Origin of the sequence: Nonomuraea sp. KM90 (assembly GCF_052246675.1) — a bacterium.
Classification (GTDB): Bacteria; Actinomycetota; Actinomycetes; order Streptosporangiales; family Streptosporangiaceae; genus Nonomuraea.
Window position 1 is genome coordinate 112,859 of the sequence record NZ_JBQQCB010000017.1, and the last position, 42,432, is coordinate 155,290.

38 protein-coding genes (1 of these 38 running past the window's edge) are annotated in these 42,432 nt (G+C 72.5%); 23 read left to right on the top strand and 15 right to left on the bottom strand.

Annotated elements, in window-relative coordinates; translation table 11 throughout:
* Both ACTWPW_RS20530 and ACTWPW_RS20535 read right to left on the bottom strand, forming a co-directional pair.
* A protein-coding gene (locus tag ACTWPW_RS20530; protein ID WP_443169616.1) for a fibronectin type III domain-containing protein crosses the window boundary here: on the bottom strand, positions 1 to 897 show its beginning. It extends 1,272 nt beyond the left edge of the window; the window shows 897 of its 2,169 coding nt (coding positions 1–897); the start codon lies at positions 895 to 897; its stop codon lies beyond the left edge, outside the window.
* A 257-nt stretch (positions 898 to 1,154) separates the two neighbouring features.
* Complete coding sequence (locus ACTWPW_RS20535; protein ID WP_375114371.1) at positions 1,155 to 1,535, bottom strand: hypothetical protein; 381 nt, start codon at positions 1,533 to 1,535, stop codon at positions 1,155 to 1,157.
* Between the two features lie 329 nt (positions 1,536 to 1,864).
* On the opposite strand from ACTWPW_RS20535, the gene fdhA reads away from it, so the two are divergent.
* Entirely contained in the window at positions 1,865 to 3,088 is a 1,224-nt protein-coding gene (gene fdhA / locus ACTWPW_RS20540; protein ID WP_375114370.1) for a formaldehyde dehydrogenase, glutathione-independent, read from the top strand.
* 148 nt (positions 3,089 to 3,236) lie between these two features.
* Here the strand turns inward: fdhA and ACTWPW_RS20545 are convergent, their stop codons facing one another.
* The gene (locus tag ACTWPW_RS20545) at positions 3,237 to 4,115 is read right to left on the bottom strand and encodes a type 1 glutamine amidotransferase (RefSeq protein ID WP_375114369.1); all 879 of its coding nucleotides are present in this window, start codon (positions 4,113 to 4,115) and stop codon (positions 3,237 to 3,239) included.
* A gap of 372 nt (positions 4,116 to 4,487) precedes the next feature.
* Between ACTWPW_RS20545 and ACTWPW_RS20550 the strand changes: the two genes are divergently transcribed.
* Positions 4,488 to 5,687, top strand: a complete 1,200-nt coding sequence (locus tag ACTWPW_RS20550; protein WP_443169617.1) for an amidohydrolase — start codon at positions 4,488 to 4,490, stop codon at positions 5,685 to 5,687.
* A gap of 219 nt (positions 5,688 to 5,906) precedes the next feature.
* Here ACTWPW_RS20550 and ACTWPW_RS20555 read toward each other — a convergent pair whose 3' ends face one another.
* Positions 5,907 to 7,115, bottom strand: coding sequence for a cytochrome P450 (locus tag ACTWPW_RS20555; RefSeq protein WP_375114367.1), 1,209 nt, complete (start codon positions 7,113 to 7,115; stop codon positions 5,907 to 5,909).
* Between the two features lie 83 nt (positions 7,116 to 7,198).
* Here ACTWPW_RS20555 and ACTWPW_RS20560 point away from each other — a divergent pair, with 83 nt between their 5' ends.
* The 3 genes from ACTWPW_RS20560 to ACTWPW_RS20570 are packed head-to-tail and all read left to right on the top strand — an operon-like array spanning position 7,199 to position 9,191.
* On the top strand, positions 7,199 to 7,792 hold the full coding sequence (locus ACTWPW_RS20560) for a TetR/AcrR family transcriptional regulator (protein ID WP_443169618.1): 594 nt from the start codon (positions 7,199 to 7,201) through the stop codon (positions 7,790 to 7,792).
* Positions 7,793 to 7,824: 32 nt separating this feature from the next.
* Positions 7,825 to 8,616 carry an SDR family NAD(P)-dependent oxidoreductase gene (locus tag ACTWPW_RS20565; RefSeq protein ID WP_443169619.1) on the top strand — a complete coding sequence of 264 codons (792 nt, stop codon included), beginning with the start codon at positions 7,825 to 7,827 and terminating at the stop codon, positions 8,614 to 8,616.
* Entirely contained in the window at positions 8,613 to 9,191 is a 579-nt protein-coding gene (locus tag ACTWPW_RS20570) for a TetR/AcrR family transcriptional regulator (RefSeq protein ID WP_443169620.1), read from the top strand. Before ACTWPW_RS20565 ends, ACTWPW_RS20570 begins: the two co-directional genes overlap by 4 nt.
* Before the next feature lie 57 nt (positions 9,192 to 9,248).
* Here ACTWPW_RS20570 and ACTWPW_RS20575 read toward each other — a convergent pair whose 3' ends face one another.
* A complete protein-coding gene (locus ACTWPW_RS20575; protein WP_375114363.1) occupies positions 9,249 to 9,404 on the bottom strand; it encodes a hypothetical protein in 156 nt (51 codons plus the stop codon).
* Positions 9,405 to 9,427: 23 nt separating this feature from the next.
* Here ACTWPW_RS20575 and ACTWPW_RS20580 point away from each other — a divergent pair, with 23 nt between their 5' ends.
* Positions 9,428 to 10,498: an MFS transporter gene (locus tag ACTWPW_RS20580; protein WP_443169621.1), complete on the top strand. Its 1,071-nt coding sequence runs from the start codon at positions 9,428 to 9,430 to the stop codon at positions 10,496 to 10,498.
* On the opposite strand, the gene ACTWPW_RS20585 is transcribed toward ACTWPW_RS20580, so the two are convergent.
* Entirely contained in the window at positions 10,428 to 11,858 is a 1,431-nt protein-coding gene (locus tag ACTWPW_RS20585; protein WP_443169622.1) for a bifunctional transcriptional activator/DNA repair enzyme AdaA, read from the bottom strand. The two genes, ACTWPW_RS20580 and ACTWPW_RS20585, sit on opposite strands and share 71 nt — an antisense overlap.
* A 111-nt stretch (positions 11,859 to 11,969) precedes the next feature.
* Between ACTWPW_RS20585 and ACTWPW_RS20590 the strand changes: the two genes are divergently transcribed.
* The gene (locus ACTWPW_RS20590; RefSeq protein WP_443169623.1) at positions 11,970 to 13,172 is read left to right on the top strand and encodes an MFS transporter; all 1,203 of its coding nucleotides are present in this window, start codon (positions 11,970 to 11,972) and stop codon (positions 13,170 to 13,172) included.
* A gap of 311 nt (positions 13,173 to 13,483) precedes the next feature.
* On the opposite strand, the gene ACTWPW_RS20595 is transcribed toward ACTWPW_RS20590, so the two are convergent.
* The 5 genes from ACTWPW_RS20595 to ACTWPW_RS20615 all read right to left on the bottom strand — a co-directional run bounded on the left by ACTWPW_RS20595 (position 13,484) and on the right by ACTWPW_RS20615 (position 17,716).
* Positions 13,484 to 14,488: a polysaccharide deacetylase family protein gene (locus tag ACTWPW_RS20595; RefSeq protein WP_375114358.1), complete on the bottom strand. Its 1,005-nt coding sequence runs from the start codon at positions 14,486 to 14,488 to the stop codon at positions 13,484 to 13,486.
* A gap of 159 nt (positions 14,489 to 14,647) precedes the next feature.
* Positions 14,648 to 15,910, bottom strand: coding sequence for an RNA polymerase sigma factor (locus ACTWPW_RS20600; protein WP_443169624.1), 1,263 nt, complete (start codon positions 15,908 to 15,910; stop codon positions 14,648 to 14,650).
* Positions 15,911 to 15,973: 63 nt separating this feature from the next.
* A complete protein-coding gene (locus tag ACTWPW_RS20605) occupies positions 15,974 to 16,348 on the bottom strand; it encodes a YciI family protein (protein WP_375114356.1) in 375 nt (124 codons plus the stop codon).
* Between the two features lie 36 nt (positions 16,349 to 16,384).
* Entirely contained in the window at positions 16,385 to 17,050 is a 666-nt protein-coding gene (locus tag ACTWPW_RS20610; protein WP_443169625.1) for a DUF998 domain-containing protein, read from the bottom strand.
* Between the two features lie 126 nt (positions 17,051 to 17,176).
* A complete protein-coding gene (locus tag ACTWPW_RS20615; RefSeq protein ID WP_443169626.1) occupies positions 17,177 to 17,716 on the bottom strand; it encodes a TIGR03086 family metal-binding protein in 540 nt (179 codons plus the stop codon).
* Between ACTWPW_RS20615 and ACTWPW_RS20620 the strand changes: the two genes are divergently transcribed.
* From ACTWPW_RS20620 to ACTWPW_RS20635, 4 genes are read left to right on the top strand one after another with little or no spacing between them, the layout of a single operon-like run.
* Entirely contained in the window at positions 17,715 to 18,539 is an 825-nt protein-coding gene (locus tag ACTWPW_RS20620) for an AraC family transcriptional regulator (RefSeq protein WP_443169627.1), read from the top strand. The two genes, ACTWPW_RS20615 and ACTWPW_RS20620, sit on opposite strands and share 2 nt — an antisense overlap.
* A gap of 9 nt (positions 18,540 to 18,548) precedes the next feature.
* Entirely contained in the window at positions 18,549 to 18,971 is a 423-nt protein-coding gene (locus ACTWPW_RS20625; protein WP_375114352.1) for a hypothetical protein, read from the top strand.
* Positions 18,972 to 19,014: 43 nt separating this feature from the next.
* Positions 19,015 to 19,863, top strand: coding sequence for an arsenate reductase/protein-tyrosine-phosphatase family protein (locus ACTWPW_RS20630; RefSeq protein WP_443169628.1), 849 nt, complete (start codon positions 19,015 to 19,017; stop codon positions 19,861 to 19,863).
* Positions 19,860 to 20,267 (top strand): VOC family protein, encoded by a 408-nt coding sequence (locus ACTWPW_RS20635; RefSeq protein WP_375114350.1) that lies wholly within the window; start codon positions 19,860 to 19,862, stop codon positions 20,265 to 20,267. Before ACTWPW_RS20630 ends, ACTWPW_RS20635 begins: the two co-directional genes overlap by 4 nt.
* Positions 20,268 to 20,508: 241 nt before the next feature.
* On the opposite strand, the gene ACTWPW_RS20640 is transcribed toward ACTWPW_RS20635, so the two are convergent.
* Complete coding sequence (locus ACTWPW_RS20640; protein WP_443169629.1) at positions 20,509 to 21,345, bottom strand: aldo/keto reductase; 837 nt, start codon at positions 21,343 to 21,345, stop codon at positions 20,509 to 20,511.
* 80 nt (positions 21,346 to 21,425) lie between these two features.
* On the opposite strand from ACTWPW_RS20640, the gene ACTWPW_RS20645 reads away from it, so the two are divergent.
* Positions 21,426 to 21,935 (top strand): MarR family winged helix-turn-helix transcriptional regulator, encoded by a 510-nt coding sequence (locus ACTWPW_RS20645; protein WP_443169630.1) that lies wholly within the window; start codon positions 21,426 to 21,428, stop codon positions 21,933 to 21,935.
* 25 nt (positions 21,936 to 21,960) lie between these two features.
* Here ACTWPW_RS20645 and ACTWPW_RS20650 read toward each other — a convergent pair whose 3' ends face one another.
* Positions 21,961 to 23,472, bottom strand: a complete 1,512-nt coding sequence (locus ACTWPW_RS20650) for an FAD-binding oxidoreductase (RefSeq protein WP_443169631.1) — start codon at positions 23,470 to 23,472, stop codon at positions 21,961 to 21,963.
* Positions 23,473 to 23,576: 104 nt separating this feature from the next.
* Between ACTWPW_RS20650 and ACTWPW_RS20655 the strand changes: the two genes are divergently transcribed.
* Positions 23,577 to 24,074: a MarR family winged helix-turn-helix transcriptional regulator gene (locus ACTWPW_RS20655; RefSeq protein ID WP_375114347.1), complete on the top strand. Its 498-nt coding sequence runs from the start codon at positions 23,577 to 23,579 to the stop codon at positions 24,072 to 24,074.
* A 248-nt stretch (positions 24,075 to 24,322) separates the two neighbouring features.
* On the opposite strand, the gene ACTWPW_RS20660 is transcribed toward ACTWPW_RS20655, so the two are convergent.
* Positions 24,323 to 25,996, bottom strand: a complete 1,674-nt coding sequence (locus ACTWPW_RS20660) for an FAD-binding dehydrogenase (RefSeq protein ID WP_375114346.1) — start codon at positions 25,994 to 25,996, stop codon at positions 24,323 to 24,325.
* 145 nt (positions 25,997 to 26,141) lie between these two features.
* On the opposite strand from ACTWPW_RS20660, the gene ACTWPW_RS20665 reads away from it, so the two are divergent.
* Positions 26,142 to 26,804: a TetR/AcrR family transcriptional regulator gene (locus tag ACTWPW_RS20665; RefSeq protein ID WP_443169632.1), complete on the top strand. Its 663-nt coding sequence runs from the start codon at positions 26,142 to 26,144 to the stop codon at positions 26,802 to 26,804.
* A gap of 94 nt (positions 26,805 to 26,898) precedes the next feature.
* Complete coding sequence (locus ACTWPW_RS20670) at positions 26,899 to 27,759, top strand: siderophore-interacting protein (protein WP_443169633.1); 861 nt, start codon at positions 26,899 to 26,901, stop codon at positions 27,757 to 27,759.
* Positions 27,760 to 27,816: 57 nt separating this feature from the next.
* Here ACTWPW_RS20670 and ACTWPW_RS20675 read toward each other — a convergent pair whose 3' ends face one another.
* Positions 27,817 to 29,112: an MFS transporter gene (locus tag ACTWPW_RS20675; protein WP_443169634.1), complete on the bottom strand. Its 1,296-nt coding sequence runs from the start codon at positions 29,110 to 29,112 to the stop codon at positions 27,817 to 27,819.
* A 159-nt stretch (positions 29,113 to 29,271) separates the two neighbouring features.
* Between ACTWPW_RS20675 and ACTWPW_RS20680 the strand changes: the two genes are divergently transcribed.
* The 8 genes from ACTWPW_RS20680 to ACTWPW_RS20715 all read left to right on the top strand — a co-directional run.
* Positions 29,272 to 29,733, top strand: coding sequence for a cobalamin B12-binding domain-containing protein (locus ACTWPW_RS20680; protein ID WP_375114342.1), 462 nt, complete (start codon positions 29,272 to 29,274; stop codon positions 29,731 to 29,733).
* A gap of 25 nt (positions 29,734 to 29,758) precedes the next feature.
* On the top strand, positions 29,759 to 31,033 hold the full coding sequence (locus ACTWPW_RS20685; protein WP_443169639.1) for a methylaspartate mutase: 1,275 nt from the start codon (positions 29,759 to 29,761) through the stop codon (positions 31,031 to 31,033).
* The gene (locus tag ACTWPW_RS20690) at positions 31,030 to 32,022 is read left to right on the top strand and encodes an asparagine synthetase A (protein ID WP_375114340.1); all 993 of its coding nucleotides are present in this window, start codon (positions 31,030 to 31,032) and stop codon (positions 32,020 to 32,022) included. Before ACTWPW_RS20685 ends, ACTWPW_RS20690 begins: the two co-directional genes overlap by 4 nt.
* Complete coding sequence (locus ACTWPW_RS20695; RefSeq protein ID WP_443169635.1) at positions 32,019 to 33,332, top strand: glutamate synthase-related protein; 1,314 nt, start codon at positions 32,019 to 32,021, stop codon at positions 33,330 to 33,332. The genes ACTWPW_RS20690 and ACTWPW_RS20695 overlap by 4 nt, the downstream gene beginning before the upstream one ends.
* Positions 33,329 to 34,636, top strand: coding sequence for a cation:proton antiporter (locus tag ACTWPW_RS20700; protein WP_443169636.1), 1,308 nt, complete (start codon positions 33,329 to 33,331; stop codon positions 34,634 to 34,636). Before ACTWPW_RS20695 ends, ACTWPW_RS20700 begins: the two co-directional genes overlap by 4 nt.
* Positions 34,633 to 35,172: a flavin reductase family protein gene (locus tag ACTWPW_RS20705; RefSeq protein ID WP_375114337.1), complete on the top strand. Its 540-nt coding sequence runs from the start codon at positions 34,633 to 34,635 to the stop codon at positions 35,170 to 35,172. The genes ACTWPW_RS20700 and ACTWPW_RS20705 overlap by 4 nt, the downstream gene beginning before the upstream one ends.
* Complete coding sequence (locus ACTWPW_RS20710; protein ID WP_443169637.1) at positions 35,169 to 36,680, top strand: tryptophan halogenase family protein; 1,512 nt, start codon at positions 35,169 to 35,171, stop codon at positions 36,678 to 36,680. The genes ACTWPW_RS20705 and ACTWPW_RS20710 overlap by 4 nt, the downstream gene beginning before the upstream one ends.
* Positions 36,681 to 36,701: 21 nt before the next feature.
* The coding region (locus tag ACTWPW_RS20715) for an amino acid adenylation domain-containing protein (protein ID WP_443169638.1) at positions 36,702 to 42,432 on the top strand (5,731 nt) is incomplete at its 3' end.

The following is a 42,432-nucleotide window of genomic DNA, read 5'->3' on the forward strand; positions in this document are numbered from 1 at the left end:
ACTGCCGGTGAAGGAGCCGAACGCGTCGCCCAGCCACGGCTGCTCCCCGTACGCGCTGCTCAGGCTCTGGGCGCCTTCCCCGGGGATCCCGCGGAAGATGGGCACGCCGGCGCTGCCCGACTCGATCGGCATGGTCAGGGCGATGCGCTGATCGAACGCACCCGTCACGAAGGCGCCCTTCCCGAACCGGGAGCAGCCCGTGACGCCGGTCGCGTCGGCCTTGAGGATGCTGCCGCCCGACTGCTCGAGAACGTCGATGATCCGGCTCACCCCCCAGGCCCAGGCCAGCAGGAGCCCGGTGCCGCTGGAGGAGCCGTAGATGCTGTAGAAGGCGCCTTGCTTGTTGTTGCGCGGGGTGCCCTCCCGCCCGACCGCGTAGGGGTCGTAGCTGATGACGGCGGCGCCGGCCGCTCTGATGGCGGCCGTGTCCGCGCCGAAGCCGCCCAGGACGACGACGGCCGGGAAGGGCCCGGTGCCGCTCGGCAGCTCCACGCTCGCCGAGAAGCTGGAGCTCCTGCCGTTGTGGCTCACGTTCACGGTGATGCCGGTTCGCGAGACCGTACCCGTGACGCTGGACGGCTTCACGGGTTTCTCGCCGTAGACGAACTTCTCGGCCAGCCTCTTGATCTCTTCCCGTCGGCACCGCCAGTCGGCCTTGGCGGCGATACGCGTACCGTCCAGCTTCCTGAAGGGGTCGGGGAGCCTGGAGTCGGTGGGCAGGGATCCCGCGTCGGGCAGGCCGGCCACCGCGCAGTCGGCACCCTCGTTCTCGACTCCGGCGGCCGCGGCGGCCTCGGTGGCGGTCACCGTCACCGTGCCGGCCACCGAGAGCGCCGCCGCCACCGCCAGCGCGACGACCCTCGAACGGGTCTTGGAGCGGGCCAAGCTGATGATCACCAGGGCTCTCCCTTCCGGGTGGGGTGTTGGCGATCAGTGTGAGAATCGATCCGAAACATGTCAACGTATAAGTCGAAATATTTCGGACGCCAGCCTGGCTATGGGTAATTGACGTGCTAAGGCGCTAATGCACGAGTCCGATAGTTTCGGAAATTAGCTGAAATGAGAGGCAGGGTGGCCACGGATGACCTGCCTCTCCGAAAGTTTCGGTGGCGCACGGCCATGGCCGCGCGCCACCTCACCTCAGCTCAGACCCGTCACGGGTTGCCGGACCGGCAGGTCGCCAGGGTACGGAACTCGACGGACGCCCCGGTGGCGTCGGAGATCACCGATCGGATGTCGTACCGGAAGGGGGGCTGGCAGCCGATCCCCACGAAGGTCCGGTCGTCGAACGACGGCACGCGGTTGCCGTCGAGGAACCAGCGGATCGAGACCGGCGCGACCGCGCCGCTGAAGGCCACCTGGCAGAGGAACCGCCGCGCGAGCGCCTCGCAGCCGCCGCCGGTCAGGGTCAGCGCCATCATGCTCGCCGAGCCGGCCGACGCGGTCGTCTCGGCCGACGCCGGCGAGGTGAGCGCGGCCGGGAACATCAGCATCCCGGCAGCGGCGAGCGAAGCGATCTTGTACGACTTGCGCATTCCTGTCTCCTTTTGGAGTGATGACGGAATCGGATGTCGCGTTCGACGGGGTGAGCCGTCTCAGCATCTGCTTCGCCGCCGCGAGGCCCCTGGATGACGAGCGGACCGGGCGCCTGACCAGCAGCTGGGAGACCCTGGGATATATTCGAATATTGGGGGAGCGAACCATCGTCATCGGGGGTTGCGATGGTGGGAGACCTGCCGCTCCGGCGCCGGCCGGGCGTCGTCCGCCCGTGGTCGCCGTCGCCGCCGATGCGGCGCGAGGAGGTGATCCATGAGGCCGTGAACGACCGTATGCCCGTCACTGCCGAGCGAGGGAGACGAACGCCATGCCTGGTAACAGAGGAGTCATGTACGAAGGCCCAGGCAAGGTCGAAGTAAACGAGATCGACTACCCCGGATTCGAGCTCAAGGACGGCCCCGGGGTCAATCCGGCGAATGTCGGCCGCAGGTTGCCGCACGCCGCGATCATCAAGACGGTCGCCACCAACATCTGCGGCAGCGACCAGCACATGGTCCGCGGCCGCACCACGGCGCCACAGGGGCTCGTCCTCGGTCATGAGATCACCGGCGAGGTCGTCGAGACCGGTTCTGACGTGGAGTTCATCAAGACCGGCGATCTCGTGTCCGTGCCGTTCAACATCGCCTGCGGCCGCTGCCGCAACTGCAAGGAGGGCAAGACCGGAATCTGCGAGAACGTCAACCCGGACCGGCCCGGTTCGGCGTACGGCTACGTCGACATGGGCGGCTGGGTCGGCGGCCAGGCAGACTACGCCCTCGTTCCCTACGCCGACTGGAACCTGCTGAAGTTCCCCGACAAGGAACAGGCGATGGAGAAAATCCTCGACCTGGCCATGCTCGCGGACATCTTCCCGACGGGGTTCCACGGCTGTGTGACCGCGGGGGTGAAGCCGGGGTCCACCGTCTACGTCGCCGGCGCCGGCCCGGTCGGGCTGGCCGCGGCCGCCTCGGCGCACCTGCTGGGGGCCGCCGTGGTGATCGTCGCCGACCTGAACAAGGAGCGGCTGGACCAGGCGCACAGCTTCGGCTGCGAGACCATCAACGTCGCCATGGGCGAGCCGAAGGACCAGATCCTGCAGATCCTCGGTGAGCCGGAGGTCGACTGCGGCGTTGACGCGGTCGGTTTCGAGGCCCGCGGACACGGCCACGAGTCGGGGGTGGAGCATCCCGCCACGGTGCTCAACACGCTGATGGACGTCACCAGGGCCGGCGGCGCGCTCGGCATTCCCGGCCTGTACGTGACTGGGGACCCGGGCGCGGCGGACGAGGCCGCCCAGCACGGCGCGCTGTCCATCCGGATCGGCCTCGGCTGGGCGAAGTCGCACAGCTTCGCCACCGGCCAGTGCCCGGTCATGCGCTACAACCGGCAGCTCATGCAGGCGATCCTGCACGACCGGGTGCAGATCGCGAAGGCGGTCAACGCCACGCCGATCCCGCTCGACCAGGCGCCGCGGGGCTACCACGAGTTCGACGAGGGGGCCGCCCGCAAGTACGTGCTCGACCCGCACGGCATGCTCGGCACAGCGGCCTGACCCACGTCGCCGGAGGCCGCGCCGTCATCGGCGGCCTCCGGCGCAGGTCCGGCTCATCGGGAGCGGCCCGTGGTGTTGTAGTCCACCACGCCGCGGGACCCCGCCCGCAGTGCCGGCCGCGCGGCAGGCGTCGTAAGCCCCCGCGGGGTCAGCCCCCGGTGAGGGACGGCAGCGGGTTCATCCGGAAGAACGGCGCGGCGAAACGCGTCAGCCAATTCTCGAAGATCCGCATGTTGTTCTTCCGGATGCGCTGGTCCGCCTCGCGAAGCTCGGTCAGGAAGTCCTCGAAGTCGGCCTCGCCGGGCCCGATGATCCCTTCGCTCGCAAGGGTGTCACGTCGCATTCTGGCCAAGGGGATGAGATGGTCGGCGGCCACCTCGGGGTGCGGCTGGAAGGTCCGCACCTGCGAGCCGAACGCCAGCGCCTCGTGCCGATAGCTGCTGCTGAACGCGAGCTCGGTGGCCTGCCCGTGTTGCCCTTGCGGAAGCCGGGTCGCCACGTCGACATGAGAGGTGAACAACTCGAACGTGTCGGGCAGGCCGGCGAAGAGCGGGTCCTGCCGGCCGGCCGCGGTCAGCCGCAACTCCTCGATGCCGACCCTGCGGCCGTTCGAGCCCGGCCCGACGTCGCCGCCGAGCGCCATGACCTGCGCCTGGTGGGACCAGCAGATGTGCAACTGCGGAATGCCCTGCCGGAGCGCGGACCGGTAGAACTCCTTGGTCCGGTAGATCCAGCGCAGATCCTCGTAGGCGGCGTGCACCGACCCGCCGCCGATGATCCCGTGCGCCTCGATCGTGCCGGGCAGGTCCGCGCCGTCCGCCACGTCGACGACGTCTATCTGCGACCCGGCGAGCCGGGCCACGGAGGCGATCCACTCACCGTAGGGGCGCAGGCCGAGCTCGGTCAGGAGCTTTCCCTCCTGCGGATTGACGACCAGGATCCGCATCCGCTCCCTGACGCGGAGCATGGACCGGGGATTCGCTTGCCGGGCAGTGTCGAACCCGGCCTCCGCGGCTATTAATCCCATGCCATCGACTCCATCCGTGAGAAATCTTGAGATAGTTCACGCCGACCGGGTCCGGCCCTGATCACCGGCCGACCGCAGACGAATGATTCGCGAAATACAAGGCCATGCCCCCGCTGCCTTTCGCGGCTCTCGTGGCGCTCAAAGCAAATATGAGCTTTATTACGCTCCCGGGAGCCCCGCAGCATTTCGCGTCACAAACGATGCCACATCCCAAGATCCTCTGGGGAGGATGGTGGAGATCTCAGGGCGTCCGCCAGATACTCTGGCTATGCTACATGCTCGACTCCCCGCCTGACCCTCTCCAGTGCACGGTCGTGTCGTCAGCTGATCTCCCGAAAAAGGGATCTCTGCCGTATCGTCGGAGGTACTGACATGGGAAGAACGCAGGGCCCGGATTGGCTGGAACGTCTGGACGGGTTCCTGGTGCGGCGTCAACCGGGTCTGGTGGCCTTTCGCCGTGATCTTCACATGCACCCTGAGGCGAGCTTTCAGGAGTTTCGTACGACGGAACGAATCCTGCACCAGCTCGAGACGGTGGGCTTGACGGCCGTCCGCCTTCCCAAAGGCACCGGTGCGATATGCGATATCGGCTCGGGAAAAGGACCGATCGTCGCGTTGCGGGCGGATATCGATGCGCTGCGGTTGACGGATGAAAAGTCCGTTCCCTATCGATCGACGAACCTGGGCGTTTGTCATGCCTGCGGCCATGACGTCCACACGACGGCGGTGCTCGGCGCGGGCCTGTTCCTGAGCGGCCTGGCTGATGAGGGACTCCTGCCGGGCACCGTGCGCCTGGTGTTCCAGCCGGCGGAGGAAACGCTCGGCGGAGCGCTGGACGTCGTGGCCTCCGGCGGCCTCGCGGGTGTGCAGCGGATCTTCGGGCTGCATTGCGAGCCGAAATACGAGGTCGGCCAGGTCGGGCTGCGCGATGGCGCGATAACCGGCGCGTACGACAGAGTGCGCGTCCATATCGGGGGGATGTCCGCTTCGGGGCGGCATCCGGATCTCATCTTCGCCCTTGCGAAGATCATTACCGAGTTACCGGCGGCCCTGTCGCGGCGTATTGACCCGCGCTCCAGCCTGAGCCTCGTATGGGGCACCCTGAAAGCGCTTCCCACGGATGGCCTGCTGCCCGACAGCGGCATTGCCGAAGGGACCGTGCGGTGTTTCGACGAGGCGGCGCGGCGCCGGGCGCCCGGGATAATCGAGGAGCTGGTGCGCTCGGTCGCGTCCGCCTATGACATCGAGGCATCACTGAAATACATTCACGGCATTCCTCCCACCGTCAACGAGAGCAACAGCGTCGGCAATTTCCGGGACGCGGCGCAGCTCGTCCTCGGCGAGAACAAGATATTCACCGCGCCGCAGAGCCTGGGCGGCGACGATTTCGGGGTTTACCTGCAGGAAGTGCCCGGCGCATATGCCCGCCTGGGCGTCCGCGCGCCGGGGCAGAGCGATTACGACCTCCACCAAGGCATTTTCGACGTGGACGAAAGAAGTATCTCCGTGGGAGTGCGGCTGCTCGCCGTCGCCGCTCTCATGGCGCTCAGCCAGCTGTCCCTTACCGGCTGAACGAAGGAGAGCCGGCCCATGCCTGCCGATCCACCTACCCGCAGCGGGACCCTCGGCTTCGCCGCCGACCAGGTGCCGATGGTCGGCGGGCGAGGTCTGGTTCGGGCGCGAGCACGCACACGGTGCCGCCGGGCCGGAGCGGGTCGAGTCCGGCCTGCGCGCCGGCCTGTCCCGCGGGGCCGAGCGCCTACGTCTCGGCCCGCTCCCCGAGCTTCAGGGTCACCAGGTGACGGGCAGCTCGTGCATGCCGTACACCGTCGACTCCTCCTTGAACGAGAGCTGGTCGGCGGGGACGGCCAGCCGGAGATCGGGGATACGCCGGAAGAGGGTCTCGAAGACGACCTCCAGCTCCACCCGGGCCAGGCTCTGGCCCAGGCACTGGTGGGCGCCGTAGCCGAAGGCCAGGTGGTTGCGGGCGCCGCGGTCGATGTCGAACCGCTGGGGGTCCTCGAACACCTCCGGGTCGCGGTTGCCGGCGTTGGCCAGCATGAGCACGCCGGACCCGGCGGGGATCACCGTCCCGCCGAGCTCCACGTCCTCCAGGGTCACCCGTGCCATGGCGAACTCGGCGATGGTGAAGTAGCGCAGCAGCTCCTCCACCGCGCCGGCCGTCCGGTCCGGGTCCTCGCGCAGCGCTGCCAGCGCCTCGGGGTGCTCCAGCAGCGTGTACGTGCCGAGCGAGATCATGTTCGCGGTGGTCTCGTGCCCGGCGATCAGCAGCAGGAAGGCCAGGGAGAGCAGCGCGGGGTGGTCCACGCCGCCGTTGTCGCGCTGCTTGGCGATCTGGCGGCCGAGCAGGTCGTCGGGCGCCTCCTGCTCCTTGGTCCTGATCAGCTTGTCGAGGTAGATGGCCAGCTCCAGGACGGCGTGCTGGCGCTCCTGCTCGGTGGCGCGGCGGTTGAGGAGCTGGGCCGAGTGCGTCTGGAAGAAGTCGTGGTCGGCGTACGGCACGCCGAGCAGCTCGCAGATCACCAGGGAGGGCACCGGCAGGGCCAGCGCGGTCACCAGGTCGGCCGGGCGGGGGCCGTCGAGCATGGCGTCGATGTGCTCGTCCACGATCTGCTGGATGCGCGGCCGCAGCGCCGCCATGCGCCGGACGGTGAACTCGCCGACCACCGCGCGGCGGGCCGGGCCGTGCTCGGGCGGGTCCATCTCCAGCAGCATCTTGGGCAGCGGTGAACCGGCCATCCCCTGCCCGCCCTGCTCGCTCAGCCGGGGAATGCCGGGGTGGCGGCGGTCGGCGCTGAAGCGCGGGTCGCTGAGGATCGTCCGGATGTCCTCGTAGCGGGCCGCGACCCAGGCGTCGCTCCCGGTCGGCAGCGTGACCTTGGCGACCGGCTGCTCGCGCAGGAGCCGCAGGTGCTGCTCGGGCGGGGCGAACGGGCAGCCGCGGGTGGTCTGGAGCGTCGCAGCGGGGTCAGTGGTCAAAGCTCTCCCCATTCGGTGTGGACCGCATAGATAAGCTACATATGTACGTTAACAGACTGGTGTCCGAGGATGGGTGCGTGGCCATGAGAGAACGCGGAGCCGAGGGTGACCGCCGGACACGACGCACCCAGGCCGCCCTGCGGCGCGCGCTGATCGAGCTCGTCCAGGAGCGGAGCCTGTCGAAGGTCAGCGTGGCCGACGTCGCCGAGCGGGCCGGCGTGGGCCGCTCCACCTTCTACGACCACTACCGCGACGTGCACGAGCTGGCCGAGGCCGCCTGCACGGAGATGATCGACGAGCTCATCGACGCCATACCGGGCCACGTCCTCGCGTCGCCCGGCCCGTCGCAGGCCAAGTCCGACACCCTGTTGATCTTCTTCGCCCACCTCGCCGAGCACGCCGGCCTCTACCGCAGCGTGCTGGGGCCGCAGGGCAGCGCCCGCCTCATCGACCACGTACGCCGCCGCGCCACGGTGGCCACGTACGCCAGCTCCCGCCCCGCCGACGGCTGGCCCGGCCGCGCCGCGGACACCCCGCACGACGTGCCGGCCGCCTTCATCGCGGGCGCGCTCCTCGGCGTGGCCGTCGACTGGCTCCAGCGCGACTGCCCGCGCACCCCGGACGAGATGGCCGCCCTGACCCGCCCTCTGCTCACGCTCCTCTACCAGGGCCATTGAATTCAGAGCAATTCTCTAGAAAAATGCTCTACATGGCGTCCATCATGGTGGTGACCGGCGGGAACCGCGGCATCGGGCACGCGGTGTGCGCGCGGCTGGCCGGCGACGGGCACAAGGTGCTGCTGATCGCGCGGGATTCGGAGCAGGGGGAGCGGGCCGCGGCGGGGATCCGGGGGGACGTCGAGCCCATGGCCGGCGATCTCACCACGGTCGCGTCCGTCAGGCGGCTGGCCGACGCGCTCCGGGCCCGGTGCCCGCGCATCGACGTGCTCGTCCACAACGCCGGGGTGTGGCCCAGCCGGCGCGTCCTGACCGAGGACGGGCTGGAGCAGTCCTTCGCGGTCAACCATCTGGCGCCGTTCCTGCTCAACCACCTGCTGGAGGACCGGCTCGGGCGGGTGGTGCAGGTCAGCGCGGGGCTCTACGTCAGGGGCCGGGCGGAGGCGGGGCGGACGGCCGTGGGCGCGGACTTCTCGCCGATGCGTACGTACGCCGACACGAAGCTGTGCAACCTGCTGGCCGTGCCGCTGTTCGCCGAGCGCTGGCGGGAGGCCGGGATCACGATCGACGCCGTGCACCCCGGCGTGGTCCGCACCGGGCTGGGCGACCGGCGCGGGCCCCTCGGATGGCTGCTCAAGGCCGTCAAACGCAAGTGGGCCACGCCCGAGGAGGGCGCCGGGCCGGTCGTGGCCCTGGTGGGCGCCACGGGCACCGGCCGCTACTTCGACCTGGCCGAGGAGGTGCCCTTGCAGGGGCCGGCGCTGGACGGCGACCTGGCCAGGCGCATCTGGGACGAGGCCGCGGAGCTGACGGCGGCGCGGTGACCCGGCACAAGCGCAGCGAGGAGACGATCCGCAAGCTCCTCGACACGGCCCTGGAGGTCTACCCCGGCGACTTCACCCTCAGGGCCATGACCACGCGCAGCGGCGTGAGCATGGGCAGCCTGTACCACCACTTCGGCAGCCTCGAAGGGCTGGCCGCCGCGCTGTACGGCCGCTGCATGGACGAACTCCTCGACCGGATGGCCGCCGCCGTGGAGGAGGCCGCGGACGCCCGTGACGGCGTGCGGCGGGCGGTCGTGGCCTACCTCGGCTTCACCACCGACCACCCGGACAAGGCCCGCTTCATCCACGCGGCGCCGTACGCGCTGGACCTCGGGCCGTACGCGGAACGCATCGCGGCGGCCAAGGCGCCCCGGCTGGCGCGGCTGAACGGCTGGATCCGCGGCCACATGGACGCCGGCACGGTCGCGCGGCTGCCGGTGGCGCAGGTGGAGATGCTCCTGATCGGCCCGGTCGCCGAGGTGACCAGGCGGTGGCTGGCCGGGGTGCCGGGGATCGACCTGGAGGAGGCGGCGCGGATCCTGCCCGACCGCATCTGGCGATCCCTGGGCGAATGAGCCCGGGCCCCGTCGCTCTCCTGGCCCGCACCGCTCCCCGCTGAGCGTCGCGCCTGCTCAGCGGGCCAGCAGGTCGGACTCCTCGACGGCGCTCCGGTGGGTGGCGACGAGGAAGCCGTGGATGATCTGCAGCCGGTCGATCATCTGCGTGATGGCACCCGCCGTACGGCCGAGCCGGGCGCTCAGCGTGAGGGTGTGCAGGCACTGAGGCAATCATCCCATCTGGAGAGCCCTCGGTGTCCACTGAGACAGCCAACCCGACCACCACCCCGGCCGGCGGCCGCACGCGTACGATCGCCCTGGCCGTGATCCTTCTGGCCGGCTTCATGGACCTGCTCGACGTCACCATCGTGAACATCGCCGTTCCCTCCATCCGCGCCGAGCTCGGCGCGTCGCCCGCGCACCTGCAGTGGATGCTCGCGGGCTACACGCTCGCCTTCGCGCTCGGCATCGTCACCGGCGCCCGGCTCGGCGACCTGTACGGCTACCGCCGCGTCTTCCTGATCGGCATCGCCGGGTTCATCGCCGCCTCGGCCCTGTGCGGCGCCGCCCCGACGGCAGACCTGCTCGTGGCCGCCCGCGTCGTTCAGGGCGTCTTCGCCGCGGCGATGGTCCCCCAGGTGCTCTCGCCGATCCAGCTCATGTACGCGCCGCACGAGCGCGGCGGCGCGATGGCCGCGTTCTCGTCGTTGTCCGGCCTGGCCGCGGCCGTCGGGCCGATCCTCGGGGCGGTGCCGGCCGGATTCCACCGCCACCAGCGCCGGCTGGCCGGCCGCGGCGGCTCCTCGCTGGTGGAGGTTTCCCTCTTCCGGGTGCGCTCGGTCGGCGGCGGGCTGCTGGTGCAGTTCCTGTTCTTCGTACCGGTGGTGGGCTTCTTCTTCACGTTCATGCAGCTCCTGCAGTCCGGCCTGGGGGATGGCGCCGCTGGAGGCGGGGGTGACGATCCTGCCCTGGCCGATCGCCACCACCGTCGCCGCCGGCCTGGGCGTGGTGGGTGCTGCTGCCCAGGCTGGGCCGGCATGGGGCTGACCGTCGCCCCGCCGGCCCAGCTGACCCTGGAGGACGTTCCCGCCGGGCAGGCGGGCTCGGGCTCCGGCCTGTTCAACACGGTCGCCCAGCTCGCGGCCTCCGCCGGCGTCGCCGTCATCGGCGTGATCTTCTTCCCCTTGCTGGAGCCGCGGGGCTACGGGGCGGCCTTCGGCGTCACGATCCGGGTCAGCCTCGCCCTCCTGGCGCTCACCGTCGCGGCCAGCTTCCTGCTGCCCCGCCGGCCATCGGGGGCGGGTGCCGCGGTGCCCGGGGCATGAGCTCCAGGTGCCGCGTGGCGTAGGAGCGCCAGGGCCGCCAGCGGTCGGGCAGGGCGCCCAGGCGCCGCACGGCCCGGCGTACGGCGCGGTCCGGCAGGAGGACGTCGGGGTCGCCGAGGGCTCTCATGCGGATGTACGCCAGAGCCCACCGGCTCATGCCCGGCAGGGTGCCCAGCCGGTCGCGCACCCGGTGCGGGTCGTCGTCCAGCCTGATGGTTCCGTCGGCGAGCGCCCGGGCCAGTGCGAGGAGGGTGCGCCCGGCCGGATCGGCTTCGGCCAGTGTGCTCACGTCGGGGAACAGGTGCGTGATCTCGCCGAAGGGCCTGGCCAGCGGCTTGCCGTACGTGCTGACCAGGGCGGCGAGCCGGGCGCGCGTCTCCGCGGCGCGCGGCCGGCGGCCGAGCACGGCCCGGATCGCCAGCTCGGCCGGGTCGGCGCAGCCGGGCACCCGCAGGCCCGGGCGGCGCGCGACCAGCGGACCGAGCCGGGGATCCGCCTCCAGGAAGGCGTCGATGGCCTGCTGGTCGGCGTCCAGGTCGAGCAGCCGGCGGCAGCGCTGCACGGCCGCGGCCAGGTCTCTGAGGTCCTCCAGCCGCAGCTCGCAGGCCACGTGGCCGGTCCCGGGCCGCAACGTGACGACGCCCGCGCCGTGGGGCAACGCCAGCGACCTGCGGTAGGCGCCCGCACCGTGGGCCTCGATGCCGGGGACCGCCCGCGCGCCGAGGTGGTTCAGCGCGGCGGCGACGTCCATGGGCGGCCGGTAGGCGAGCCGCAGCGCGAGGGCTCCCGGCACGCGGGCGCCGCTCGTGGCTCCGCGCAGGCGGCTCGGCGTGGTCGCGTACACCTGCCTGATGGTGTCGTTGAACTGCCTGATGCTGGCGAACCCGGCCGCGAACGCCACGTCGCTGACCGGCAGCGCACCGGCCTCCAGCAGCATCCGGGCGGTCTGCGCCCGCTGTGTCCTGGCCAGGGCCTGCGGCCCGGCGCCGACCTCGGCGACGAGCTGGCGGTGCACCTGGCGCGGGCTGTACCCGAGGCGCGCGGCCAGCCCGGCCACGCCTTCGCGGTCGACGACGCCGTCGGCGATCAAGCGCATCGCCCGGCTCACCAGGTCCGTGCGCGTGTTCCACTCCGGCGAGCCCGGAGCGGTGTCGGGACGGCATCGCTTGCACGCGCGGAACCCGTTGACCTGCGCCGCCGCCGCCGTCGGGAACAGCCGGACGTTGCCCGGCTTCGGCATGACGGCCGGGCAGCTCGGCCGGCAGTAGATGCCGGTCGTGGTGACGGCGACGTAGAACCACCCGTCGAAGCGCGGGTCGCGGCTCTCCATGGCCGCGAACGCGACCTCCTCGTCAATCACCCTTCTCAGGGTGCCCTACCTGGGCGAACGGGACCAGCGGGCATCGGACGCCGACGTTCCGCGACCGATGCCCGCCAGCACCGGAGGCCGGGCCGCGGCCAGGCTGGCCGCGTGAACCATCTCCTTGGCCGGTCGGCCACCTACCGCCGGGTGTGGTCCCGGCGTGACTTCCGCCTGCTGTGGCTGGGCTCGTCCGTGTCGCTGGTGGGGGACGGGATGACGTTCGTCGCCCTGACGTGGCTGGTGCTGGCCCAGCCGGGCGGCGTCGAGCGGCTCGGGCTGCTGACCGTCTGCTACACGCTGCCGGTGTTCGCGGGTGGCCTGCTGAGCGGGCCGATCCTGGACCGGTTCGACAAGCGGTACGTGCTGGCGGCCGACAGCGTGGTGCGTGGGGTGGCGATGGCGGCGATCCCCGTCGTGTCCTTGGCGGGGGAGGTGCCCGCGGCGCTGCCGTTCGTCGTGGCGGCGGTGTACGGGCTGTTCAAGATGGTGCCGCTCGCCGGGTTCCCGGCGGCGATCTCCGACCTCCTTCCCGAGGAGGAGCGAGACGCGGGCAACGCGCTGGAGAGCCTGAGCTTCGGCGTCGCCGGCATCGTCGGGCCAGGGCTAGGCGGGGTGTTGATCGCGGGACTGGGCGGCGAGGCCGTGCTGGCCTTCGACGCGGTCTCGTACGCCCTGTTCGCCGCGGCGGCGCTCGCCGTCCGCCGGCCCCTCCGGCCGCAGGCGAGGGCGGCCGTCGTCCCGTCGGGTGACGGCGTTCTGACGTTGTTCCGCGACCGGGTGCTGGTGGCGACCACGCTCGCGTTCATGGCCTTCAACATCGCCCTGGGCATGCTGATCGTCACCGGCCCCTGGCTGGCCAAGACCCGGCTCGACGGCGGGCCGGAGACCCTCGGCCTGCTGCTGGCCGCCCTGTCCGCGGGCGAGCTGGCCGGTGCGGCGATCGCCGGTGCCCGGGCTCCCCGCGCCCGGCCGATCAGGGCCGTGGCCGTAGTCCAGCTCGTCGCCGCCGCCGGTTTCCTGGCGCTGCCGGCCGCGCCCCACACGATGACGGTGGCCGCGGGCTACCTCGTCATCGGCCTGTTCAGCGCGCCGATGACCGTGTGGGCGCAGTCGTTGCGCATGGCGCGCATCCCGGCGCGGCTGCGCGGCCGGGGCTTCGCCGTACTCAGGACGCTCATGCAGGCGACGCCCCCGATCGGCGCCGCCGTCGTCACGCCGCTGCTGGCCGCCGGGCTGCTCGCCCAGGCCGCGCTCGTGATGGCCGCCATCGCGGCGGCACCCGCACTGGCCCTGCTCAGGCTGCGGCATTGATCGCGGCTGCCGTCCCCTGCCCGGCCACCGAAGTCCTCCGCCCCGCTCCAACCCGCCGCCCGCGTCGGGTGCCAGCCAAATCGCCTGGCCAGGGTGTCCAACAGGGGTGCGGACGGACCCGACGAACTCGCCGGCGATCGGCCCGCTCAACGGCCGCGCCCGGACACCGGGCTCATGGGGTGTTGAGGGCGGCGAGCATCGCGGCGTGGTCGCGGGGGTGATTCGCCCCGATCGTGGGGCGCGGCGGTGCCAGGCGGGGCGAGCGTGCCGGGTGTGGCGGGACGCGCGGATCCCGCCACACCCGCCCGGCGTCAGCCCGTCCGGCAGGAGACCGACGGCCAGGTCCAGGTGCCGCCGTGCTGGATGGTGAGACCGAAGGTGTTGCCGCTGCCGTTCGGCCTCATGGTCATCACGTTGCCGCCGGAGCCCCACGACGGCGTGCCGTTCCAGGTGGCGATGATCTTCTGTGGCGGTGTCACGGTGACCGTGACGATCCACGCGTTCGTCCCGGAGACCGTCACCGACAGGTTGAAGCGGTCGCTCCACTGCTGGCCCTGCGCGATCGTGGCCGTGCAGGTGCCGCCGCCGGGCGGCGGGGACGTCGGGCCGCCACCGCCGTCGGGGGCGACGGCCCTGCCGGTGGTGGGGGAGATCATCCCGGCGCACAGGTTGCGGCTGCGCAGGTTCGCGGCGATCTGCGGGACGGCGGCCAGCGTCGTGGCGTACTGGTCGTGCATGAGGATGACCTGGCCGTTCTGCAGGCGGCCGGCTGCCTGGACGATCTGGGCGGTGCCGGCGCCGTTCCAGTCCTGCGAGTCGACGTCCCAGAGCACCTCCGTGAGTCCGAGCTGCTGCTCGACGGACCGCAAGGTGGCGTTGGTCTCCCCGTACGGCGGCCGGAACAGCCGGGGCGCGGTGCCCGTGGCCTGCTGGATGACCTGCTGGGTGCGCTGCAGCTCCGATGTCATCTGCGCGCTGCCGAGCTGGGTCAGGTGCGGGTGGGACCAGCTGTGGTTGCCGATCCACATGCCCGCGTCGCGCTGGGCCCTGACCAGAGCCTGGTTGTTCTGGGCGTTCTGGCCGGTGTTGAACATCGTGGCCCGCAGGCCGTTCGAGGTCAGCGCGTTGAGCAGGTTGGCGGTGTTGCCGGCGTTGGGTCCGTCGTCGTACGTCAGCCCGACATATCCGGCGCTGCAGTCGGCGGCGGCGGTGGCGCGGCTGCCGGCGACCACCGCTGAGGTGACGGTGAGGCAGAGGGCGAGGATCGCGCCCAGGAGCGCGGCGGCGAGGGGTGAACGGCGTTTCCGGTCGACCATGCTGATCCCTTGATCGTTTGGGGGGCTTCACCTGCGGTCATTGTGGAGAAGCTCCCGAAACGTGTCAACGATGGTCAGAAATGTTTCGGCGACATGCGGGCCAATGTGTCTGATGGAACGCGCTGACCTCGGGTTGTCGCCTCTGAAACATTTCGGGTATCAGGAATCTTTCAGAGCGGTGGCGCGGGCGCGGAACAGGTCGCGCTCGCGTTCGTTGCGGGTCAGCTCCGCGGCGCGGCCGAACTCCGCCGCCGCCTCCTCGGCCCGCCCCAGCCTGGCCAGCAGCTCGCCGCGGACGGCGGGGAGCTGGGCGTAACCGCGCAGCGCGCGCTCGTCCCGGAGGGCGTCGGCGATCTCCAGGCCGCGGGCGGGGCCGTGGGCCATGCCGACGGCGACCGCGCGGTTCAGCTCCACGATCGGCGAGGGGGTGACGTGGGCGAGCACGCGGTAGAGCGCGGCCATCCGCTCCCAGTCGGTCGCCTCGGGGGTCAGGGCGCGGGCGTGGCAGGCGGCGATGGCGGCCTGCAGGCTGTACGGGCCCAGCTTCCCCAGCGCCTCGGCACGGCCCAGCGCGGCCAGCCCGCGGCGGACGAGCAGCCGGTCCCAGCGGCTGCGATCCTGGTCGAGGAGCAGGACGGGGGAGCCGTCGGGCGCGGTCCTGGCCGGGATGCGCGACGCCTGGATCTCCATGAGCGCCAGCAGGCCGTGCACCTCGGGCTCGTCCGGCATGAGCCCGGCCAGGACGCGGCCCAGCCGCATGGCCTCCTGGCACAGCGACGGCCGGATCCAGTCGTCGCCCGCGGTGGCCGCGTAACCCTCGTTGAAGATCAGGTAGACGATCTCCAGCACCGACGCCAGCCGGTCGGGCAGCTCGCCGGGCGGCGGCAGCTCGACCCGGACCTTCTTGTCGGCGAGCGTACGCTTGGCGCGGAAGATCCGCTGTCCCACGGTCGGCTCGGGCACGAGGAACGCCCGCGCGATCTCCTCGGTCGTGAGGCCGCCCAGGAGACGGAGGGCGAGGGCGAGCCGGCCCTCGGCCGGCAGCACCGGATGGCAGAGGGTGAAGATCAGCCGCAGCAGGTCGTCACCGATGTGGTCGTCGAGGGCGTCGTCGAGCTCGGCTTCGGCCGAGTCCTGGCGGAGCTCCATGTCCCGTCCCACTTCCTGCAGCTTGCGCTCGTAGGTGTCGCGGCGGCGGAACTGGTCGATGGCCTGGTGCTTGGCGGTCAGCATGAGCCAGGCACCCGGATTTTCCGGTATGCCGTTGCGCGGCCACTCTTCGAGGGCGGCCACGAGCGCGTCCTGCGCGAGTTCCTCCGCCAGCCCGATGTCGTGGACCATGCGGGCCAGGCCGGCGATGACCCTGGCGGACTCGATCCGCCACACCGCCTCCACCGCCCGGTGGGAATCGGCAACCGTCATGCGTCCTGGATACAGCATCCGGTCGCGGGACGCGTGCCGCGTCCCGCGACCGGAGGTGGCGCATCAGGCGGGAGGGGCGAAGTCCTCGGGCCCGAACAGCCGCAGCACGTCCGCCTCGCCCTGCCAGCCGGGCCAGAGGTCAAGGTGCAGCCTGATGAAGCGGGAGGTCCATTCCACGGCCTCCTCCTTGGTCCTGACCTCGTAGAGTGCGTAGCTGATCAGCTCCTTGGCCTCGGCGAACGGCCCGTCGGAGACGGTCAGCCGCCCGCCGGACACCTCGACCCTGGCCCCTTCGGAGCTGGGCGCCAGGCCGCTGTTGTCGAGCAGCGCCCCGGCCTCGGTGGCCTGCTGGCCGAGCTTGAAGATGGCCTCCATGAGGTCCGCCGGCGGCGGTCCTTCGGGCTGGGCGGAGACTTTCAGGGTGACCAGGTAGCGCATGATGTCCTCCTTGGATGAGTGGTGGAAAGGTCGAGGTCAGGCGGCGGTCCGGGACAGGCTCAGCGACAGTAGCGACAGCCAGCACCAGACCGCCACGATCCCGGCGATGAACGCGATGTTGGACCAGACGACGCCGCCCCCGCTGGCGATACCCATGAAGGCGCCGAGGAACAGCGTGCCGGTGACGCGGGAGTAGACGGCCCAGCCCGTGCGGCCCTCGCGGGCGAACCGGGAGGCGATGACGTAGCAGGCCGCGACCATGCACAGGAACCCGACGCCGCCGACGGCCATGTGCCCGACACCGGACATGGTGATCACGCCGGGCCCTTCCGGCGTACCGGCCGGGAAGCCCATCGCCGGGTCGGCCGGGAAGATGGCGGCGCCGATCATGCTGACGCCGAACGCGCCGATCAGCCGGGGCGCCCACCGCGCCCCCCGGCCCGGCGACAGCGCGCGGCGCAGCCCGGCGGCGCAGGCGATGGTCGCCAGGGCGGTGACCACGAAGTTGGCGGTCTGGATCCAGCCCAGGTCGCCGTTGGCCAGGAAGCTCCAAGGGTGGCGGGTCAGGTCGAAGCCCTCCCGGGTGAGCGCCTGTGCCAGGGCGACCGTGACGTACAGCGGGCCGGCGACGACGCCGAGGCCCAGCAGCGGGCGCACGGGGGAGATCGGGCCGGTGGCGGTGTGGGTGAGCTGCTGGGTCATGGTCCTCGTCCTCGCGTCCGCGGGGCCGGCTCTTTCCGGCCCTCTGCGTACGCTGCGAACGGGAAGACCCCGATTCGACACCCGCCACGAAATCTCTTCAAGATTTTTTGGGAGGGCGCCGTCGGCTCACCGACCCGGGGCCCACTCCGGGTCGCGGCCGGTCAGGGCGAGCAGGCGGTCGAGGTCCGTCGCGTCCCGGCCGACGGTCACCTGGTCGGCGAAGATGCCCTGCTGCCGGCCCATCGGCGCCATGTGCTCGGCGAAGCCCAGCAGCGCCTTGACCGTCTCCGGCTCGGCGTCGAAGGGGGCGCCGGTGGCCCTGGCCAGGTCCCAGCCGTGGACGACCAGGTCGAACAGCGCCATCGTGGCCACCGTACGCATCGGCAGCCCCATGGCCGGGCTCTCGCCCTCCCACGCCTCCGGCGGCTCCCACGCGGCCAGCATCCGCCGCGCCCGCTCGGGAAAGTCGCCCGCGTATTCGCGCTGCTGCACCATCGGGCCCTTGCCCGCCAGCGACGCGAACAGGTCCGCCACCCACTCCAGGTGGTTGATCAGCGCCCTGACGTCGAACTCCGAGCACGGCGTGGGCAGGCCCAGCTGGTCGTCGCGCATTCCGGCCGCCAGCGCGCCCGTGCGCCCGGCCGCCTGCGTCATCATGTCATGCATGGGTGAGGAGCCTGCCGGGGGCGCCGCGCGGCGTCTTGTAGAAACGCGACAGCGCGGCTGGATCGACCCCGCACGCGCGGGTTTCGGGCACAGCCGGCACTCGTGTGCGGAAGGGCTGTCGCCGTACGCCGAGCACTTCTGGATCAGCACGTGGGACCTGGCGGAGCCGTACACCCAGCGGTTGATCTCCCACCCCACGGTGAACCTGACCGTCACCGAGGGGTACGCCAGGGTCGCGGGCGTGATCCGCGGCGAGTTCTCCTGCACGCTGGAGGGGCGCGGCCGGGTGGTGGGGCTGCGGTTCAGGCCCGGCGGCTTCCGCCCGTTCGCGGGTGGCCCGGTCTCTAAGCTGACCGGCCGCTTCGTCTCGCTGCCCGACATGTACGGCACGGCGGGCGCCACGCTGTGGCGGGAGGTCCTCGCGTCGCCCGACGAGGAGGCCATGCGCCTGATCGAGCGCTTCCTCCTCGACCTGCGCCCCGCGACCGACCCGCCGATCGACCCGCTCATCGAACGGGCCGCCGCGCTGGTCGCCGCGGCCGAGACCGACCAGACCATCACCAGGGTCGACCAGCTCGCCGCCCTGGCCGGCACGTCGGTACGTTCCCTCCAGCGCCTGTTCCAGGAGTACGTCGGGATCGGCCCGAAATGGGTCATCCGCCGCTTCCGCCTGCACGAGGCGGCGGAACGCGTGCGCGACGGCCTCGCCCCGGCCGACCTGGCCGCGGAGCTCGGCTACACCGACCAGGCCCACCTCACCCGCGACTTCGCCGCCGCGGTCGGCCTCCCGCCCGCCGCCTACCAGCGCCTGGCCTCGGCCTGAGGAGCAGACGTGAGCCGCGACGTCTCGATCGACCTGGAGTTCCGGCACGGCGTCCACTTCGAGGACATCCTCGACCGGCTCGCCCGGGCGGGCTGGGAGTTCCTGCGCGAGGAGGACGCCGTCTGGTACTCGACCGATTTCGACTGGAAGATCGTGCCGCCGGCCGCCCTGGCCGAGGCCAGGCGCGACATGCGCGCCTGCTACGAGGCCGGGCAGTCGGTGGGCCTGACCGCCCGGCTGCCCGACGGGGAGACCTTCGCCAACGTGCTGTTCCACGAGGAGCGGACGGTGGTCTCGCTGCTCCCCCTGCTGGACTACCGCACCATCGCGCACCTGCCGGAGTTCGTCGATCTGGGGTGGTACCTGGAGAGGTTCCTGGAGCCGTGCCGCGACCTGCCGATCGTCGGGACGCGGGCCGCCGACGAGCGCTGACCGTGCCATGTACATCAAATGGATTTGATGTATTGTCGAGCACGTGGTGCCCTCGCCTCAGGCCGCCCCGGCCTTCGTCCGGCTGGCCGCCCACCCGCTGCGGTGGCGGCTGCTGACCGAGCTGGCCGGGAGCGACTACCGGGTCCGCGAGCTGGTGAGCCTGGTGGGCGAGCCGCAGAACCTGGTCTCCTACCATCTGCGGCTGCTGCGTGACGGCGGGCTGGTCACCGCGCAGCGGAGCAGCTTCGACGCCCGCGACAGCTACTACCACCTGGACCTGGAGCGCTGTGCCCACGCGCTGGCCGCCACGGGTGCCGCTCTGCACCCCGCGCTCCGCCTCGGCCCAGGCCCGGCCTCCCCGTCCGGCCCCGCCCCGGTCCACCCGGCCTCCCCGTCCGGGCCCGGCCCGGCGTCCCTGTTCGCGTCCGGCCCGGCGTCCCCGTCCGGGTCCGGTTCGGCGCGGCGGACCGCCGTGCTGTTCGCCTGCACCGGCAACAGCGCCCGGTCGCCGATCGCCGAGGCCCTGCTGCGCCACCGCGCCGGCGGCCGTGTCGAGGTGACCAGCGCGGGCAGCGACCCCCGGCAGCGGCTGCACCCCGACGCCGTACGAGTCCTGCGCGAGCGCTACGGCATCGACCTGGCGGGTCAGCGCCCACGGCACCTGGACACCATGGCCGGCCGCCGGTTCGACTACGTGATCAGCCTCTGCGACAGGGTCCGCGAGGTCTGCCCCGACTTCGGCGACCACTCCCGGCGGGTCCACTGGAGCATCCCCGACCCGGCCGCGCCGGGCGGCGCCGGGCCCCCCGCCTTCGCCCGTACGGCGGCGGAGATCGACACCCGCATCCACTACCTCCTCCCTCAACTCACACCACAGGAGGACCAGCCATGACCACCCCCGACCAGTTCGCGAGCGTCCGCTACCTCGTCGACGACGTGGGCGCCGCCGTCGCGTTCTACACCACCCACCTCGGCTTCACCCTGCGCCTCGACGCCGCCCCCGCCTTCGCCGACGTGGTACGCGGGCCGCTGCGGCTCCTGCTGTCCGGCCCGGCCAGCTCCGGCGCCCGGGCCACCCCCGAGGGCACCGCCGCCGGCCGCAACCGCATCCACCTCGTCGTCGACGACCTCGACGCCGAGATCGACCGGCTCCGCGAGGCCGGGCTGTCCTTCCTCGGTGACGCGGTCTCCGGCCCCGGCGGCCGCCAGATCCTGCTCACCGACCCGGCCGGCAACCTCGTCGAGCTCTTCCAGCCCGCCCACGCCCGCGCCACCCCCGCACCGGCCCGGGCCTGACCGGGTCACCGCAGCACCGGTGCGGGCCTGACCGGCCAGCGCCGCACCGGCCCCGGCCTGACCGGGCCACCACCACACCGGCGCGGGCCTGACCGAGCCAGCGCCGCACCGGCGCGGGCCTGATCGGCGACCGGGTCCCGTCCCGCGCGAGGGCGGTAGTGACGTCTCCTGCGGCCCTGCTCGCGGGACCACGACCGCCTTTCCTCGGTCGTCACGCCGAGCTCGCCCCGAAGCATGCAGGTCAGGCGAGCTGGTCGATCGGGCGGCCGAGGCGGTCCAGGCGGGCGAACTGCTCGTCGGTCAGCCGGAGATCCCGCGCCGCGACGTTCTCCTCCAGATGCCGCACAGAGGTCGTCCCCGGGATGGGGATGATGTTCGGTGAGCGGCGCAGCAGCCAGGCCAGCGCGATCTGGGCCGGCGTCGCCCCGATCTCGGCCGCCAGGCCCGCCACGGCGCCGAGGTCGCCCACGGCGATCGGGAAGAACGGGACGAACGCGATCTCGTGCTTGCCGGTGTGCTCCACCACCTCCTCATGGGTGCGGTCGGTGAGGTTGTAGAGGTTCTGCACGGCGGCGACGGGGGCGATCTCGCGGGCCTGCTCGAGCTGGTCGACCGTCACCTCGGACAGGCCGATGTGGCGGATCTTGCCTTCCTGCCGCAACCCCTCCAGGGCGCCGATCTGGTCGGCGAGCGGGACCTGGGGGTCGACGCGGTGCAGGTAGTACAGGTCGATCACGTCGCGGCGGAGCCGGCGCAGGCTCAGCTCGGCCTGCTGGCGCAGGTATTCGGGGCGGCCCAGGGGGACCCACTCCTCGGCGCTCGGCCGGGCCACGCCGCCCTTGGTCGCGATCACCACGTCGTCCGCGTACGGACGCAGGGCCTCGGCGACGAGCTCCTCGCCCGCGCCCAGGGCGTACGCGTCGGAGGTGTCGATGAGCCGCACCCCGAGCTCCACCGCCCGCCGCAGGACGGCCGTGGCGGCCCCGCGATCGGCCGGCGGCTCCCAGATCGTGCCGTCGGACGCCAGCCGCATCGTGCCGAAACCGAGGTCGCCCACCTCGATGTCGTCAATCCTCATGATGTCTCCCTAACAGTTGAGCTCTCAAGTGAGCGTTCGACCGGGACGCTACACGGCCACAGTTGAGAGTTCAAGTTAGGATGCCGGGTGTGAAGACACGGTGGCTCAATGACGACGAACAGCGGACGTGGCGGGCGTACCTGTGGACGACCCGGCTGCTCGGCGACGCGCTCGACCGGCAGCTCCAGCGCGACGCGGGCATGCCGTACACGTACTACATGATCTTGGCGACGCTCTCGGACGTCCCCGAGCGGCGCATGACGATGACCGACCTGGCCACGCTGGTCTACTCCTCGCTCAGCCGCCTGTCGCACGCGGTGGCCCGGCTGGAGGAGCGCGGCTGGGTGCGCCGCTCGCCGCATCCGGACAACCGGCGGATCACCCTGGCCGAGCTGACCGACGCCGGCGCCGCCGTCCTGGCGGAAGCCGCGCCCGCGCATGTCGAGGAGGTGCGCGAGCTCCTGTTCGACCCGCTCACCGACGAGCAGGTGGGCCAGCTGCGGGAGATCCTGCGGGCGCTGTGGGCCCGGCTGGACCCCGCGCCGGGCAAGCCCGGGCCGTACCCCGAGATCTTCGGACCGGAGGCGTAGACCGCCGGGTGGCCGGGCATCGCCGTCACCGGCCACCGCCCGCCGGCACGGCGGCCTCTTCCGCCCCCGCGGCGGTCTCCTCCGCACCCGCGGGGGTCTCCTCCGCACCCGCGGGGGTGATGTTGAAGTTGCGGTTGAAGACGTCGTCCGGGTCCCATTCGGCCTTGAGCGCGCGCAGGCGGGTCAGCACGGGCTCAGGGAAGGCGTCGAGCAGGCGGTCGGGGTGGGTGTCGGTCTCGAAGCTCAGGTACATGCCGTTCAGATGCGGGTAGAGCCGCGCCCAGCTCGCGTTCAGGGCGGGCACGCGGCTCGGCGTCGCCGCGGCGAGCACGGAGAACTGCTGCGTGCGGTGCGGCCAGGCCATGACGTCGGCCGGCACGTCGTGCACCGCGCCGCCCATGGAGCGGAACTGCACGATCGGGATGTCGCCCGACCGCATCATCTCCTCGATGACGCCGGCGGCCTCCGGGGTGAGGTGTTCGAGCAGGCCGCTGCGCGTGTTCTCCAGCCCGTGGCCCTGGTGGCGGTTCTCCGGCGGGGTGACGATCAGGTGGTAGGGCACGAGCTGCGCCTGCTGGTGCAGGACCGGGCCGGCGCCGAGGAACGGGCTGAGGGCGCTCTGCGCCGCTTCGACGTCGTCGCCCGCGTACACGAGGGTGATCCGGGCGGTCACCGGCGCTCCCCGGCGGGCGGGGAACAGCGACAGGAAGCTGGTGATCTCGCGCGGGGCCCGCTCGACCAGCCGGGCCCATTCCACGAGGAAGCCCGCGGTGCCGGTGGCGTCCACGGTGATCGTCGCGTAGGCGACGTCCCCGAGCTCGTACGCGTCCAGCTCGAACGCCGTCACGACGCCGAAGTTGCCGCCCGCCCCGCGGATCGCCCAGAACAGGTCAGCATGGTGCTCGGCGTCCACGCGCAGCCTGCGCCCGTCCGCGACCACGATCTCGGCCGCGGTGACGTGGTCGATCGTGAGCCCGTGCCTGCGGGCCAGGTAGCCGAGCCCGCCGGCGGTGGCCAGGCCGCCGACGCCGACGTCTCCGTAGTCGCCGGAGCTCATCGCCAGCCCGTACGGCGCCAGCGCCCGCGCGACGTGTCCCCAGCGGGCGCCCGGCTCGACGCGGATCCGCCCGGCCGCCCGGTCGAGCACCTGGACGGCGTTCATCCTCGACAGGTCGATGACCACGCCGCCGTTGTTCGTGGAGCGGCCGCTGATGCCGTGCCCGCCGCTGCGTACCGCGATCTCGGCGTGCTGGCCCCGCGCGTAGGCGAGGGCCGCCGCGACGTCGTCGGCGTTCTCCGCCTGGATGACCAGGGCCGGCGAGCCGGTGCGGGTGTAGGTGTGGCGCACGTCGTCGTAGGCGCGGTCGCCCGGCTCGATCGCCTTCCGCGCGAGCGACGGCGGCAGCGCGTCGTAGTCGAGGGTGTCGTGCCGCCTGGCGAGCGCGACGGCCGAGCGCGTGAGCGCGGTGCCGGCGCCGGACCGGGCGCGCTCGCGCGTGAAGGTGCCGAGCAGGGGCTCGTGACCGTGGTCAGACATGCGGTGTCCTCACAAGTTAGGTTGCCTAGCAACTCATCAGGATGACAACTTATATGCACCGCAACATATCTTCGGGACAACTTGTTCCTCGGTATGCTGGACACGTGGCATCGACTGAGAGGCTCTCCACCGGCAACCTGGGCTGGTCGCTCGGCATGGTGCTGCGCGCCTGGCAGGAGGAGGTCGACGAGGTGCTGCGCGGCATGCCGGGAAGCAGCAGGGGCTATCACGTGCTGGCGGCCGTCGCGCACGGCGAGCCGCAGCGGCAGCGGGCCCTGGCGGACCGGCTCGTGATCGACCGCACCGTGCTCGTCTACCTGCTCGACGACCTCGCCGAGGTCGGCCTCATCGAGCGGCGGCCCGACCCGCAGGACCGGCGGGCCAGGCTGATCGTCGCCACCGATCACGGCCGGCAGGTGCTGGCCGAGGCGGAGAGCCGGGTCGCGGCGGCGGAGGAGCGCATCCTCGGCGGCCTCACGCCGGACGAGCGGGCCGCCCTGCGCGAGATCACGATGCGGGCGGCCGCGACGATCCACGAGGCGCGTCCCCGTACCGATCCGTGCGCCGCCGTGGAGTCGGTGCTCGACGTGTCGCCGTCCTGAGGCCCCTCCTCAGCGACGGACCTGGGGCGTCCGGTGGTGCTCCTCGAACACCGCGATCGGCACGTCCCCCTCCGCGTGCCGCCCCCGTCGGGCGGTCATCGCAGGCAGCCCTCGATGGGGGCGAGGCGGCTCCTGCCGCTGGGCGCGGGTGGTGCTCCTCGCCGGTGAGGGCGTGGATGCGCCGGAGGATCCGCCGGTCGTCCATGGTGGGTCCGTCGCGACGGACGGCGCCGCGCCGAACGGGGGTGTCAGGCCGTCCGGTCGGCGGCCGCGCGGCCGGCGGTGCGGCCGGACAGCAGGCAGCCGCCCAGGAACGATCCCTCCAGGGCGTTGTAGCCGTGCACGCCCCCGCCGCCGAACCCGGCGACCTCGCCGGCCGCGTAGAGACCGTCGATCGGCTGCCCGTCCAGGCCGAGGGCGCGGGAGTCGAGGTCGGTCTGGATCCCGCCGAGCGTCTTCCGGGTGAGGATGTGGAGTTTCACCCCGATCAGCGGCCCCGCCGCCGGGTTGAGGATCCGGTGCGGGGCGGCGGCCCGGCCGAGGCGGTCGCCGAGGTAGCGGCGGGCGTTGTGGATGCCCTGCACCTGGACGTCCTTGCTGTAGGGGTTGGTGATCTGCAGGTCGCGGGCCTCGATCTGGGCGCGGATGACCGCGGCGTCGAGCAGGGGCTTGTCGGTGAGCCCGTTCATCGCGGCCACCAGCTCCTCCAGTGTGTCGGCCACGACGAAGTCGGCGCCGTGCCGCTTGAACGCCTCGACCGGGGCGGGCGCGCCCTTGCCGAGGAGGCGGGCGCGCAGGAACGCCTTGCGGTCCTTGCTCGTGATGTCGGGGTTCTGCTCCGAGCCCGACAGCGCGAACTCCTTCTTGATGATCTGCTGGCTGAGGATGAACCAGGAATGGTCGTGTTCGGCGATGTCGGGGGTGGTGCGCAGGTGCCGCAACGTGCCGAGGGTGTCGTAGCCGGGCAGGCAGGGCTCGGGCAGCCGCCGGCCCAGGGCGTCGAACCACAACGACGACGGGCCCGGCAGGATGCGGATGCCGTGCCCCGGCCAGACGGGGTCCCAGTTGTGCAGGCCCTCGGTGTAGTGCCACATCCGGTCGCGGTTGACCAGCCTGACCCCGGCGCCGGCGGCGATGTCGAGCATCCGGCCGTCGACGTACGCCGGGACGCCGGTGACCATGTGCGCGGGCGGCCGGCCGAGCCGCTCGGGCCAGTACCGGCGGACCAGGTCGTGGTCGGCGCCGATGCCGCCGGTCGTGACGATCACCGCCTGGGCGCTCAGCTCGAACTCGCCCACCTGCTCGCGCGTGGAGGCGACCCCGCGAGGGGAGTCGTCGTCGGCCAGCACCGTGCCGCGCACCCCGCTGACCGTGCCGCCGGTCGTGACCAGCTCGTCCACCTGGTGCCGGTGGTAGAAGCGCACCAGCCCGGCGGCGGCGGCCCGGTGCGCGGAGCGGACGAACGGCTCCACCACGCCCGTCCCGGTGCCCCAGGCGATGTGGAAGCGGGGCACGGAGTTGCCGTGCCCGTCGGCGCGCAGGCTGCCGCGCTCGGCCCACCCGACGGTCGGCAGGAACGTGAGGCCGTGCCCGGCCAGCCACGAGCGCTTCTCCCCGGCGGCGAACTCCACGTAGGCGCGCGCCCACCTGACCGCCCAGGAGTCCTCGTCGTCCAGGCGGTCGAACTGGGCGCTGCCCAGCCAGTCGCTCCACGCCAGCTCGAAGGAGTCCTTGACCCGCAGGCGGCGCTGCTCTGGCGTGTCGACCAGGAACAGGCCGCCGAAGGACCAGAACGCCTGCCCGCCGAGGTTGGCGGCGTTCTCCTGGTCGACGAGGGCGACCTTCCGGCCCGCGGCGGTCAGTTCATGGGTGGCGACCAGGCCGGCCAGGCCGGCGCCGACGACGATGACGTCCGCGTCCATGGCGGGGGTGCTCCTCACTGCCGGAGGCCGCCGGACGGCCCGGGGGACATACAGGTGCCGGTGGCCGCCCGGGTGGCGCCCACCGTATCGGATACATCTGTGTATCGGATACGTGCGTGTATGTAAATGGGGCTAGCGTGTGTCCGTGAGCTCTCCCACCCCGGCCCGGCAGCGGCGCCGGCCGGACGGCGCCGCGCCCCGCGTCACCAAGCGGCGCGGCCGCACCCGGGCCCGGCTGCTCGCGGCGGCGTTCGAGGTGTTCGCGGCCAAGGGGTTCGGACGGGTGCGCATCGAGGACGTGTGCGAGGCCGCCGGCTACACCCGGGGCGCGTTCTACTCCAACTTCGACAGCCTCGACGAGCTGTTCTTCGCCCTCTACGACGAGCGCGCCGACCTCATCGCCGACCAGGTCACCGCCGCCCTGTCCGTCGAGGGGGCGGTGGAGGAGGCCGCCGGACCGCCGATCCAGGCGGTCATCGAGCGCGTCGCCGCGACGCTGCTGCTGGACCGCGACTGGCTGCTGGTCAAGACCGACTTCCTGCTGTACGCCGCCCGCGACCCGGCCGTCGCCGACCGGCTCGCCGCCCACCGCGACCGCCTGCGCACGGCCGTCGAACAGCGGCTGCACGCCGCCCGCGCCTGGCTCGCCCTGCCCCCGGCCATCGGCGACGTGCCCGGAGCGGCCCGTGCCGTGGTCGCCGCGTACGACGGCGTCACCGTCCAGCTCCTGCTCGACGGGGACCTGCCCGCCGCCCGCGCCTGGCTGACCCGCCTCCTCACCGCCCTGCTGACCCGCCCGCGTGAATAGCCTCGCCGTCCAGCGTCGGACGCGACGACGCGACGACGGGGCGCCTCTCTGGTTAAGTTAGCCTTGCCTAATTAACGCAAGGGAGGGAGCCCCCATGGCGACCGAAACGGCACGGCGTGCGCCCAAGTGCACCACCGGCGTGGTGCTGCGCACCGAGCAGCTGACGCCGCACATGATCCGGGTGGTGCTCGGCGGTGAGGGGCTGGCCGGGTTCAGCGCGGGCGAGTTCACCGACCACTACGTGAAGCTGCTGTTCCCGGTGCCCGGGGTGACCTATCCGGAGCCGTTCGACATGGGCGTGATCCGGGCCGAGCTGCCCCGCGAGCAGTGGCCGGTGATGCGGACCTACACCGTCCGCTCCTGGGACCCGCAGACCGGGGAGCTGGCCATCGACTTCGTCCACCACGGCGATCAGGGCCTCGCGGGACCCTGGGCGACGCAGGCCAAACCGGGCGACGTGCTGCGCTTCCTGGGCCCGGGCGGGGCGTACGCGCCCAGCGCCGAGGCGGACTGGCACCTGCTCGCCGGTGACGAGAGCGCGCTGCCGGCCATCGGCGCGGCGCTGGAGCGGGTCCCGGCCGGGGCGCACGCCAAGGTCTTCGTCGAGGTGGCGGACGCCGCGGAGGAGCAGGGGCTGCCGACGGCCTGCGACGCCGAGATCGTGTGGCTGCACCGCGACGGCGGGCAGGTGGGCGAGGCGCTGGTGCGGGCGGTGCGGGAGGCGAAGTTCCTCGACGGTACGGTGCACGCCTTCGTCCACGGCGAGGCCACGTTCGTCAAGGAGCTGCGGCGCCATCTGCGGGTGGAGCGGGGCGTGCCGCTGGAGCAGCTGTCGATCTCCGGCTACTGGCGGCTCGGCCGTGACGAGGACGGCTGGCAGTCCTCGAAGCCGGAGTGGAACCAGCAGATCGAGGAGGAAGAGGCGAAGGTCCTGGGCGACCGGGCCACGCGCTGAGCCGGTGCCCGCCCGGCCGCTCTCCTCCGGCGGCGGGCGGGCACGCCGCGCCTGTCGTCACGGCGTCTCGGCCGGCGGCTCGATCGGCGGCTCGATCGGCGGCTCGGTCGGGAGGAACCTGTTCTTGCGCAAGGGGCCGGCGAGCAGGATGAAGCTGCTCAGCACCGCCATCGACGTGACGATCCACATGGTGGCGCGCAGGCCGGCGAACTCGGCGACGGCGCCGCCCATCACCGCGCCGATCGGCAGGGTGCTGAAGTTGACGAAGTGCTGGCTGGCCCCGACCCTGCCCATGAGGTGCCCGGGTGTGTACGACTGCGTGAAGGTCCCGATGAGCACGTTGCTGGCCACGATGGCGACGCTCACGGTGAGACCGCCGACCAGGAGGAAGACCAGCCCCCACCCGTCGGTGGTCAGCGGGATGAGCAGGGCCAGCGGCGTGACGCCCAGCTCGGCGATCAGAATGGTCCTGGCGGTGCCGATGCGCTGGGCCAGGGCGGTCACGATGAGCGCGCCGATGACGCCGCCCACGCTCACCGCGCCGACGACCACGCCCACCAGCCCCTGAGACAACCCCACCTCGCGGATCATGAACACGATCAGGGTCGCCTGGAGTGCCGCGGCGGCCAGGTTGCCGGTGCCCGCGTGGATCGTGAAGACGCGCAGGTACGGGTCGCGCCAGAGGAACCGCAGGCCGGCGGCGATGTCCTGGCGCAGGGTGGTCGTGCGCTCCGCGCGCTGCTCCAGGTGGGTCTCCGGCACCCGGATCGAGCGCAGGCACAGCGCGGAGACGACGAAGCTGAACGCGTCGATGAGCAGGCCGCTCACCGCCCCTGCGAGCTGGGCGACGGCACCGCCGACGGCCGGGCCCAGGATGAGCGCGCCGGCGTCGGTCCCCTGCAGCTTGGCGTTCGCGCCGGGCAGCCGGTCCTTGGGCAGCAGGGCGGGCAGGAACGCCTGGGCGGCCGTGGAGAAGAAGACCGCCGTGGTGCCGATGACCAGGGCGACGCCGACCATATGAGCCATCGTGAGCACGCCCGCCCAGGCGGCGAGCGGCACGCTGGCCAGCGCGAGCGCCGAGACGAGATCGCAGATGATCATGGTCCCGCGCCGGCGCATGCGGTCGACCCACGCTCCGGCGGGCAGCCCGATGATCAGCCAGGGCAGCCAGACGGACGCCTCCAGCACGGTGATCATGAAGGTGCTGGACCCCAGCACGCTGATCGCGATCAGGGGCATCACGATGGTGGTCACGGCGCTGCCCAGCTTGCTGGTGGCCTGCCCGAACCACAGGAGCGCGAAGTACCTGCCGTAGTCGGGGGAGATGGCGGTCTTTACGCGGTCGGTTTCCATGAACCTCGTCCCATGGGTTGCCCGGACTTGGTGATCTGACGCCTCATTCTGGCGTGAGGTATGCGGACCGATCCCGCCTCGACCGGCAACTGCCTGCATTCTGCCTCAGGCAACTGCCTATTTCGCCTGACGGTCACAAGTAGCCTTTCGCATTACTTCATGGAATTACTGGTGGAGGCTCCCATCAACGGATTCAGGCTTAATGTTCTGCTGACGGGGACGTCGTCGGATTCGCATGTCTGGAATTTGGTCTACATGCACCTGCTCCTCCAGGAGCTGGGTCACGACGTCCTCAATCTCGGCTGCTGCACACCGGACGACCTCCTGTTGCGCGAGGCCGTACGCATCGCCCCCGATCTCGTCGTGGTGAGCACCGTCAACGGACACGGCGTGAACGACGGGGCGCGGGCGGTCCGGCTGCTCCGCGCCGAGGAGTCTCTGCGGGGCATTCCCATGGTCATCGGGGGCAAGCTCGGCGTCGCGGGCTCGTGGCGTTCGGAAGGCGTCCAGACGTTGCTCGATGCCGGTTTCACCGCCGTATTCGGTGATGACGAGCTCGATCTGGTGCTGTTCGGCTCGTTCGTTGATTCCGTTCTGAAAACCAGGTCTCGACAAAGGTGAGGAATTGACTGCGTTCGGGCAATTTGTGGCGGACATTCGCGCGTCGGGCCGTCTTGTGGTGCAGCCGAGAATGGGGTTCGGCCGGGCCGCGCGCATGCGGCGCGGGCTGGCCGCGACGAAGGCGGCCGCGCCGGCCACGGCCGGCACCATCACGCTGGACAGCTACACCAGGCTGGGCGACCACGACGGCGCACGGCGCGCCCTGGCGGCCGGTACGGAGCTCAACGGCTATCCCATCGTGGCCCACGGCGCCGCCACGACGCTGGCCCTGCTCGACGGGATCCGCGACGAGAGCTTCCCCGTGCAGGTGCGGCACGGCTCACCCACGCCGGACCGGCTCTTCCATCGGCTGTGCGAGCTCGGGCTGACCGCGACGGAGGGCGGGCCGGTGTCGTACTGCCTGCCCTACAGCCGTACGCCGCTGCGCCAGAGCCGGCAGAGCTGGGAGCGCTGCTGCTGGATGCTCGCCGAGACGCGCGGGACCGGGGTGGAGCCGCACCTGGAGACCTTCGGGGGGTGCATGCTCGGGCAGCTCTGCCCGCCGGGGCTGCTCGTCGCGATCAGCCTGCTGGAGGCGCTGTTCTTCCGGCGGCACGGCCTGCGCAGCATCTCCCTGAGCTACGCCCAGCAGGCCAGCCAGGACCAGGACGAGGAGGCTCTGGGCGCCCTGCGTCACCTCGCCGCCCGCTTCCTTCCCGATGTGGAGTGGCACATCGTGCTGTACGCGTACATGGGGCTCTATCCCCGGACCCGCGGTGGTGCCGAGGCGTTGCTCGGCGATGCCGCCCGGCTCGCCGTACGCGGTGGGGCCGCTCGGCTGATCGTGAAGACGGTGGCCGAGTCGGCGCGCATCCCGACCATCGCGGAGAACGTCGCCGCGCTCCGGCACGCCGCCGCCACCGCCGCCACCGCGACCGCGACCGAGGAGCGGTCCGGTCGCGCCGCCGAGCGGGCGGCCGGGGGCGAGGTGCTGGCGGAGGCGCGGGCCATCGTCGAGGCGGTCCTCGATCTGGACGATGACGTCGGCAGGGCCATGGAGGACGCCTTCGGCCGCGGCTACCTCGACATCCCCTACTGCCCGCATCCGGACAACGCCGGGCGGGCCACCAGCTACCTCGACCGCGACGGCCGGCTGCGCTGGCGGGACACCGGCCGGTTGCCGGTCGCCGAGCCCCGCCGCGCCGCGGGACGGCCCTTCGCAGCCGCGGACCTGCTCGAGTGCCTGAGCCGGGTGCGCAGGAAATACGACGGCGAGCCGGTGGAAGCGCACGGCTCCAGCCCGATGGAGGTGAGCACATGATCGGTGACGAGCACCGGCCACCCGGGCCGCTGCGCGACCACCTGATGGCCCCGACCACCCGCACCGCCCTGCTCGTGCAGCAGGAGATCCTCCGCGCCGTGCGCGGCCACCTCGCCCGCCGCGGATTCGTCGAGGTGCGGGCGCCCGTCATCGGCCCGGTGACCGATCCGGGCGTGCGCGGCGCCAAGCAGGTGGACATCGACTACTACGGCACCCGCTTCAAGCTGATGTCCAGCGCGATCCTGTACAAGCAGGCCGCGTTGCTGACGTTCGACCGGATCTTCTGCGTCGCGCCCAACATCCGGCTCGAACCGCCGGAGACCGCCTCGACCGGGCGGCATCTGGTCGAGTTCCACCAGATCGACGTCGAGATGGCCGACGCGTCGCGCGAGGAGGCGATGGCCCTCCTACAGGGGCTGGTCGTACGCGCCGTGGCGGCGGTGGTCGGCAACCTGGCCGAGGAACTGGAGGCGCTCGGCCGCGACATCGGCGCCTTCGCCGAGCTGCTCGACCAGCCCTTCGGCCGGAAGACGCACGCCGAGGCGGTGGCCGAGATCCGGCGCGCGGGACACCCGCAGGACGACGGGGCCGAGATCGCCTGGTCGGGAGAGCGGGTGCTGTCGGGCAAGGCCACCTGCCCGTTCTTCGTCACCGACTATCCCAAGGGCTCGCGGGGGTTCTACGACCGTGAGAGCCGTACGTCTGACGGCGTGCTGCGCAACTTCGACCTGATCGCCCCCGAGGGGTACGGCGAGCTGTCCAGCGGCAGCGAGCGCGAGTCCGAGTACGCCCGGCTGGTCACCCGCATGCGCGAGACCGGGGAGAACCCGGCCAAGTACGCCTGGTACCTGGAGCTGGCCAGGCAGGGCCTCCGGCCGAGCGCCGGATTCGGCCTCGGGCTGGAGCGGCTCACCAGGTACGTCGCCGGGCTGGACGAGATCTGGCAGGTCACCCCGTTCCCGAAGCTGGCCGGGGTGGTGTCCCCGTGACCAGGCTGACCGCCCCGGGCTTCCCCGCCGGGCCGATCAGGGCCCGGGCCAGGACCGGTCCGGCCGGCGCGTTCCCGGCCCTGGCGGAGTACGGGAGCGCCGTCTTCGGCGCGCTTCCCCCCGACGGTGACGACGTCCTGGACCGGGCCCGCCTGGCACCGCCGATCTTCACGCCGCAGCGCCTGGACAAGCTCATCGAGCTCGGCCGCGAGCCGACCTACGCCGACGTGGACCTGACGACGGTGATCGGTGGCATTCCGGCGCGGTCGCCGGTGTACGTCTCCGCGCTGGGATCGACCGAGGTGGCCGGCACCGGTCCCGGCCTGTCGGTGATCAGGCAGGCCGCGCGGCTCGGCGTGCCGCTGGTCATCGGGGAGAACGTGGCCTCGACGAGCGGGTATCGCGACACGGGCGGCGCCGCCGGGCTGCTGCTGCGGATCAAGACCTACCTGGCGGAGCTGAACGGCGAGCACGGCGGGATCGTCGTCCAGCAGAGCACCGAGGACGCCGACTCCGAGGTGTGGAACCTCGTCTACAGCGACCCCGTCGTGGGGGAGCTGCTCGCCTCCGGGCGGCTGGCGTTCGAGCTGAAGGCCGGGCAGGGGGCCAAGCCGGGCCTCGGCGGCATGACCGTGCTGGACGCCGCGGAGGCCGCCCGGCTGGCCGGCCGCTATCTGCTTGATGCCGTCGCGGGCGCGGAGAGCGCGGACGCCGTGGATGCCGTGGACGCCGTGGATGCCGGGGGCGGCGGGGGCGGCGGGGGCGGTGCGGTGGGCCGGGATGTGGCGTCGCTCAGGAGCGGTAGCCCCGGCACGTTCACCGAGGAGATCCTGCGCCGCCAGGTGCACCTCATGCGCAACAACTACCCGCGCGCCCGGGTGTGGGTGAAGCTCCCGCCGGTCCGTGACGTACGGGCGGCCGCGTTCACCGCCTGGTCGGCGGGCGCGGACTCGGTCACGGTGGACGGCGGCGAGGGCGGCACCGGCTGGGCGCCGCTCTCCTTCCTCCAGCACGTCGGCCTGCCGCTCGCCGAGTGCCTGCGGCGGATCGGCCCCCCGCCCGCCTGCCTGCTGGTGTCCGGCCGGATCTGGGAGGGCGCCAGGGCGGTGAAGTGCCTCGCGCTGGGCGCGACCGCGGTCGGGCTCGGCCGCGCGGCGCTGCTGGCCGCCGACGAGGAGCCGGAGCACGGCCTGGTCAACCTGGTCGAATGTCTGGCCCTGGAGCTGCGGATGCTGGTCAGCGCGCTCGGCAAGTACGCGCCGGGCCGCCTTGGCGCGGAGGACGTCTGGTTCCCGGAGGGAGAGTCGTGATCACCGTACTGGTGCAGCTCGCCGTGATCCTCGGGGCCGTGTACGCCGGGCGGGCCGCCGCGCGGCTGCTGCGGCAGCCGGAGGTGATCGGCGAGATCTGCGCGGGCCTGCTGCTCGGGTACGTCGTCATGCGGATCGCCGGGACCGGGTTCTTCTCCGACGGGCTGATCGAGGTGGTGCGTGCCGTCGGCAAGGCCGGGCTGGCGCTCTTCCTCGTCGGCATGGCCGTCGAGCTGCGTCGCGGCCTGGCCGGGATCAGGCTCGGAGAGCTCGGCAAGGTGGCGGCGGGCTCCCTGGCCCTGCCGCTCGCGGGCGGGGTGGCGCTGGCCCTCTGGCTGATCGGCACCGGACGGCCGGAGCTGGCCGGCACAGGAGGGCCGGTGCTGGTCGGCACCGGAGGGTCGGAGCCCGCGCTCGTGGCGATGATCGCGATCTCGCTCGCGGTGACGGCCGTTCCCGTGCTGGCCCGGATCATGGCGGCGCGCGGGCTGGCCGGCGACACCGCCGGCACGCTCGCGCTCGGGTCGGCGGTGCTGATCGACGCGGTCGCGTGGCTGCTGCTGTCGGTGGTGATCGGGTTGTCGGCCGCGGGGCTCGGCGGCGTGCTGCTCTCCGTCACGGTGTCCTGCGGCGGCCTGGCGGTGGCGCTGGGGGTCAGGCGGCTGCTGGAGCGGGGGCGGGCCGGCGCGCTGTGGGCCGAGCGTCCCCGGGCCGCCGCCGTGCTGACCGGCCTGATCGCGGTGGGCGCCATGGAGGCGGCCGGGCGGTGGGGGCTGACCGAGTTCCTCGGCCCGCTCCTCGTCGGTCTGGCCGTCCCGTCCGACCACGCCACCCGCCCCCACGCGGGTGACCGGCCGGCCGCCGCGGACGGTGCTCCGGTGCGGGGGCGGCCGGCCGACCGGATCGGGGCCCTCGGGCTGCGGCTGGTGCCCGCGTTCTTCGTGGTCACCGGGGTCGGGCTGTTCGCCGGGCCGGACGCGGCGAACGTCGGCTGGGACGTGATCGTGGTGACCACCGTGGTCGCGATGATCGGCAAGATCGGCGGCGGCTACCTCGGCGCGGTCGGCGCCGGCCACTCCCGGCGTACGGGCCTGCGGGTCGGTGTCCTGATGAACGCCCGCGGCCTCACCGAGATCGTCTTCCTGCAGGCCGGGTACGCCGCCGGGCTGCTGCCCCCCGCTCTCTACCTGGCATTCCTCGTGATGGCGGTGGTGACGACGGCGGCGACCGGCCCGCTGCTGTCCCTCGTCGAACGGATCCCCGCCGCTCACCCCATGACTTCGAAAGGCGCGGGACGCCCGTGAAGCACACACCCGGCAACGGCACGGACGTCGTCGACATGCGGCCGTTCATGACCGAGTTCCCGACCGGCGTGGCCGTCGTCACCACCCTGGAGCCGCAGGGCCGGCCGTGGGGCATGACCTGCACCTCCCTGTGCAGCGTCACGCTGGTGCCGCCGACCCTCCTCGTGTGCCTGCGCGACGGCAGCCCGACGCTGGCCGCGCTGCTGAGCGCGCGTACGTTCGCCGTCAACCTGCTGCACCGCGACGCCCGCGCGACGGCCGAGCTGTTCGCGTCCGGCGCCCCCGACCGGTTCGGCCGGGTGGGCTGGAGCCTCCCGGCCGGCTGCGGCGGGCCCCATCTGCGCCCGTCCGCACACATGATCGCCGACTGCGAGCTCGCCCGCAGCATGTCGATCGGCGACCACATCGTGGTCGCCGGCCAGGTCCAGCACGTCACCCGCACGTCGGAGACGGCACCCCTGCTCTACGGGAGGCGCCGGTACGCGTCGTGGCCCGACCAGCCCCCAGCCCCCTCAGGTTCCGGAGGACCGCAATGATCCGCAACGTCGTCATCGTCGGCGGTGGCACGGCCGGCTGGATGACCGCCACCTACCTCAACAAGGCGTTCGGCGACTCGGTGTCGGTGACGGTCGTCGAGTCCGCCCGCGTGCCCACCATAGGCGTGGGAGAGGCGACCTTCAGCACCATCCGCCACTTCTTCGCCCACATCGGGGTCGAGGAACACGAGTGGATGCCCGGCTGCTCGGCCAGCTACAAGCTGGCCATCAAGTTCGAGAACTGGCGCGAGCCCGGCACCCACTTCTACCACCCCTTCGAACGGCTGCCCTCCTTCGGCGGCTTCGACCTGGCCGACTGGTGGCTCCACCTGGACGGCAAGGTGGCCGAGTTCGACCGGCGCTGCCTGGTCATCCCGGCGGTCTGCGAGGCGCAGCGCTCGCCGCGCCGCCTCGACGGCTCGCTGCTCACCGGCACCCTCGAACACGGCACGCAGTTCCCGTACGCCTACCACTTCGACGCCGCGCTGCTGGCGAAATACCTGACCCGGCTCGGCACCGCCCGCGGCGTCCGGCACGTGCTGGACGACGTGACGGAGGTCAGGCAGGACGAGCGCGGCTGGATCAGCCACCTGGTCACCGCCGGGCACGGCGAGATCCACGGCGACCTGTTCGTCGACTGCACCGGCTTCCGCGGGCTGCTGATCAACCAGGTGCTCGGCGAGGAGTTCCAGTCCTTCGAGGACGTCCTGCCGAACAACCGCGCGGTCGCGCTTCGCGTCCCGCGTGACATGGCCGCGCACGGGATCGACCCGTACACCACGGCCACGGCCATGGACGCGGGCTGGATCTGGACGATCCCGCTGTACGGCCGGGTCGGCACCGGCTACGTCTACTCCGACCGGTTCTGCTCGCCAGAGGAGGCCGAGGCGACCCTGCGCGCGTTCGCCGCGCCCGGGATGCCGGAGCTGGAGGCCAACCACATCAGGATGCGGATCGGCCGCAACCGCCGGTCCTGGGTGCGCAACTGCGTGGCCATCGGCCTGTCGAGCGGGTTCGTCGAGCCGCTGGAGTCCACCGGGATCTTCTTCATCCAGCACGGCGTGGAACAGCTCGTCGCCTGCTTCCCCGGCGAGACGTGGGACCCGGCGCTCGCCGACGCCTACAACGCCCGGGTGGCCGGCGTCATGGACGGCGTGCGGGAGTTCCTCGTGCTGCACTACCGGGCCGCCGCCCGCGACGACACGCCGTACTGGAAGGCGGCCAAGACCCGCGCCCTGCCACCCGGCCTCGAACGGCGGCTGGAGAGCTGGCGGTCGATGCTGCCGGACGCCGCGAGCATCCACCCGCACTTCCACGGCTTCGAGCCGTACTCGTGGCGGGTCATGCTGATCGGCCTGGGCGCCCAGCCGGTCGCGGCCCTGCCCGCCCTGGCGCACGCGGACCCGGGACCGGCCCTGGCCGCCCTGGACGGCATCCCCCGCAAGATCGAGCAGCTCATCGAGGAACTACCGAGCTGTTACGCCTACCTCAGCCGGCTGAACCACTGATCAGAGCAGATGGAGTACGAGATGTCGCGACTGCCGTTGTCGACCGCGCAATGGGGAATCTGGTTCGCCGGTCAGCTGGGCTCCCCGAACGAGCTCATGAACTGGGGCGAATACCTCGAGATTCGCGGAAGTATCGAGGTGCCGCTGTTCGAGGCGGCGTTGCGCCGCGCGGTGCGCGAGACCGACACCCTGAACATGCGCTTCGCCGTGGACGCCGACGGCGAGCCGTACCAGGTGGTCGAGCCCGACCGCGGGCTGCCCTTCTCGTACGTCGACCTCACCGACCGGCCCGACCCGGCCGCCGCGGCGGTGGCGTGGATGCGGGCCGACGTCGCCAGGCCCGTCGACATCGGCCGCGACGTGCTCTTCGGCGAGGCGCTGTGCAAGATCGACGAGGACCGGTACTTCTGGTACTGGCGGATGCACCACCTGATCATGGACGGCTTCGGGCACGCCATGTTCGTGCGGCGGGTGGCAGAGGTGTACACGGCCCTCGAACGCGGCCAGGCGGTGCCCGAGGCGACCTTCGGCCGGCTGGCCGAGCTGCTGGAGGAGGAGCAGGACTATCTGGCCTCGCCCGAGATCGACCGCGACCGCGACTTCTGGCGCGAGCGGCTGTCGGGAAGCCCGGCGCCGGTCGCCCTCGGCCGCCCGTCGGCCGAGGGCACGACCAAGGTCCTGCGCGGCACCCACCACCTGACCCAGGAGGAGATCGACCGGGTGCGCGGGCTGGCCGCCGAGCTGGGCGTCAAGTGGACGCGGCTGTTCGTCGGGATCATGGCGGCCTTCCTGCACCGCGTCACGGGCACCGAGGACGTGGTGATGAGCCTCCCCCTGACCGGGCGCGCCACCGCCAGGGCGCTGAACGTGCCGTCCATGATGTCCAAGGTCGTGCCGTTCCGGGTGGCCGTGCACTCCGACCTGACGGTACGGGAGCTCGTCACGCGCGTGGCCGCGGAGGTCGACGGCGTGCTGGCGCACCAGCGCTACCGCGTGGAGGAGATGCGCAGGGACCTGTCGCTGCCCGGCGGGCAGACGATGTTCTTCGGCGCGCTGATGAACATCATGCGGTTCGAGCAGGTGGTGCGGTTCGGCGACCGGGAGACCGAGCTGCGCCACTTCATGAGCGGGCGGGTCGAGGACGTCCAGGTCGTGGTGGACAGCCGGGGCACCGGCGACGGGCTGCGCGTCTACGTGGACGCCAACCCGGTCGCCTGGGACGCCGGGGACTTCGCAGCGGGGGAGCGTACCTTCCTGACGTTCCTGCGATCGCTGCTGGCCTCGCCGGTCGATCGGCCGGTCGGCGACGTCGAGCTGCTGGGCTCGGCCGAGCGCGGGCGCATGCGTGCGCTCGGCGCGGGCGCCGGCGGGCCTTCCGAGGTCGAGGAGGGCGTGCACACGCTGTTCGAGCGGCAGGCCCGGGCCACTCCCGGCGCCGTCGCGCTGATCTGCGGCGATCGGCGCGTCAGTTACGCCGAGCTGGACGGCCGGGCGGGCCGGGTGGCGCGCGAGCTGGTGGCGGCCGGGGTCCGCCGGGGGGCCGTGGTGGGCGTGCACCTGGAGCGGGGCGCCGGTCTGGTCGCGGCGCTGCTCGGCGTGCTGAAGGCCGGGGCCGGTTACACCCTGCTCGACCCCGCCTTCCCCGCCGAGCGGCACACGCTGGTGCTCGGGGAGGTGGGCGCGGCAGCCGTGGTGACGACGGAGGCGCTCGCCGAGGGGCTGACCGGGGCGCACCCCCACATCGTGATCACGGACGACCCCGCCCACGGGGACGGCCCCCGCGAGCCGGGGGTCCCCGTACGGGCCGACGACGTCGCGTGCGTCATGTTCACGTCGGGCTCGACCGGCCGGCCCAAGGGCGTCGTCGCGCCGCACCGGGCGCTGACCTCGACCTTCCTCGGCCAGGATTACCTGGACTTCGGTCCCGGGCACGTGTGGCTGCAGTCCTCGCCGGTGTCGTGGGACGCGTTCGCGCTGGAGGTCTTCGGCGCCCTGCTGCACGGCGGGACGTGCGTGCTGCCGAGCGGGCGGCGGGCCGACCCGGCCGAGATCGCCGAGCTGACCGCCCGGCACGGCGTGACCGTGCTGCAACTGTCGGCGGGCCTGTTCAACGCGCTGCTCGACGAGCGGCCGGAGGTCTTCGCCGGGCTGCGGGTGGCGATGACCGCGGGTGACGTCGCCTCCGTCTCCCACGTGCGCCGCGCCCTGCGGCGCTTCCCGGGCCTGGTCGTGCTCAACGGCTACGGGCCGGTGGAGAGCATGGGGTTCACCACCTGCCACCGGATCGCCGAGGCCGACTGCGACCGGCCCTCGATCCCGGTCGGCGTGCCGCTGGCCGGCAAGGGCGTCCGGGTGCTCGACCGCGGGCTGCGGGTGGTCCCGGTCGGCGTGGTGGGCGAGCTGTACGTGTCGGGCGGCGGCCTGGCCCGCGGCTACGCGGGCCGTCCCGGTCTGAGCGCGGACCGGTTCGTGGCCGACCCGCACGGCCCGGCGGGGTCGCGCATGTACCGGACGGGAGACCTCGTACGCTGGCGCCCCGACGGGACGCTGGAGTTCCTCGGCCGGGCCGACGAACAGGTGAAGGTGCGCGGCTTCCGCGTCGAGCCCGGCGAGGTGGAGTCGGCGCTGCGCGAGGTGCCCGGCGTGACCGACGCCGCCGTCCAGGCCGTCGCGGACGCCACCGGAGGCCGGCGGCTGGTCGCCTACCTGGTGGGCGACGCCGGGCCGGGCACCGTACGGGCCGCCCTGGCGGGTGCTCTTCCCGACTACATGGTGCCGGCGGCGTTCGTGCCGATGGCCGCGCTGCCGTTGACGCCCAACGGCAAGCTCGACCGCCGGGCGCTGCCCGCGCCGTCCTTCGGGGGCACCACGGGCGGGCGCGGCCCGCGCGATCCCCGTGAGGAGATCCTCTGCGGGCTGTTCGCCGAGGTGCTCGGCGTCGGCCGGGTGAGCATCGACGACAGCTTCTTCGACCTGGGCGGGCACTCCCTGCTGGCCATCCGGCTGATCTCGCGGATCCGCTCCACGCTGAGCACCGAGCTGACCGTGCCCGAGCTGTTCGCGTCGCCGACCGTGGCGGGCCTCGCCGCGCTGGCCGGCGGTGACCGCGGCGCCAACCTGCGCCTGCTGGCCAGGGACCGGCCCGACCGGGTGCCGCTGTCCTTCGCGCAGCGCAGGTTGTGGTTCCTGGGCGAGTGGGAGGGGCAGAGCGCCACCTACAACGTGCCGATGTCCCTCCGGCTGCGGGGGGCGCTGGACGCGCAGGTGCTGATCGGCGCGATCGGCGACGTGGTGGAGCGGCACGAGAGCCTGCGCACGATCTTCCCCGAGGCCGGGGGCGTGCCCTACCAGCGGGTGGTCGCGGCCGGGCCGGTCGTCGAGCTGGTCGAGTGCGGCCCGGGGGAGCTGGCCGGGCGGATCGAGGAGGCCGTGGGCCGGACCTTCGACCTGGCCGCCGACCTGCCCGTCCGCGGCTGGATCTTCAGGGTGGCGCCGGAGGAGCACGTGCTGCTGCTCGTCGTGCACCACATCGCCGCCGACGGCTGGTCCACGGGGGTGCTCTGCCGTGACCTGTCGGTGGCGTACGCGGCACGCGCCCAGGGGCTCGCCCCGGCCTGGTCGTCCCTGCCGGTCCAGTACGCCGACTATGCCTTGTGGCAGCGGGAGCTGCTGGGGGAGGAGGACGATCCGGGCAGCGTGCTGGCGGGGCAGCTGGCGTTCTGGTCGGAGGCGCTGGCCGGTCTGCCCGACCGGCTGGCGTTGCCCGCCGACCGGCCGCGTCCGCAGCGGGGCAGCCAGCGGGGTGAGCACCTGGAGCTGACGATCCCGGCCGAGCTGCACGCGCGGCTGGCGGGGCTGGCCCGGGATTCGCACGCGACGTTGTTCATGGTGGTGCAGTCGGCGTTGGCGGCGTTGCTGACCCGTCTGGGTGCCGGGGGTGACATTCCGATCGGGACGCCGGTGGCGGGTCGGTTGGATGACGCGCTGGACGATCTGGTGGGGTTCTTCGTGAACACGCTGGTGTTGCGGGCGGACACGTCGGGGGATCCGACGTTCCGTGAGCTGATCGGGCGGGTGCGGGCGGCGGACCTGGCCGCGTACGAGCATCAGGACCTGCCGTTCGAGCGGCTGGTCGAGGCGCTCAACCCGGCTCGCGGCGGCCACCACCCGCTCTTCCAGACCATGCTGGCGCTCAACAACGCCACCGCGCACGACCTCGACCTGGCCGGGGTCACGGTCGCGGAGGAGCCCGTCGGCTTCCACGCGGCCAAGTTCGACCTCACCGTCGCGCTGACCGAGCGGCACGACGCCGGCGGCGGGCCGGCCGGGATCGACGGCATGATCGAGTACGCCACCGACCTGTTCGACCGCGACACCGTGCGCGCCTTCGCCGGCCGCCTGGTGAGCCTGCTCGACGCCATGACGGCCGACCCCGACAGCCCCATCAGCGGCCCCGAGCCGCTCACCCCGGACGAGCGCCGCCAGATCCTGCACGACTGGAACGTCACCCCGGACGCCGGCCCGCGCACCGGTGTTCACGAGCTGTTCGAACGCCAGGCGCGCAGCACCCCGGACGCCCCCGCCCTCTCCTACGGCCCGCGCACCCTCACGTACGCCGAACTGGACGCGGAGGCCAACCGGCTCGCCCACCGCCTCGTCGAGCGCGGCGTGGGCCTGGAGGACCGGGTCGCGCTCGCCATGCCCAGCTGCGACCTGTGGGTCATCTCGATCCTGGCGGTGCTCAAGGCGGGCGCCGCGTTCGTGCCGATCGATCCCGGTTACCCGGCCGAGCGCATCCGGTACATGATCGGCGACGCCGCCCCCGCGCTCGTGCTGAGCACCGCCGAATGGGCCACCGGGCTGCCGGCGGACGGCCCGCCCCGGCTGCTGCTGGACGACGCGCTCCCGGGCCCGCTCTCCGGCCCGCTCTCCGGCCCGCTCTCCGGGCCCGTGACCGGGCCCGTGACCGGGCCCGGCCGGGCGGTCCTGCCCGGCAACGCCGCCTACGTCGTCTACACCTCCGGCTCCAGCGGCCGTCCCAAGGGCGTGGTGGTGGCGCACGCCGGCGTGGGCGACATCGTCGCCGCCCAGCGGCACCGCCAGGCGGTGGGACCCGGCAGCCGCGTCCTCCAGCTCGTCTCCACCAGCTTCGACGCGGCGTTGTGGGACCTGTTCGGCGCCGTGCTCTCGGGCGGGACGCTGGTCGTCCCCGCCGGCGAGCGGCCGCTCGGCCAGGACCTGGTCGACTTCGCCGCCGAGCACGGGATCACCCATGTCGCGATCCCGCCCGCCGTCGTGGCGGACCTGCCGCCCAACGGGCTGCCCGCCGGTCTCGCGGTGACGGTGAGCGGTGAGGCGTGCTCACCCGCGCTCGCGGCCACGTGGTCGGTGGGCCGCCGGCTGTTCAACGGCTACGGTCCGACCGAGGCCACGATCGGCGCGACCATGTGGGAGTGCGAGCCCGGCCGCGCGCCGAACCCCGTGCCCATCGGCACCCCGCTGATCGGCAAGAGCGTCTACGTGCTCGACGACTTCCTGCGGCCGGTGCCGGTGGGGGTGGCGGGTGAGCTGTATCTGGGTGGTGCGGGTCTGGCGCGGGGGTATGCGGGGCGTCCCGGGTTGACGGGGGAGCGGTTCGTGGCGTGTCCGTTCGGGGGGTCGCGGATGTACCGGACCGGTGATGTGGTGCGGTGGCGGGCGGGTGGTGTGCTGGAGTTCGTCGGGCGGGTGGACGATCAGGTCAAGTTGCGCG

Excerpts from the sequence above, each read along its gene's own strand:
- ACTWPW_RS20535 (WP_375114371.1), bottom strand. The coding sequence starts at position 1,535 with ATGCGCAAGTCGTACAAGATCGCTTCGCTCGCCGCTGCCGGGATGCTG.
- fdhA (WP_375114370.1), top strand. The coding sequence starts at position 1,865 with ATGCCTGGTAACAGAGGAGTCATGTACGAAGGCCCAGGCAAGGTCGAA.
- ACTWPW_RS20545 (WP_375114369.1), bottom strand. The coding sequence starts at position 4,115 with ATGGGATTAATAGCCGCGGAGGCCGGGTTCGACACTGCCCGGCAAGCG.
- ACTWPW_RS20550 (WP_443169617.1), top strand. The coding sequence starts at position 4,488 with ATGGGAAGAACGCAGGGCCCGGATTGGCTGGAACGTCTGGACGGGTTC.
- ACTWPW_RS20560 (WP_443169618.1), top strand. The coding sequence starts at position 7,199 with ATGAGAGAACGCGGAGCCGAGGGTGACCGCCGGACACGACGCACCCAG.
- ACTWPW_RS20565 (WP_443169619.1), top strand. The coding sequence starts at position 7,825 with ATGGCGTCCATCATGGTGGTGACCGGCGGGAACCGCGGCATCGGGCAC.
- ACTWPW_RS20595 (WP_375114358.1), bottom strand. The coding sequence starts at position 14,488 with ATGGTCGACCGGAAACGCCGTTCACCCCTCGCCGCCGCGCTCCTGGGC.
- ACTWPW_RS20600 (WP_443169624.1), bottom strand. The coding sequence starts at position 15,910 with ATGACGGTTGCCGATTCCCACCGGGCGGTGGAGGCGGTGTGGCGGATC.
- ACTWPW_RS20605 (WP_375114356.1), bottom strand. The coding sequence starts at position 16,348 with ATGCGCTACCTGGTCACCCTGAAAGTCTCCGCCCAGCCCGAAGGACCG.
- ACTWPW_RS20610 (WP_443169625.1), bottom strand. The coding sequence starts at position 17,050 with ATGACCCAGCAGCTCACCCACACCGCCACCGGCCCGATCTCCCCCGTG.
- ACTWPW_RS20620 (WP_443169627.1), top strand. The coding sequence starts at position 17,715 with ATGGGTGAGGAGCCTGCCGGGGGCGCCGCGCGGCGTCTTGTAGAAACG.
- ACTWPW_RS20615 (WP_443169626.1), bottom strand. The coding sequence starts at position 17,716 with ATGCATGACATGATGACGCAGGCGGCCGGGCGCACGGGCGCGCTGGCG.
- ACTWPW_RS20635 (WP_375114350.1), top strand. The coding sequence starts at position 19,860 with ATGACCACCCCCGACCAGTTCGCGAGCGTCCGCTACCTCGTCGACGAC.
- ACTWPW_RS20640 (WP_443169629.1), bottom strand. The coding sequence starts at position 21,345 with ATGAGGATTGACGACATCGAGGTGGGCGACCTCGGTTTCGGCACGATG.
- ACTWPW_RS20645 (WP_443169630.1), top strand. The coding sequence starts at position 21,426 with ATGCCGGGTGTGAAGACACGGTGGCTCAATGACGACGAACAGCGGACG.
- ACTWPW_RS20650 (WP_443169631.1), bottom strand. The coding sequence starts at position 23,472 with ATGTCTGACCACGGTCACGAGCCCCTGCTCGGCACCTTCACGCGCGAG.
- ACTWPW_RS20660 (WP_375114346.1), bottom strand. The coding sequence starts at position 25,996 with ATGGACGCGGACGTCATCGTCGTCGGCGCCGGCCTGGCCGGCCTGGTC.
- ACTWPW_RS20670 (WP_443169633.1), top strand. The coding sequence starts at position 26,899 with ATGGCGACCGAAACGGCACGGCGTGCGCCCAAGTGCACCACCGGCGTG.
- ACTWPW_RS20675 (WP_443169634.1), bottom strand. The coding sequence starts at position 29,112 with ATGGAAACCGACCGCGTAAAGACCGCCATCTCCCCCGACTACGGCAGG.
- ACTWPW_RS20680 (WP_375114342.1), top strand. The coding sequence starts at position 29,272 with ATGGAATTACTGGTGGAGGCTCCCATCAACGGATTCAGGCTTAATGTT.
- ACTWPW_RS20690 (WP_375114340.1), top strand. The coding sequence starts at position 31,030 with ATGATCGGTGACGAGCACCGGCCACCCGGGCCGCTGCGCGACCACCTG.
- ACTWPW_RS20710 (WP_443169637.1), top strand. The coding sequence starts at position 35,169 with ATGATCCGCAACGTCGTCATCGTCGGCGGTGGCACGGCCGGCTGGATG.